The sequence below is a fragment of the Pseudomonas sp. 24 E 13 genome (assembly GCF_900004715.1).
GTDB classification, from domain to species: Bacteria; Pseudomonadota; Gammaproteobacteria; order Pseudomonadales; family Pseudomonadaceae; genus Aquipseudomonas; species Aquipseudomonas orientalis_A.
On sequence record NZ_CVTO01000102.1, the window covers coordinates 54671 to 110454 of the forward strand.

At 60.5% G+C, this 55784-nt stretch carries 54 protein-coding genes, 5 tRNA genes and 1 pseudogene (1 of these 60 cut by a window edge); 21 read left to right on the top strand and 39 right to left on the bottom strand.

The window, feature by feature from the left end; genetic code table 11:
• The first annotated feature begins 561 nt into the window (after window positions 1–561).
• Window positions 562–1725 carry a type III PLP-dependent enzyme gene (locus BFP90_RS09035; RefSeq protein ID WP_003188470.1) on the top strand — a complete coding sequence of 388 codons (1164 nt, stop codon included), beginning with the start codon at window positions 562–564 and terminating at the stop codon, window positions 1723–1725.
• A gap of 62 nt (window positions 1726–1787) precedes the next feature.
• Here BFP90_RS09035 and BFP90_RS09040 read toward each other — a convergent pair whose 3' ends face one another.
• On the bottom strand, window positions 1788–2063 hold the full coding sequence (locus BFP90_RS09040; RefSeq protein ID WP_065883631.1) for a type II toxin-antitoxin system RelE/ParE family toxin: 276 nt from the start codon (window positions 2061–2063) through the stop codon (window positions 1788–1790).
• Window positions 2063–2329, bottom strand: coding sequence for a CopG family ribbon-helix-helix protein (locus BFP90_RS09045; protein WP_065893646.1), 267 nt, complete (start codon window positions 2327–2329; stop codon window positions 2063–2065). Before BFP90_RS09045 ends, BFP90_RS09040 begins: the two co-directional genes overlap by 1 nt.
• A 70-nt stretch (window positions 2330–2399) precedes the next feature.
• Here BFP90_RS09045 and BFP90_RS09050 point away from each other — a divergent pair, with 70 nt between their 5' ends.
• Together BFP90_RS09050 and BFP90_RS09055 are read left to right on the top strand one after the other, a co-directional pair.
• Window positions 2400–2597: a hypothetical protein gene (locus BFP90_RS09050; protein ID WP_065896488.1), complete on the top strand. Its 198-nt coding sequence runs from the start codon at window positions 2400–2402 to the stop codon at window positions 2595–2597.
• A gap of 1 nt (window position 2598) precedes the next feature.
• The gene (locus BFP90_RS09055) at window positions 2599–5124 is read left to right on the top strand and encodes a PepSY domain-containing protein (RefSeq protein ID WP_065896489.1); all 2526 of its coding nucleotides are present in this window, start codon (window positions 2599–2601) and stop codon (window positions 5122–5124) included.
• Window positions 5125–5257: 133 nt separating this feature from the next.
• Here BFP90_RS09055 and BFP90_RS09060 read toward each other — a convergent pair whose 3' ends face one another.
• The 4 genes from BFP90_RS09060 to ptsP form a co-directional block, all read right to left on the bottom strand.
• The gene (locus BFP90_RS09060) at window positions 5258–6799 is read right to left on the bottom strand and encodes an alkaline phosphatase D family protein (RefSeq protein WP_065896490.1); all 1542 of its coding nucleotides are present in this window, start codon (window positions 6797–6799) and stop codon (window positions 5258–5260) included.
• A 192-nt stretch (window positions 6800–6991) separates the two neighbouring features.
• A complete protein-coding gene (locus BFP90_RS09065; protein WP_065896491.1) occupies window positions 6992–8695 on the bottom strand; it encodes a PTS fructose-like transporter subunit IIB in 1704 nt (567 codons plus the stop codon).
• Window positions 8696–8706: 11 nt separating this feature from the next.
• Entirely contained in the window at window positions 8707–9627 is a 921-nt protein-coding gene (pfkB, locus tag BFP90_RS09070) for a 1-phosphofructokinase (protein ID WP_065893651.1), read from the bottom strand.
• On the bottom strand, window positions 9628–12486 hold the full coding sequence (ptsP, locus tag BFP90_RS09075) for a phosphoenolpyruvate--protein phosphotransferase (RefSeq protein ID WP_065896492.1): 2859 nt from the start codon (window positions 12484–12486) through the stop codon (window positions 9628–9630).
• 293 nt (window positions 12487–12779) lie between these two features.
• On the opposite strand from ptsP, the gene cra reads away from it, so the two are divergent.
• Window positions 12780–13775 carry a catabolite repressor/activator gene (gene cra, locus BFP90_RS09080; protein WP_065891889.1) on the top strand — a complete coding sequence of 332 codons (996 nt, stop codon included), beginning with the start codon at window positions 12780–12782 and terminating at the stop codon, window positions 13773–13775.
• A 2-nt stretch (window positions 13776–13777) separates the two neighbouring features.
• Window positions 13778–14554, top strand: coding sequence for a TatD family hydrolase (locus tag BFP90_RS09085; RefSeq protein ID WP_065896493.1), 777 nt, complete (start codon window positions 13778–13780; stop codon window positions 14552–14554).
• Here the strand turns inward: BFP90_RS09085 and BFP90_RS09090 are convergent.
• From BFP90_RS09090 to BFP90_RS09105, 4 genes are all read right to left on the bottom strand, one after another.
• Window positions 14501–14929: a hypothetical protein gene (locus tag BFP90_RS09090; protein ID WP_065887981.1), complete on the bottom strand. Its 429-nt coding sequence runs from the start codon at window positions 14927–14929 to the stop codon at window positions 14501–14503. The two genes, BFP90_RS09085 and BFP90_RS09090, sit on opposite strands and share 54 nt — an antisense overlap.
• A 759-nt stretch (window positions 14930–15688) precedes the next feature.
• Window positions 15689–16525 (bottom strand): regulatory signaling modulator protein AmpE, encoded by an 837-nt coding sequence (gene ampE, locus BFP90_RS09095; protein ID WP_065887982.1) that lies wholly within the window; start codon window positions 16523–16525, stop codon window positions 15689–15691.
• Window positions 16522–17085, bottom strand: a complete 564-nt coding sequence (gene ampD, locus BFP90_RS09100; RefSeq protein ID WP_065887983.1) for a 1,6-anhydro-N-acetylmuramyl-L-alanine amidase AmpD — start codon at window positions 17083–17085, stop codon at window positions 16522–16524. Before ampD ends, ampE begins: the two co-directional genes overlap by 4 nt.
• A gap of 61 nt (window positions 17086–17146) precedes the next feature.
• Entirely contained in the window at window positions 17147–19303 is a 2157-nt protein-coding gene (locus BFP90_RS09105) for a DUF1631 domain-containing protein (protein ID WP_065896494.1), read from the bottom strand.
• Window positions 19304–19546: 243 nt separating this feature from the next.
• Between BFP90_RS09105 and nadC the strand changes: the two genes are divergently transcribed.
• A complete protein-coding gene (gene nadC / locus BFP90_RS09110) occupies window positions 19547–20395 on the top strand; it encodes a carboxylating nicotinate-nucleotide diphosphorylase (protein ID WP_065891885.1) in 849 nt (282 codons plus the stop codon).
• Window positions 20396–20514: 119 nt separating this feature from the next.
• Here nadC and BFP90_RS09115 read toward each other — a convergent pair whose 3' ends face one another.
• From BFP90_RS09115 to BFP90_RS09125, 3 genes are all read right to left on the bottom strand, one after another.
• Window positions 20515–20820 (bottom strand): DUF6388 family protein, encoded by a 306-nt coding sequence (locus tag BFP90_RS09115; RefSeq protein WP_065891884.1) that lies wholly within the window; start codon window positions 20818–20820, stop codon window positions 20515–20517.
• Between the two features lie 187 nt (window positions 20821–21007).
• A tRNA-Thr gene (locus BFP90_RS09120) sits at window positions 21008–21083 on the bottom strand.
• Between the two features lie 64 nt (window positions 21084–21147).
• Window positions 21148–21561, bottom strand: coding sequence for a pilin (locus BFP90_RS09125; protein ID WP_065896495.1), 414 nt, complete (start codon window positions 21559–21561; stop codon window positions 21148–21150).
• Window positions 21562–21759: 198 nt separating this feature from the next.
• Here BFP90_RS09125 and BFP90_RS09130 point away from each other — a divergent pair, with 198 nt between their 5' ends.
• The 4 genes from BFP90_RS09130 to yacG are packed head-to-tail and all read left to right on the top strand — an operon-like array spanning window position 21760 to window position 24648.
• Entirely contained in the window at window positions 21760–22968 is a 1209-nt protein-coding gene (locus BFP90_RS09130) for a type II secretion system F family protein (protein WP_065896496.1), read from the top strand.
• Complete coding sequence (locus BFP90_RS09135) at window positions 22965–23831, top strand: prepilin peptidase (RefSeq protein WP_065896497.1); 867 nt, start codon at window positions 22965–22967, stop codon at window positions 23829–23831. Before BFP90_RS09130 ends, BFP90_RS09135 begins: the two co-directional genes overlap by 4 nt.
• Complete coding sequence (gene coaE / locus BFP90_RS09140) at window positions 23828–24451, top strand: dephospho-CoA kinase (protein ID WP_065896498.1); 624 nt, start codon at window positions 23828–23830, stop codon at window positions 24449–24451. The genes BFP90_RS09135 and coaE overlap by 4 nt, the downstream gene beginning before the upstream one ends.
• Complete coding sequence (gene yacG, locus BFP90_RS09145; protein ID WP_065887991.1) at window positions 24448–24648, top strand: DNA gyrase inhibitor YacG; 201 nt, start codon at window positions 24448–24450, stop codon at window positions 24646–24648. The genes coaE and yacG overlap by 4 nt, the downstream gene beginning before the upstream one ends.
• On the opposite strand, the gene BFP90_RS09150 is transcribed toward yacG, so the two are convergent.
• A complete protein-coding gene (locus BFP90_RS09150) occupies window positions 24645–24860 on the bottom strand; it encodes a hypothetical protein (protein WP_003171680.1) in 216 nt (71 codons plus the stop codon). The genes yacG and BFP90_RS09150 overlap by 4 nt on opposite strands.
• 63 nt (window positions 24861–24923) lie before the next feature.
• Complete coding sequence (locus tag BFP90_RS09155; RefSeq protein WP_065896499.1) at window positions 24924–25613, bottom strand: energy-coupling factor ABC transporter permease; 690 nt, start codon at window positions 25611–25613, stop codon at window positions 24924–24926.
• Between the two features lie 315 nt (window positions 25614–25928).
• On the opposite strand from BFP90_RS09155, the gene BFP90_RS09160 reads away from it, so the two are divergent.
• The gene (locus BFP90_RS09160; protein WP_083203193.1) at window positions 25929–26927 is read left to right on the top strand and encodes a fatty acid desaturase; all 999 of its coding nucleotides are present in this window, start codon (window positions 25929–25931) and stop codon (window positions 26925–26927) included.
• A gap of 38 nt (window positions 26928–26965) precedes the next feature.
• On the opposite strand, the gene BFP90_RS09165 is transcribed toward BFP90_RS09160, so the two are convergent.
• The 3 genes from BFP90_RS09165 to BFP90_RS09175 form a co-directional block, all read right to left on the bottom strand.
• The gene (locus BFP90_RS09165) at window positions 26966–27856 is read right to left on the bottom strand and encodes a DMT family transporter (RefSeq protein WP_065891876.1); all 891 of its coding nucleotides are present in this window, start codon (window positions 27854–27856) and stop codon (window positions 26966–26968) included.
• 17 nt (window positions 27857–27873) lie between these two features.
• The gene (locus BFP90_RS09170) at window positions 27874–28986 is read right to left on the bottom strand and encodes an ornithine cyclodeaminase family protein (protein ID WP_065896501.1); all 1113 of its coding nucleotides are present in this window, start codon (window positions 28984–28986) and stop codon (window positions 27874–27876) included.
• A gap of 330 nt (window positions 28987–29316) precedes the next feature.
• Window positions 29317–30231 carry a LysR family transcriptional regulator gene (locus tag BFP90_RS09175; protein ID WP_065896502.1) on the bottom strand — a complete coding sequence of 305 codons (915 nt, stop codon included), beginning with the start codon at window positions 30229–30231 and terminating at the stop codon, window positions 29317–29319.
• A 301-nt stretch (window positions 30232–30532) separates the two neighbouring features.
• On the opposite strand from BFP90_RS09175, the gene BFP90_RS09180 reads away from it, so the two are divergent.
• The 3 genes from BFP90_RS09180 to BFP90_RS09190 are packed head-to-tail and all read left to right on the top strand — an operon-like array spanning window position 30533 to window position 32748.
• Entirely contained in the window at window positions 30533–31162 is a 630-nt protein-coding gene (locus BFP90_RS09180; RefSeq protein ID WP_065887993.1) for a DUF1780 domain-containing protein, read from the top strand.
• A gap of 53 nt (window positions 31163–31215) precedes the next feature.
• Entirely contained in the window at window positions 31216–31389 is a 174-nt protein-coding gene (locus tag BFP90_RS09185) for a DUF3094 family protein (RefSeq protein ID WP_065887994.1), read from the top strand.
• Between the two features lie 60 nt (window positions 31390–31449).
• Window positions 31450–32748 carry an NAD(P)/FAD-dependent oxidoreductase gene (locus BFP90_RS09190; RefSeq protein WP_065891873.1) on the top strand — a complete coding sequence of 433 codons (1299 nt, stop codon included), beginning with the start codon at window positions 31450–31452 and terminating at the stop codon, window positions 32746–32748.
• A 117-nt stretch (window positions 32749–32865) separates the two neighbouring features.
• Here the strand turns inward: BFP90_RS09190 and BFP90_RS09195 are convergent, their stop codons facing one another.
• Both BFP90_RS09195 and BFP90_RS09200 read right to left on the bottom strand, forming a co-directional pair.
• Complete coding sequence (locus BFP90_RS09195; protein ID WP_065896503.1) at window positions 32866–33312, bottom strand: GNAT family N-acetyltransferase; 447 nt, start codon at window positions 33310–33312, stop codon at window positions 32866–32868.
• Between the two features lie 129 nt (window positions 33313–33441).
• A complete protein-coding gene (locus BFP90_RS09200) occupies window positions 33442–34473 on the bottom strand; it encodes an NADP-dependent oxidoreductase (RefSeq protein ID WP_065896504.1) in 1032 nt (343 codons plus the stop codon).
• Window positions 34474–34608: 135 nt separating this feature from the next.
• On the opposite strand from BFP90_RS09200, the gene BFP90_RS09205 reads away from it, so the two are divergent.
• Complete coding sequence (locus BFP90_RS09205; RefSeq protein ID WP_065896505.1) at window positions 34609–35196, top strand: TetR/AcrR family transcriptional regulator; 588 nt, start codon at window positions 34609–34611, stop codon at window positions 35194–35196.
• A 152-nt stretch (window positions 35197–35348) separates the two neighbouring features.
• Here the strand turns inward: BFP90_RS09205 and BFP90_RS09210 are convergent.
• From BFP90_RS09210 to rluD, 7 genes are all read right to left on the bottom strand, one after another.
• Window positions 35349–35425 (bottom strand) — tRNA-Pro (locus BFP90_RS09210).
• A gap of 94 nt (window positions 35426–35519) precedes the next feature.
• A tRNA-Lys gene (locus BFP90_RS09215) sits at window positions 35520–35595 on the bottom strand.
• Between the two features lie 5 nt (window positions 35596–35600).
• A tRNA-Pro gene (locus BFP90_RS09220) sits at window positions 35601–35677 on the bottom strand.
• Between the two features lie 9 nt (window positions 35678–35686).
• Window positions 35687–35762, bottom strand: a tRNA-Asn gene (locus BFP90_RS09225).
• A 370-nt stretch (window positions 35763–36132) separates the two neighbouring features.
• The gene (gene clpB / locus BFP90_RS09230) at window positions 36133–38697 is read right to left on the bottom strand and encodes an ATP-dependent chaperone ClpB (RefSeq protein ID WP_065887998.1); all 2565 of its coding nucleotides are present in this window, start codon (window positions 38695–38697) and stop codon (window positions 36133–36135) included.
• Window positions 38698–38832: 135 nt separating this feature from the next.
• A complete protein-coding gene (gene pgeF, locus BFP90_RS09235) occupies window positions 38833–39558 on the bottom strand; it encodes a peptidoglycan editing factor PgeF (protein WP_065896506.1) in 726 nt (241 codons plus the stop codon).
• Complete coding sequence (gene rluD / locus BFP90_RS09240) at window positions 39555–40517, bottom strand: 23S rRNA pseudouridine(1911/1915/1917) synthase RluD (RefSeq protein WP_065888000.1); 963 nt, start codon at window positions 40515–40517, stop codon at window positions 39555–39557. The genes pgeF and rluD overlap by 4 nt, the downstream gene beginning before the upstream one ends.
• Window positions 40518–40666: 149 nt before the next feature.
• Between rluD and BFP90_RS09245 the strand changes: the two genes are divergently transcribed.
• Entirely contained in the window at window positions 40667–41692 is a 1026-nt protein-coding gene (locus BFP90_RS09245; protein ID WP_065888001.1) for an outer membrane protein assembly factor BamD, read from the top strand.
• A gap of 127 nt (window positions 41693–41819) precedes the next feature.
• On the top strand, window positions 41820–42053 hold the full coding sequence (locus tag BFP90_RS09250; protein WP_065888002.1) for a PP0621 family protein: 234 nt from the start codon (window positions 41820–41822) through the stop codon (window positions 42051–42053).
• Here the strand turns inward: BFP90_RS09250 and thiO are convergent.
• The 5 genes from thiO to pilV all read right to left on the bottom strand — a co-directional run bounded on the left by thiO (window position 42040) and on the right by pilV (window position 45349).
• Window positions 42040–43149 (bottom strand): glycine oxidase ThiO, encoded by a 1110-nt coding sequence (gene thiO, locus BFP90_RS09255; RefSeq protein WP_065891890.1) that lies wholly within the window; start codon window positions 43147–43149, stop codon window positions 42040–42042. The genes BFP90_RS09250 and thiO overlap by 14 nt on opposite strands.
• Before the next feature lie 62 nt (window positions 43150–43211).
• Complete coding sequence (locus BFP90_RS09260) at window positions 43212–43613, bottom strand: type IV pilin protein (protein WP_065891870.1); 402 nt, start codon at window positions 43611–43613, stop codon at window positions 43212–43214.
• Window positions 43614–43624: 11 nt separating this feature from the next.
• On the bottom strand, window positions 43625–44155 hold the full coding sequence (locus tag BFP90_RS09265) for a pilus assembly PilX family protein (protein WP_065891869.1): 531 nt from the start codon (window positions 44153–44155) through the stop codon (window positions 43625–43627).
• A gap of 4 nt (window positions 44156–44159) precedes the next feature.
• Complete coding sequence (locus BFP90_RS09270) at window positions 44160–44867, bottom strand: PilW family protein (protein ID WP_065896507.1); 708 nt, start codon at window positions 44865–44867, stop codon at window positions 44160–44162.
• Entirely contained in the window at window positions 44864–45349 is a 486-nt protein-coding gene (gene pilV / locus BFP90_RS09275) for a type IV pilus modification protein PilV (protein ID WP_065891867.1), read from the bottom strand. The genes BFP90_RS09270 and pilV overlap by 4 nt, the downstream gene beginning before the upstream one ends.
• A 204-nt stretch (window positions 45350–45553) precedes the next feature.
• On the opposite strand from pilV, the pseudogene BFP90_RS09280 reads away from it, so the two are divergent.
• Window positions 45554–46130: pseudogene (locus BFP90_RS09280) on the top strand (GspH/FimT family pseudopilin).
• On the opposite strand, the gene ispH reads toward BFP90_RS09280, so the two are convergent.
• The 6 genes from ispH to murJ all read right to left on the bottom strand — a co-directional run bounded on the left by ispH (window position 46084) and on the right by murJ (window position 53528).
• Window positions 46084–47031, bottom strand: a complete 948-nt coding sequence (gene ispH / locus BFP90_RS09285) for a 4-hydroxy-3-methylbut-2-enyl diphosphate reductase (RefSeq protein WP_057725850.1) — start codon at window positions 47029–47031, stop codon at window positions 46084–46086. The pseudogene BFP90_RS09280 and the gene ispH overlap by 47 nt on opposite strands.
• A 101-nt stretch (window positions 47032–47132) precedes the next feature.
• Window positions 47133–47573 (bottom strand): FKBP-type peptidyl-prolyl cis-trans isomerase, encoded by a 441-nt coding sequence (locus tag BFP90_RS09290; RefSeq protein ID WP_170875978.1) that lies wholly within the window; start codon window positions 47571–47573, stop codon window positions 47133–47135.
• 7 nt (window positions 47574–47580) lie between these two features.
• Window positions 47581–48093, bottom strand: coding sequence for a signal peptidase II (gene lspA, locus BFP90_RS09295; protein ID WP_065896508.1), 513 nt, complete (start codon window positions 48091–48093; stop codon window positions 47581–47583).
• Entirely contained in the window at window positions 48086–50917 is a 2832-nt protein-coding gene (ileS, locus tag BFP90_RS09300; protein WP_065896509.1) for an isoleucine--tRNA ligase, read from the bottom strand. Before ileS ends, lspA begins: the two co-directional genes overlap by 8 nt.
• A gap of 14 nt (window positions 50918–50931) precedes the next feature.
• A complete protein-coding gene (ribF, locus tag BFP90_RS09305; RefSeq protein WP_065888011.1) occupies window positions 50932–51870 on the bottom strand; it encodes a bifunctional riboflavin kinase/FAD synthetase in 939 nt (312 codons plus the stop codon).
• 119 nt (window positions 51871–51989) lie between these two features.
• Window positions 51990–53528 (bottom strand): murein biosynthesis integral membrane protein MurJ, encoded by a 1539-nt coding sequence (gene murJ / locus BFP90_RS09310; protein ID WP_065891863.1) that lies wholly within the window; start codon window positions 53526–53528, stop codon window positions 51990–51992.
• 253 nt (window positions 53529–53781) lie between these two features.
• On the opposite strand from murJ, the gene rpsT reads away from it, so the two are divergent.
• Window positions 53782–54060 carry a 30S ribosomal protein S20 gene (rpsT, locus tag BFP90_RS09315; RefSeq protein ID WP_003171647.1) on the top strand — a complete coding sequence of 93 codons (279 nt, stop codon included), beginning with the start codon at window positions 53782–53784 and terminating at the stop codon, window positions 54058–54060.
• A 288-nt stretch (window positions 54061–54348) separates the two neighbouring features.
• On the opposite strand, the gene BFP90_RS09320 is transcribed toward rpsT, so the two are convergent.
• Window positions 54349–54834 carry an FKBP-type peptidyl-prolyl cis-trans isomerase gene (locus BFP90_RS09320; protein ID WP_003171645.1) on the bottom strand — a complete coding sequence of 162 codons (486 nt, stop codon included), beginning with the start codon at window positions 54832–54834 and terminating at the stop codon, window positions 54349–54351.
• Between BFP90_RS09320 and BFP90_RS09325 the strand changes: the two genes are divergently transcribed.
• A complete protein-coding gene (locus BFP90_RS09325) occupies window positions 54833–55123 on the top strand; it encodes a DUF3565 domain-containing protein (RefSeq protein WP_122463691.1) in 291 nt (96 codons plus the stop codon). The two genes, BFP90_RS09320 and BFP90_RS09325, sit on opposite strands and share 2 nt — an antisense overlap.
• Before the next feature lie 79 nt (window positions 55124–55202).
• A protein-coding gene (pta, locus tag BFP90_RS09330) for a phosphate acetyltransferase (protein WP_065888013.1) crosses the window boundary here: on the top strand, window positions 55203–55784 show its 5' end (the start). 1518 nt of this gene lie beyond the right edge of the window; 582 of the gene's 2100 nt are visible here — the first part of the coding sequence; it begins with the start codon at window positions 55203–55205; the stop codon falls past the right edge of the window.

Consider the following 55784-nt stretch of genomic DNA (forward strand, 5'->3'; position numbering starts at 1 on the left):
CTGCGTTCGGCCAGCGTGGTTTAACGGGGCGCCTGAGATCAAGATCAAAAGCAGATCAAGATCAAGAGCGGCTCGCTTCGCATCGTGGTTACGGTTGAGCGCTACAGGGTTGTGTAGATACCCATGCCCCGATGAGGGTGGGTCAGTTGATAACTCTATAACTGACCCACCGCCATCGGGGGCAAGCCCCCTCCCACATTTGCCCCCCAGGGTGTCAGTGAAATACAGTCGATTTGCCCCATCCGGGGAACATCAATCCGTCACACCGGTCGGTTACATAAGTAGCTGCACGGGGTCGCGCGACGAACGCGTGCAAAAACGCGACATTTTTAGTTGATCCCACGCCCATCAAGCCCTAAAGTTCGCGCCGAACGTCCATGCTGGAAACGATCCATCCGGCTCAAGTACTGACGACGAGACAGCAAGGCCAAGGGACGCGTATCCCATGGCCTTTTTGCTTTCGGCGACATGCCTTGGGAAGTAGGCGAACCAAAGTGGGGATACGGAGGACGTTCATTTGCACCCATTGATTAATACAGTTTGCCCTTAGGAGTTCCCAGCATGTCGATCAACGTCGAAGATTATTTCGCGCGCGCCACCTTTGACAAAATGAAGGCGTTCGCCGACAAACAGGAAACCCCGTTCGTGGTGATCGACACCGCGATGATCAGCCAGGCCTACGATGACCTGCGCGCCGGTTTCGAATTCGCCAAGGTGTATTACGCGGTCAAGGCCAACCCGGCCGTCGAGATCATCGACCTGTTGAAAGACAAGGGTTCGAGCTTCGACATCGCCTCGATCTACGAGCTGGACAAGGTCATGGACCGTGGCGTCAGCGCCGACCGTATCAGCTACGGCAACACCATCAAGAAATCCAAGGACATCCGCTACTTCTACGAGAAGGGCGTGCGCCTGTTCTCCACCGACTCCGAAGCCGACCTGCGCAACATCGCCAAGGCTGCGCCGGGTTCGAAAGTGTATGTGCGCATCCTCACCGAAGGCTCGACCACGGCCGACTGGCCTTTGTCGCGCAAGTTCGGCTGCCAGACCGACATGGCCATGGACCTGCTGATCCTCGCCCGTGACCTGGGCCTGGTGCCGTACGGCATCTCGTTCCACGTCGGTTCCCAGCAGCGCGACATCAGCGTGTGGGACGCGGCGATCGCCAAGGTCAAAGTGATCTTCGAACGCCTGAAGGAAGAAGACGGCATCGAATTGAAGTTGATCAACATGGGCGGTGGCTTCCCGGCCAACTACATCACCCGCACCAACAGCCTGGAAACCTACGCTGAAGAAATCATCCGCTTCCTCAAGGAAGACTTCGGTGACGACCTGCCGGAAATCATCCTGGAGCCGGGCCGTTCGTTGATCGCCAACGCCGGTATCCTGGTCAGCGAAGTGGTGCTGGTAGCGCGCAAATCGCGTACCGCCGTCGAGCGTTGGGTTTACACGGATGTGGGCAAGTTCTCCGGCCTGATCGAAACCATGGACGAAGCCATCAAGTTCCCGATCTGGACCGAGAAGAAAGGCGAGATGGAAGAAGTGGTCATCGCAGGTCCCACCTGCGACAGCGCCGACATCATGTACGAAAACTACAAGTACGGTTTGCCGCTGAACCTGGCGATTGGCGATCGCTTGTACTGGCTGTCGACCGGTGCCTACACCACCAGCTACAGCGCGGTTGAATTCAATGGGTTTCCGCCGTTGAAATCGTTTTACGTGTAAGACGGCTGCAACTAAAAAAGCCCATGACGTTTCATGGGCTTTTTTGTGTGTGCTCCGAGGTTTCAGCGGTCCTCGCGAACGTGCCATAACCGTAAAACATAGAGCGTCGACTGTTGAATTTCGTAGCGCATTTCGTAACGGCCAACCAAAAGTCTTCTTACGTCGCGCGGCGAAAACTCTTCAATTCTTTCCCCGATACGCGGATTACTGAGCAATGTGTCCGGCGCCCGGGAGAGTGCCTGCACGGTGCGGGCGGCCGCTTGGCGGTTCACCACAGAGAGGAAGTCGTACAATCGAGCCAAGTCGGATAAGGCTTTACTTGTCCACTTCAGCTCCATCAGCGCGGAACCGGCAGCGGCGAGTCGGTGTCCAGGCTATCAGCCCAGGCCTGCACTGCCTGGTGATCAATCACACGCCCCGCATCGACATCCGCCATCGCTTCAAGCGTCAAGCGACTGCGCTCTTCTTCTTGATCGACCCAATCGACGAGAGCTTGCTTGACCACCCATCCACGTGAGCGATCCATCCGTGCGGCCATCTGGTCGACTTTCTGAGCAAGAGCGGTGGGAATGTGAGCGGTCATTACTTTGGTATCGGCCCCCATGGACACTCTCCTCGGGATATCTGGCGCAAGTGATTAAATATGATTCAAGCTTAATCATAGTGATTTAACGTTGAGCAACAACCTCAATTCATCGCCGTTCATCGACTTTGTTCCAGACTTGCGCAACACCCGCGCGGCCATCAGCACGTTCTCCATCAAGCACAACAAGCCCCACGCATCAGATGCGCGGGGCTTTTGCGTGTTTTTCGGCAACTCACGGCATAATGCGCGCCGTGACACCTATATCCAGCTAAGCGAGGCGCTTTGACGTGTTGAAGAAAACCCTGTTTCAGTTGCACTGGTTCTTCGGCATCACGGCCGGGCTGGTGCTGGCCTTGATGGGGATCACCGGGGCTGCGTACTCGTTCCAGGATGAAATCCTGCGCGCGCTCAACCCCACGGTACTGAACGTGCAGAAGCGCGAAGCCGGCGTGCTGCCTCCGGCCGAGCTGGTGCGCAAGCTGGAAGCCGCCGAAGGCAAGCGCGTGGCCATGTTGTGGGTGGAAGACCACAGCGGCAAAGCCGCCCGCGTGTCCTTTACTCCGCCGCCAGGCGAGCAGCGAGGCCAGTTGCGTTACTTCGATCCGTATACCGGCGACTACCTGGGTGACGCCGTCGGCCAGGATGTGTTCGGCTTCATCCTGCAGTTGCACCGCTTCCTCGCCATCGGCGACACCGGCCGCAACATCACTGGCGCCTGCACCCTGATCCTGCTGTTCTTCTGCCTTTCCGGCCTGTACCTGCGCTGGCCGCGCCAGGTCAGGAACTGGCGTGTATGGCTGACCCTGGACTGGCGTAAAAAGGGCCGCAGCTTCAATTGGGATTTGCACTCGGTGTTCGGCACCTGGTGCCTGCTGCTTTATCTGCTGGCAGCGCTGACCGGGCTGTATTGGTCCTACGACTGGTACAGCCGTGGCGTGACCCAACTGCTGTCCGATGCGCCGCAGAACGAGCGCATGCGCAAGCGCGGCCCGCCACCCGCAGGCCCTGCGCCCGCGGCCAACTATGAAGCGATCTGGAGCAGCATCTACAGCAATGCAGGCCCTGGCTTGAGCGCCTACAACATCCGCCTGCCGGCCGTCGCCGGGCAACCGGCCACCGTGTATTACCTGCTCGACAGCTCGCCCCATGACCGCGCGCTGAACCAGATCAACCTCGACCCGGCCACAGGCGAGGTCACGGCTCATGAGCGTTACGCCAAAAAGAGCCTCAAGGCGCAGTTGCTGACCAGTGTCTATGCGCTGCACACCGGCAGTTATTTCGGGCTGGTCGGGCGAATTGTGCTCACCGTGAGCGCGCTGCTCATGCCCTTGTTCTTTATCACCGGCTGGCTGCTGTACCTGGACCGTCGCCGCAAAAAACGCCAGGTGCGTGATGCGCGCAAAGGCCTGGTGGCAAGCCACGACGACGCGCCGGCCTGGTTGATCGGCTTTGCCAGCCAGAGCGGCTTTGCCGAACAGTTGGCCTGGCAGACCGCCGGGCAATTGCAGGCCGCAGGGCTCGGGGTGAAGGTGCAGCCCCTGGGCAGCGTCAGCCGCGATGACCTCAGTCAGGCGCAACAGGCGTTGTTCGTGGTCAGTACATTCGGTGACGGCGAAGCGCCCGACAGCGCCCGTGGCTTCGAGCGCAGCGTGCTCGGCCAGGACCTGTCCCTCAAAGGCTTGAACTACTCGGTGCTAGCCCTGGGCGACCGCCAGTACGCGCACTTTTGCGGCTTTGCGAGGCGCCTGCACTTCTGGCTGACCCATCAGGGCGGCAACCCGCTGTTTGCGCCAGTGGAAGTCGACAGTGGCGACACCGAGGCCTTGCTGACCTGGCAACAACAACTCGGCCAGCTCACCGGTCACGCGCCGGCAGCGGCGTGGCAGACGGCCCGGTTTGAACACTGGACCTTGAGTCAACGCACCCTGCTCAACCCGGACAGCATCGGCGCCCCCGTGTACCTGCTGGGCCTCACGCCACCCTCGCCCAGCAGTTGGCTGGCCGGTGACCTGGTGGAAATCCTGCCGCGCAATGGCCCACGGGCCGTCGGGCACTTCCTGGAAGGGCTGGGCCTGGCCGGCAGCGAAGGCGTATTGATCGAAGGCCTGGCGCAAACGCTGGACCAGGCCCTGGCCACACGCCAACTGCCGGACAACCGCACCCACCTGGTCGGCCTGCATGCCCAGGCACTGGTGGATGCGCTGGTGCCGCTGGGCATGCGCGAATACTCGATCGCCTCGATTGCCAGCGATGGCGTGCTGGAGCTGATCGTGCGCCAGGAGCGTCATCCGGACGGCAGCCTGGGCCTGGGCTCCGGTTGGCTGACTGAACACGCCGCCGTAGGCTCGAGCATCAGCCTGCGCCTGCGCCGCAACAGCGGCTTCCATCTGCCCGAGGCGCCCGTGCCGCTGATCCTGCTGGGCAACGGCACCGGCCTGGCCGGCCTGCGCAGCCTGCTCAAGGCGCGCATTTCCGAGGGCCGGCAGCGTAACTGGCTGCTGTTCGGCGAACGCCATATCGCCCACGACTACCTGTGCCGGGAAGAACTGCAAGGCTGGCTGGCCAGTGGCGACCTGGCCCTGCTGGACCTGGCGTTCTCGCGGGACCAGGCGGAGAAAATCTACGTGCAGGATCGCCTGCGCGAATCCGCCGACGTGCTGCGCAAATGGCTGGCCGATGGTGCGGTGATTTATGTATGCGGCAGTTTGCAGGGCATGGCCACGGGTGTGGACCAGGCGTTGGTGGACATCCTCGGCAGTGAAGCGGTGGAGCGCCTGATCGAACAAGGCCGCTATCGTCGGGATGTGTACTGAAATTTTACCGGCACTGTAGAACCAATGTGGGAGGGGGCTTGCCCCCGATGGCGGTGTGTCAGTCAATATCTCCGGTACTGATACACCGCTATCGGGGGCAAGCCCCCTCCCACAGTTTTTACCGCGTTCCAGGTCAAGCGGGCTGCAGTTTTTGCTCGAACACCGAGATACCATCGAGATCGCGCAAAATAACGGTCAACTCCGCCGTCTGCCCATCAATCTGCACCTCGCCGAAAAACTGAAACCCGGCAAACGGCGAGGTGTTCTGCGCCGGCGGTGCCTTCTCGAACACCACCTCGGGCCCGAAGGTCTTGTCCAACGGGTTGGGCCCGAAGCTCCCCGCATTCAGTGGCCCCGCGACGAACTCCCAGAACGGTTCGAAATCCTGGAACGCCGCCCGGTCCGGGTGATAGTGATGCGCCGCGCAATAGTGCACGTCAGCGGTCAGCCATACATGGTTACGTACCTTGTGCGCGCGCAGGAACCCCAGCAACTCGGCAATTTCCAGCTCACGCCCCTGCGCCGGGCCGGGATCACCGTTGGCAATCGCTTCCCAGCGCGGCACGCCGGGGCTGACTTCACCGTCGGGCACGCCCAGGCCGATAGGCATGTCGGCTGCGACCACTTTCCACTGCGCCTGGGACGCCTTGAGTTCGCGCTTGAGCCAGTCCAGTTGCTCGCGGCCGAGGAAGGGCTTTTCGCCGCCCAGGTTGTCGTCGTTCGGTCCGCGATAACTGCGCATGTCCAACACGAACACATCCAGCAGCGGACCGTAACTGAGCTTGCGATAAATTCGCCCGCCCGCGTCGGCGCTTTGCCGGCGCATGGGTGAATATTCCAGCCAGGCCTGGCGCGCACGGCCGACCAGGGTGTTGATGTCGCGAGTCTGGTAGCGCTCATCCAGCTGTTTACTCGACGACCAGTTGTTGATCACCTCGTGATCGTCCCACTGCCAGATCTGCGGCACCTCGGCATTGAAGCGCCGCACGTTTTCATCCAGCAGGTTGTAGCGGTAATTGCCGCGATATTCATCCAGGGTTTCGGCGACTTTGCTCTTGGCTTCGGTCGTGATGTTGCGCCAGATGCGTCCACCTTCGGTGGCCAGTTGCGCCGGCACCGGGCCGTCAGCGTAGATGGTGTCGCCGCTGTGGATAAAGAAGTCCGGCAGGCGCAGGCGCATGGCTTCATAGATGCGCATGCCGCCGATGTCCGGGTTGATGCCGAAGCCTTGCCCGACGGTGTCGCCACTCCACACAAAACGGATATCGCGACGCTGTTGCGGCACGCTGCGCAGGTGGCCGAACCACGGCTCGCTGGCGGCGCCGGTCTGGGCGTCTTCGAAATGCACGCGGTAGAAAATCGCCTGGTCGGCAGGCAACCCGGTGAGTTCGACGCGGGCGGTAAAATCGCTGCGGTTGTCGGCCAGGGGCGAGACGAATCGGCGTGGGTTGCTGAACACACTGCGGGTGTCCCACTCCACCACCATCCGCGCCGGGCGGTCGCTGCGGCTCCAGATCATCGCGCGGTCACCGAGCACATCGCCTGATTGCACACCATCGGTGAGCAGCGGGCGGTCCTTGACCGACGCAATCACCGCCGGCGCCAGGCCCGGCAACAACAGGCCCGCGCCAACAGCTTGCATCACGCGGCGACGGCCGAGATCGAAGTGGCTCATGCGTGTGCCCTCTTGAGTATCAAAAGGGCCACTTAAGCATGGCCGGATGAAGCAGATATGACACCGCCCTTACAGACACTGAAGATCAAATGTGGGAGGGGGCTTGCCCCCGATGGCAGTGTGTCAGCTGCAAATAAGCTGGCTGACACACCGCTATCGGGGGCAAGCCCCCTCCCACATTTTTTTACCGCGTCAGGCAGTGACGGCCAGCTCCGCCGCTTCCGGCCGCTTGATCAGCGCATACACCACACCGGTCAGCACACTGCCGGCCACGATCGCCAGCAGATACAGCAGCGCATGATTCATCGCGTTCGGAATCACCAACACGAACAACCCGCCGTGGGGCGCGGCCAGTTTGCAGCCGAAGTACATCGACAGCGCGCCGGTTAATGCGCCACCGGCGATGCTGGCCGGGATCACGCGCAATGGGTCCTTGGCGGCAAACGGAATCGCGCCTTCGGAGATAAAGCACAGGCCGAGAATCATCGCGGCCTTGCCGGCTTCGCGTTCAGTCTGGGCGAACTTGCGCCGGGCCAGGAGCGTCGCGATGCCCATGCCAATCGGCGGCACCATGCCGGCGGCCATGGTCGCGGCCATCGGCGCCCCGCTCGACGCCGCCAGCAGGCCGACGGAAAACGCGTACGCCGCCTTGTTGATCGGCCCGCCCAGGTCGACACACATCATGCCGCCCAACAGGATGCCCAACAGCACCGCGTTGGTGGTGCCCATGGTGCTGAGAAAATCCGTCAGCCCGGTCAGCAAGCGCGCCACCGGTGGGCCAACCAGATAGATCATGGCCAGGCCAGTGAACAAACTGGCCAGCAACGGGATGATCAGGATCGGCTTGAGCGCCTCCAGGCTTTGCGGCAAGCGCACCGCCCGGGAGATCAGCTTGACGCTGTAGCCGGCCAGGAAACCGGCGAAGATCCCGCCAATGAACCCGGCGCCCAGCGTGCCCGCCAGCAGGCCGCCGATCATGCCCGGCGCCAGGCCGGGGCGATCGGCAATCGAGTAGGCGATGTAGCCGGCGAGCAACGGCACCATCAGCATGAACGCCTGGTCGCCGACGGTTTTCAGCGCCGCCGCCAGGGTGCCTTTTTCTTCAAAGGCATGGATGCCGAACACAAAGGACAAGGCGATCAACAAACCGCCCGCCACCACCATCGGCAACATGAACGACACCCCGGTGAGCAGGTGTTTGTACACGCCGGTTTTTTCCGACTTGGCCACTGCGCCGCTGCCGGCGCTTTCCACCGCGCCTTCGGCCAGCGCCTTGTTGAGCGTGGCTTCCGATTGCTTGAGGGCAATACCGGTGCCGCAGCGGTAGATCTTCTTGCCGGCGAAGCGCTCGGTGGCGACTTCGATATCCGCCGCCAGCAGCACCACGTCGGCGTCGGCGATGGCCTGCGGACTCAACGGCGTGCGCGCACCGACCGAGCCCTGGGTCTCGACCTGCAAGTCATAGCCCAGGCGCTTGGCCGTCTGCTGCAAGGCCTCGGCGGCCATGAACGTATGGGCAACGCCGGTCGGGCAAGCGGTAATCGCGACAATGCGCGGGGCATTCCCGGCCGGTGCCTCGGTCGCCACGTACACCTGCGCCTCCTCGGCGCCCCGACGCAACACCGCGTCGACATCCGCCAGCGCCTGGGCCGGCGTGCTCTGGAACACGCGCTTGCCGACAAAACGCTGCATATCCACCGGCGTGCTGCTGACCAGCAACACCCACTCGGCGTCATCGAGGGTCGCCTGGGACAGCTGGCTGTCCGGGCGCTGCACGTCCACCACTTCGACACTGGTGCTCCAGCCCTGGCGCTGTGCGGCGGCGTCCAGCAAGCGGGCGCACAGCACACTGGTGACCATGCCGTTCGGGCAGGCGGTAACAATGGCTAACTTCATCACAAACCCTCTTATTGTTCTGTCAGCGTGCGCACATCGACGCCGCTTTCGAGACGCGCCAACTGCGCGTCATCGCTGATGCCGAAACCGATCTGCGTCACCGCCATCGCGGCAATCGCCGTGGCGCGGCGCAGGGTCTGCTCGGGCGCTTCGTCGCGCAGCAGGCCGTGGAGCATGCCCGCCAGCAGCGAATCGCCGGCGCCTACGGTGCTGGCCACCGTCACCTTGGGCGGCGTGGCCTGCAGGGTCGCCCCCGAGCTGTACCAGCTCACGCCGGCAGCACCGTCCGAGACCACCACATGTTCCACGCCCTGTTGATGCAACTGGCGGATGGCATCGGTGGCGTTATCCAGCGCCTGGGCAAGCTCTTCAGTATTGGGCTTGACCATCCAGGGGCCCGCCTTCAACCCGGCGCGCAAGGCTTCGCCGCTGGTGTCCAGGGCCACTTTCAGACCGAGGTTTTTCAATTGCTCGATCAGTGCCTGAAACCATTGCGGGCTGACGCCACGCGGCAAGCTGCCGGCGACCACCACCGCGTCGAAGTCAGGGCCGATCAGCGCAAGTCGCTTGAGCAGTTCGGCTTGCGCCTGCTCGCTCACCAGCGGCCCCGGCGCGTTGATGTCGGTCACCCGGCCATCCTGTTCGGCAATCTTGATATTGCTGCGGGTTTCCCCCGGCACGCGAACGAACGCGTCGCCAAACCCACGGTGGGCGATCAGTGCTTCGAACGCCTGCGGGTTGTCTTCACCGAGAAAGCCGCCCACGGTCACCGCGTGGCCGAGGTCCGCCAGCACCTGCGCCACGTTCACGCCCTTGCCGGCGGCATGGGTGATGAGCGTTTCGCTGCGATTGACTGCACCGGGTTCCAGGCGCGCCAGGCGTACCGTGAGGTCCAACGCCGGGTTCAGCGTCAGGGTCAAAATCCTTGCCATTTACACGGCCTCCACTAGAGCACGTACTTCGGCGGGCGAGCCCACCGCGAGTGCCTGTTGCGCCAGGCCCTGGGCCTGGCTCAGGCTGAATTCACGCACCCGCGCCTTCACTTCGGGGATGCTGCGGGCCGACACGCTCAGCTCGTCCACACCCAGGCCAATCAACACCGGCACCGCCAGCGGGTCCGCCGCCAGCTCGCCGCACACGCCGACCCATTTGCCATGGGCATGGGCGGCACGCACGGTGATGTCGATCAGTTGCAGCACGGCCGGGTGCAGGCCATCGGCCTGGGCCGACAGTGTCGGGTGACCACGGTCGATGGCCAGGGTGTATTGGGTCAGGTCGTTGGTGCCGACGCTGAAAAAGTCGACTTCGCGGGCGAGCACCGGCGCCAGCAGCGCGGCCGACGGCACTTCGATCATGATCCCCAGTTGCAGGTCGGCCACCGGGATTTCCAGGCGCAGACGCTCGGTCATGTCCCGGGCCGCGCGCCATTCATCCACGCTGCCGACCATGGGGAACATGATGCGCAACGGCCGGTTGTCCGCCGAACGCAACAGCGCGCGCAGTTGCGCTTCCATGATCTGCGGGCGTTGCAGGGTCAGGCGAATGCCGCGCACGCCGAGGAAGGGGTTTTCTTCCTCGGCAATCGGCCAGTACGGCAGCGGTTTATCGCCGCCCACATCGAGGGTGCGTACCACCAGCGGGCGCCCGTCGAGGCCGTCGAGTACGCGGCGGTATTCAGCTTCCTGGGTGGCTTCGTCCGGCGCTTGCGGGTGGGCCATGAAAATCAGCTCGGTGCGTAACAGGCCGATGCCCTCGGCGCCCTGCTCCACCGCCGCGGCCACTCCGGCGCTTTCGCCGATATTGGCGAACACTTCCACCGCGTGGCCGTCGCGGGTCAGCGCCGGTTCATGGCGTTGCGCAGAGGCGGCTTGCAGGCGTTGCTCGCGAGTGTCGCGCTCGACGGTCGCGCGTTGCAGGGTGGCCGCATCGGGGTCGACGTGCAGGCGGCCGCGCTGGCCGTCGAGCAACAAGGGTGTACCGGCGCCCAGCAGCAATACCGCCGCGCCGGCTCCGACCAGTGCGGGAATGCCAAGCGCGCGGGCGACAATGGCGCTGTGGGCCGTGGCGCCGCCACGGGCCGTGAGGATGCCGGCGACACGGGCCGGGTCCAGGCGCGCGACGTCCGAAGGGCCGACTTCGTCCATCACCAGGATGTAGGGTTCATTGGGTTCCTGCGCAGTGTCGACGCCGCACAGTTGCGCCAATACGCGGCGACCGATGTCGCGCAGGTCGGCAGCGCGCTCGGCGAGCAAGGCATCCTGCAACGACTCCTGCTGCCGGGCAGCCGCTTCGATCACGCTCATCCAGGCCGCTTCGGCGCTTTCGCCTTGCTTGAGGCGCGTATCGACTTCGTCGGTCAGCTCCGGGTCGTCGAGCATTTCCTGGTGGGTGATGAAGATCTCGCGAATCGCCTTGGACTGGCTGCGTTCGATCAGGCCCTCGATATCGCGACGCACATCACTCAGCGCAGCCTGCAGGCGCTGGCGCTCAACCGCGCAGGACTCACCGCGCAGTGGGTAGTCGAAGACCTGTTGCACCTGGATATGCGCAGGGCCGATGGCGATACCGGGCGCGGCGGCAATTGCCTGGATCTGGCTACCGGACAGCGGCGCGCTGATCACCGGTTCGATGTCGACAGTGGCGGGCTGGGCGCTGACGGTCGGCAAAGGCTCGACCTCTTCCCCCAGGCCTTCTTCAATTGCGGCCAACAGGGCCGGCAGCGCGTCCCCGGCAATGCTCGGCTCGGCGACGAATTCCAGCACCTGGCCACGCCGCGCGCCGAGGCTCAACAGCTTGCTCAGGCTTTTAACCGATACCGCGCCGACCGGACCATCGACAATGCGCACGCGAATATCGCCATCGAAGCTTTTCGCCAGTTGCGCGAGGATCTTCGCCGGGCGTGCATGTAACCCGTGGGCATTGGCCAGGGTGATGCGCGCGCTCGGCCAGTCGGGCGGCAGTTCGCCACCCAGCACCTCAAGCACGGCACGACTGCTGGTGGCGCGGCCCAATTCCTGGCCGCGCCCTTCGATCAGCAAGGCGCACAGGCGCTCGAGCAACGCCTGATGCGCTTCGCCCAGGCTGGCCAGGCAGAACAGGCCATTGAGCGGCTGGCCCAGGTAGCGCATGGGCTTGTCCGGCGTGACGAAGGCCAGGCCCGGGCGCTTGACCGTCTGCTCGCTGTGCAGCCACCACAGGCCATCGCCCAGGGGCAGTGCATCGACTTGCTGCAACACGGCGGCAAACCCGTTGCTCACGCAATCGGCCTGGCGCAACAGGCGCGCGCCGCGCCACACCAGCTCCTCGAAATCATCGGCCGACACGCCGAGGCTGATCATCTGTGCATCCAGTGCCAGTTCCTGCGGCGCGCCTTGCAGCAGTTTCAGCAAGGCGTCGGCAGAACCGGCACGGCGCAGCGCCTGGCCGAGGTCGGTCTCACCCAGGGCGCGGGTCAGCAATTGCAGCAAGCGCAAGTGTTCATCGGATTTGGCGGCAATCCCGATCGCCAGGTACACCACCTGGCCGTCGCCCCAGTCCACGCCTTCGGGAAACTGCAACAGACGCACGCCGGTGGAAAACACCTGGTCGCGGGTTTCCGGTGTGCCGTGAGGAATGGCGATGCCTTGGCCAAGAAAGGTCGAGCCTTGGGCTTCACGGGCTTGCAAGCCACTGAGATAACCTTCGGCAACCAGGCCATCGGCCACCAGTTTTTCCGCGAGCAGGTGCAAGGCCGCAGATTTATCCACCGCCACCTGGCCCATGGATATCTGCTCTACAGTGAGCTCGAGCATGCCGTTCTCCTAGTTAGTGCGGGGTGCGCACTAGGTATTGTTTTGAATAAATCAGCTTAGCGGTGTTCAAAAGTAACTGACTGAGCGGTCAGTTGGCAGTAGCCACTCAGCGGCGAACATCGTAAAAATACCCTTGCTGAAACGTTTAATCTAGAATTTATGGCAGATTACGCGTTAATTGCGCAAGCTTGAAGGGCCACTCGGCGCCTGTTGTGGGACATTGGTCGTATGCGGGAATCGGTTACGATTGGACAAAATGTCGGGGCACGCTCAAAAAAACAAGGAAACCCGGTTTGAAACTCAGTGATATCGCACGTCTGGCCGGTGTGTCGGTCACAACCGCCAGCTATGTCATCAATGGCAAGGCCGAACAACAACGTATCAGCAACGCGACGGTGGAGCGGGTGCGGGCCGTGGTCCAGGCCCACGGTTTTACGCCTAACCCGCAAGCCGCCGGCTTGCGCAGCCGGCACACGCGCACCCTGGGCTTTATCCTGCCGGACCTGGAGAACCCCAGTTACGCACGCATTGCCAAGTTACTCGAACAAGGCGCACGGGCGCGCGGCTATCAATTGCTGATCGCCAGCTCCGACGATGAGGCTGACAGTGAGCGCCAATTGCTGCAACTGTTCCGCGCGCGGCGCTGCGATGCGCTGTTTGTCGCCAGCTGCCTGCCGGCCGAGGATGACAGCTATCGCGAACTGCAAGCCAAAGGCTTGCCGGTAATCGCCATCGACCGGGTGATGGAGCCCAGCCAGTTCTGCTCGGTGGTCAGCGACGACCGCCAAGCCTGCCAGCAGCTCACCGGCAGCCTGCTGCAACCGTTGCCCAAGCAAATCGCGCTGATCGGCGCCCATCCGGAGCTGAGCATCAGCCAGGAACGTGCTGCGGGTTTTCGTGAAGCCCTGCAAGGCTTTACCGGGGAGGTGATCGTCGAACAGGGCGAAGCCTTCAGCCGCGACTGCGGGCGACAGTTGATGGAGCAATTACTGCAGCGCCTGGGGCATCTGCCTGACGCGCTGGTGACCACGTCCTACGTACTGCTGCAAGGCGTGTTTGACGCCCTGCACGACTTCCCGCTCAAGTCGCGGCCACTGCGCCTGGGCACCTTCGGCGATACCCAGTTGCTGGACTTCCTGCCGCTGCCGGTCAACGCCATGGCCCAGCAGCATCAACTGATCGCCGACACCGCCCTGCGCCTGGCCCTGGCGGCCATTGAAGAAGAACATTACCAACCCGGCGTGCACGGCATCAGCCGAACCTTCAAGCAGCGTATTCACGAGGCCTGAGCGTGGAGCTGATCGACACCCACACCCACCTGGATTTCGCGGACTTCGACAGTGATCGTCCGCAGGTCCTCGCCCACAGCCGTCAACTCGGTGTGCGACGTATGGTGGTGCTCGGGGTTTATCAGCGCAATTGGCAAAGGTTGTGGGATCTGGTGATGGAGGATGAAGGCTTGTTCGCCGCCTTCGGCCTGCACCCGGTGTATCTCGATGAACACTGCCCTGCCGACCTGCTGGAATTGGGCGACTGGCTGACGCGCCTGCAGGGCCACCGGCAACTGTGCGCCGTGGGTGAAATCGGCCTGGATTACTTTCTTGAGCACCTGGACCGAGCGCGCCAGCAAGCGCTGTTCGAAGCCCAGTTGAAACTGGCGGTGGATTTCACCCTCCCCGCTTTGCTCCACGTACGCCGCAGTCACGCGGCGGTGATCGCCACACTCAAACGCATCCACCTGCCGCGTGGCGGCATCATTCATGCGTTCGCCGGCAGCCGGGAAGAGGCCCGCGAGTACATCAAGCTTGGCTTCAAGCTGGGCCTGGGCGGTGCCGCGACCTGGCCGCAGGCCTTGCGCATGCACAAGGTGCTGGCCCAATTGCCACTGGAAGCGGTGGTGCTGGAGACGGACGCGCCGGATATGGCGCCGGCCATGTATCGGGGCCGGCGCAACAGCCCACACCACTTGCCGGACATCTGCAGCGCCCTGGCCGAGCGCATGGGCATCAGCGCGTCACGGCTGGCTGAGGCGAGCACACGCAATGCGTGCGAGCTGTTCCAGTGGTAAGCGGCTGACGACTTGCAGGTTCAAGGTCATCCGTTGCCGATGCCGCACGTAGCGCAGCACCAGAAAGTGGATCAACAGCGTCGTCAGCGAAATGTTGAATTGCCCGATCACACTGAGCAGCCCCAGCCACTCTGCAAACAGCGCTGCCAGGAGGGTCGCGCAGGTCAGCATGATCATGCCGGGCGGCACCAGCGCCCAGTGGTCCAGGGCACGAAAGCGACGCAACTGCTTGCGGCAACACAGCTGCAGGCACGTGTGGCAATAGGTACAGACGAAGGGTTCGTCGATGGCGATGGCGTTCAGTTGCCAGGGTTTGAGTTCAAACGTCATGTCGCAGTGGGCGCAATGCCCTTTGATGCCGATGACAGCGGCCATCGCCGTGCCTCCTTGAGACCGTGACCAGATGATTCAAATGTTCACTCATTCACGGCATATTGAAAGGCCAGTAGCGAAATCAGGATAAGGGCCACGTGTGACGGGGTTAAATCCCACCGAAAATTCCTACGTGCGGAACGCGCCATAGGTATCTACACAACTTTGGCGTGACGCCGAACTTGCTCCCCGTTGCTACCCGTAGGGGGCACAGCAGCCTATCTTACTGATACCCCACAAATCCAAATGTGGGAGGGGGCTTGCCCCCGATGGCGGCCTTAGGGCCGACCAGGATGTTGGATTGGGTTGAGTACATATCCGTTTCTGCGGTCACGGCTGCTTAGGGTTCCGCTTTTACAGCGGCTCACTTTTGAAAAGCGCAAAAGTAAGCAAAACGCTCTTGCCCCACCACTCGGCACCTCGCCTAGGCTCGGTGTGCCCGAACGCAGGCTTGAATCCGTGGGTAACCCGGCAGGACGCCGGGTTAGCCGCCCCGCGCCATGGATGGCGCGTGGCGGCGGCCCACGGATTCAAGCCTGCGTTCGGCCAGCGTGGTTTAACGGGGCGCCTAGGATCAAAAGCAGATCAAGATCAAGGGCGACTCGCTTCGCATCGTGGTTAGTGTTGGCGGCTATAGCCTACGAAGTTGTATGGATATAGGTTATCGGGGGCAAGCCCCCTCGCACGCTGACTGCGCCTCCCCGATTTTCGCTGATCCCTGCTCGGTCAAATGTGGGAGGGGGCTTGCCCCCGATGGCGGTCTCAGGGCAACACCGTCCAGATTGCAAATCCGGCATACCACAGCACCGCCGCACGCAGCAGCAATTCCCACAGTTGATCAAGACTGCTGATGCCTTCGGCGCCCACTACCGGTGGCGGTATTTCCGCAGCGGCCAGGCCGACTTTTTCCACCAGTTGTGCAGCGCTGATATCCCAGCTGAGCAATTCGTGGAGCATGACCCGGCTGACCCCGACAAAGTTGCCCACCAGGGCAAAGCTCGCGGCCAGCAGGCGCACCGGCAGCCAGTCAAAGGCGTGGCGCATTTGCGTGGCGCGTTCGGCCACCAGGGGGTTCTGGCTGTGCTCACTGGCCAGCGCCAGCAGGCGATAGGCCAGAGCCGCCACCGGGCCCAGCAGGAAATACCAGAAAATCACCGCGAAAAAGCTCTGGTACGCCTGCCACAGCAAATGGCCTTGAACCCGCTCGAGCAACTGCTCGCCACTGTCGGCACCCAGCTTCAGGTCACGTTCGGCCACGTGCTCGGCGGCTTGCAGATCACCCCGCCGCCAGGCATCACGAAACGGTCCCAACGCGGCCAACAGATCGCCACGGCCCAGGCTGTAGATCACCACCAGTACATGCACCGGCAACGCCAACAAGCCATAGGCCACGGGCTCCAGCACCAGCAGCAACAAGCCCAGCAGCGCCGCGGGCAGCACCACCAGCGCCAGCAGGATCAGCCAGGGCCGCTTGCCCATGCGCGGGCTCGATTCAAGCCTGGCCAGCTCGCGCAGCCAGCCGCCGTCGCGCTGCAACCGCTGGCGCAAGGCCGAGAACTTCTCGATCCACACTGCCAGCACCAGCACCAGGAAACTCATAGTTTGTGTCCTCCATCCTGCAGCGCGCCACGAAAGCGCTTCCAATCAAAAGCCGGGCCCGGATCGGTTTTGCGGCCTGGGGCGATGTCGCTGTGACCGCAGATACGTTGGGGGGTGATCGCAGGATAAGCTGCGAGCAGCTGACGCGTCAGCTCAATCAGCGCCTGGTACTGGGCATCGGTGAACGGCAGATCATCTGTGCCTTCCAGCTCGATTCCCAACGAGAAGTCGTTGCAGGTGTCACGCCCTTCAAAGCTGGAGACGCCCGCGTGCCAGGCCCGGTCCCGGCATGCCACAAACTGCGTCACTGTACCGTCACGCTCAATCAGAAAATGCGCAGAGACCCGTAGGTGGACTATCCCCTCAAAGTAGGCATGCTCCGTTACATCCAGGCGATTCTGGAAAAACTCATGCACCTTACCGGTGGCAAACTGCGCCGGAGGCAAGCTGATGTTATGTATCACCAACAACGATACCTCACCTGCCGGGCGCTCGTTGAAGTTGGGCGAAGGGCAATGGCCAATGCCCTCGAACCAACCGCTGACGGGGTCCAACTGCATACAGGCTCCTTGACTGAGACAAAGTGTTACCAGTATGCCGCGTTCCGCCCTGCGGTTGCGATCACTTGCCGCGATTGAGTTGACGCAGGTTGCCCATCACCGCCGCCAGCGCGCGATCGAACAGCAGCCCCTCGTCCAGGCTGTGCAGGGCGCCGCGCTTGAAAGCCGCAGCCAATTGCCCGGGGGTTTGCTCCAGGACCTTGAGCCCCGTGCGGCTGACGAAAATATAACGATGGTTCGGCGCCATGATCGCCGTGAGCTTGCAGCGCAATACCGTGTCGTCGTCCTGGCGCAACTCCACCCAACCGCCGACCCGCAACGGGAGCACCTTGAGCAGGTCAGGGTCATCATGCGGCCAGTCCTCGCCGGCGTCCGACAGTGGGGTGCCGAGAACAAAGGGCTCGCGAACTTCAATCAGCCCGTCGTCGCCCCCGCCTTCGCATGTTTGAACATGTACGGTCTGCAAGCGTAAAAAAAACTCCCGCGTGCTGAAAGGATCGAACGCCGCACTGGCCAACCCGTCGCGCAACGACTTGAGCAACCCTGGCAATTGCGCCAGCAGATGCCGGCCTGCCTCGGTGTCTTCGTGCAGGCCGACGCTCCAGATCAATTCATCCATGGTGCGCAGCCCGGTCTGCCACTGCACCGAGTGTTCGCCGTGCTTGAGAGAGGCCAGCAACAGCACCTGGCTCCAGGTTTGTTGCAGAAATTGCACCACGAACGGCGGCAGGACCTTGCCCAATAACCGCCGGTTCAGCGCGTGCGCCACGCGCTGGCGAGCGACCTCGGTACGCAGGCGCCCTTCCTCGACATCACGGGTGTGCTGTTCGAGCAACTCACTGCGCCGCTGCTCTTGATCGATGAAGGTGCTGAATGGCGCCAGTAACTGCGAAAAAATCAGCGGATCTTCGGCAAATTCATTCAACAGGCGCTGGATGACCTGTTCGATACGCAGGTACAGGCTGTCGTTCTGATCGCCGTCGTGCGGGCTGCACCCCATGGCGGCACTGGCGATCTGATTGAGCAAGCGGCGTGCCGGGTGACCGGCGCAACTGAACAGGCTCTTGTCGAGCACGGCGACTTTCAGTATCGGGATCTGCAAGCGAGCGATCAGGGCCTTGAAGGCGTGGGGCACACTGCGGTCATTGCGGATGAACTCGAAAAGCAGCGCGACGAGGTTGATCACATCTTCGTCAGCCGCCTCCACCACCCGCGACTTGCCGCTCTTGACGCTGACCCGGGTCAGCAACTGTTCGAGCTGGTTGCGCAGGTCGAAATCGTCCTCGGCGCCAGGCTCCGGTACGTATTGCTGCAAATGCGACAGCAGGCGCAGCAAGTCTCGGCTGGCGATGGGTTGCGGTTGCGCACTGGCTTCAAGGGTTGGCGCTACGCTGCCGCGCACCGCCACCAGCAAGGCTTGCAGGGCGGCAAAGGCTTGCTGGCCGCTTTCGTCACAAGGCGCTTCGGCGGTCGGCGGACGCGCCGGTTGCGGGAGCTCACACGCCGCGCGGCCACCTGCACGACGGGACGGCACGCTCTGGAGTCCGGGCAGGACCCCGGTGGCAACCAGCAGTTGGTTGGCTTCGCCATACAGGTGGTCGGCATCGCTGAGCACGTATTTCTCGAAGAGCTTGAGCATGATCAGCTTGACCCGGATCTCCACCCCCAGGCTGCGGCCCGCCTGCAAAAAAAACTGGCAAAGCCGTGCAGGGCCCAGAGGGTTCTCATGATCGGTCATGGGCCTGCCCAACACTTCACTCAGGCGCGCGCTCAGTTGCCCGAGCGCCAAGCCATCACGGTGGCGTACCCGACCGAGCATTGCCTCCAGTGCCACGGCCTTTTCCCGGTCATCGGCCCGGATAGCGCCGGCCACCTCATAGGACACCACAGGCACCGGGTGCAACGCACCGCTATCGGCCTGGCTCAGGTTGGCGAAGGCGGCATACAGTTGCTCCATGAACACGCGCTCGAAGTTCTTGCGCTTGAGGCGCAGGTCGCGCATGGCCTGAAAGAAAATATGCTGGTCAACCGTGCTGCGGGCCTTGTCGGCCATTTCAAACAGGGTGTCGTCGGCGTTATCGAACAGTTCCTGCAACCCCTGTTGCAACTGTTGCGCCGCTTTGTCACGCACCTGCAGCACCACCACCGGCAGACGTGCGAGCGGCGATGGCGTGGCCTGTGCCTGCTTGATAGGCACCACCTTCCCGTCATTGTGCATCCTGGCCTCCTGAAACGGCGGGTGTTGAGATGGGCAGGAACGGGGCCTGACCCGCTGGGCATTGCAAATACCCGATCACCATCAGGACGTCAAAGCTATGACGCCAATTGCAAGGCGCGAGATTATCGGCAAATCATGGACATTGCGCCAGTAAACTCTGCCCGGCGCGGTAAATGAGTGACGCGTCTGGGTTCCAGTTCACACAGCCCCTATAATCGCGGCACTTAGTCTGTGGAGCCTGTTATGCCGAACCTGCGTCTTGCCGACCTCGCCGCCGAAATAGAAGCCAACGTGCGCCGCGCACTCCTGGAAGACATCGGCAGTGGTGATATCACCGCACAGTTGATCCCGGCCGAACGGCTGGCCAAGGCCACGATCATTACCCGCGATGCGGCCGTGATTGCCGGGACCGCCTGGGTGGATACGGTCTTCCGCCAACTGGACCCCCGCGTCGCCGTGCATTGGCAGGTGGCCGACGGTGAGCGCGTCAGTCCCAACCAGCCGCTGTTTCACCTTGAAGGGCCGGCGCGCTCGCTGCTCACCGGTGAACGCAGTGCGCTGAATTTCCTGCAGATGCTGTCAGGTGTCGCCACCCGCGCCCGATACCTGGCGGATTTCGTCGCCAGCACCCAGGTCAAGCTGCTGGACACGCGCAAGACGTTGCCGGGCCTGCGTCTGGCGCAGAAGTACGCGGTGACCTGCGGCGGTTGCCACAATCATCGCATCGGGCTGTATGACGCCTTCCTGATCAAGGAAAACCATATCGCCGCGTGCGGGGGCATTGCCCAGGCCATCAGCGCGGCCCACAAAATCGCCCCCGGCAAGCCGGTGGAGATCGAAGTGGAAAGCCTGCAGGAGTTACGCGAAGCACTGGCGGCGGGTGCCGACATCATCATGCTCGATGAGCTGAGCCTGGACGACATGCGCGAAGCCGTGCGGCTGAACGCGGGCAAGGCCAGGCTGGAAGCCAGCGGCGGGATCAATGAAAGCACGCTGCTGCCCATTGCCGAGACCGGCGTGGATTACATCTCCATTGGTGCGATGACCAAGGATGTGAAGGCTGTGGATTTGTCGATGCGGCTGAGTATCTAAAGAGCCTAGGCAGTAGGAGCGAGCTTGCTCGCGAAAAACTCAACGACGCCGCGTGCACTCGGATGTCACGCGTTATCGTTAACGTTTTTCGCGAGCAAGCTCGCTCCTACCGGCAGCGTTTAGACTACGAGATTATTCATCTCGCAATACTCGTCCCATTCGACCCCCAGCACTTCGGCGGCCTCCTTGTGCAAGGCGAGGCGTGCGGCTTCGAATTCTTCCGGTGCGCAGGTGTACTTGAGGGTCAGTTCCCAAGGCTGGAGATTCTGGCTCTCGGCCTCGTCCTCGAATGCCCACTGAATCTGATCACGCTGGTCGTCAGCGCTCAGGTCCTTGATCTCGTCTTTGAGCTGCGGCGTTGCCTCGAGGTATTTGTCGAGGGCTGCTTGGTGCCGAACTTCCTGGGTCATCTCAGTCGTGGTCATGTCGTTCTCTTAGATCGAGGAATGGGGATGCATCTGGGTCATCAAGGTTGCGCAGATACGAAAGAGCAGGCGCGAATGCCGGCTCGTCTGGCCTTCAGAACCATTCTGGGATCATCTGAAAACTGTGCCTTTGAAACAGGCCTTTTGAAACGGGCCCTTGAAACATGCCAGTGAAACAGTGTTGCCTTGGTGCCCGAGACAGGAATCGAACCTGCGACCTTCGCGTTACGAGTGCGCTGCTCTACCGGCTGAGCTACACGGGCGGTGGGCTAAAGCTAGCACCGCATTGGGCATGCGGCAACCGGCTCGCTCACCACCCGCCAGACGTCATGCGCCGTTGGCGCCACAACCCTTGGCGACGTATTGCGCCTCGGCCGTGGTTGCACAGGTCCAGCCGCTGGTGGCGCTGCGCGTCAAGGTGATGGTCTTGCCCAGTACGGGCGCAGGCGCATCAACGATTTCACAGCTGATGGAGCCGCTGCCCGTGGCGACATCTGCTGTCACATCGACCTTGCAATTGGCGGTGGGGCTCTTGCCGCCAATCAACGGCAGCGTGGGTACGGTGCCCTGGTTAATCACATCTTCGTAGCCGGCCTTCAACGCGCTGATTTCGGCCAACCCCGCGGTGAACTTGGCCTTGGCCTGGTGCTTGGTGTACATGGGCAAGCCAATCGTGGCCAAAATGCCGATGATTGCCACGACGATCAACAACTCGATCAAGGTAAAGCCTTTCTGATGCATCACTTTCACTCTCCAGAATAGAACCATGACAAGGCGCATCCTGCGCCCCGTATTGTGCAGCGGCGCCAGTGTACTCATCCCTGCGCGGCCAATCGCATACCAGAAGCACAATCTGACATTTTATCGGCCAACGCCAGCCTGCCTGTATCCGCCCGCTGGCTAAGCTGTAAATTCTTAATCTGCATGTGCGAACGCGACATGAACGACACCTCGACGATCTACGCCTGGCAGGGCATCAACCGCAACGGCCGCAGGGTGTGCGGGAAAATCTCGGGGCATGACCCTGCGTGGGTCAAGGCACGACTGCGCCAGCAAGGAATCTGCCCCGAACATGTGCGCAAGCGGTCGTCAGGCCTGCCACGCCTGGCGGCGCCGATACTGCCGGCTGACATCGCCCTTTTCACCCGCCAACTGGCGACGCTGTTGAAGGCCGGTATCCCGCTGTTACAAGCCTTCGACATTATCGGCGAGGGCGTCGAAAACCGCACACTGCGCGAGTTGGTCAAGGGTATGAAGCAACACGTCGCCGCCGGTAACAGCCTGACCGGTACGCTGCGCCAATATCCGCGTTATTTCGATGACCTGTACTGCCACCTGATTGCCGCCGGCGAACAGGCCGGAGCCCTGGAAACACTGCTGGAGCGCGTGGCCATTCATCTGGAAAAAAGCCAACGGCTCAAGACCAGAATCACGAAAGCCATGACCTACCCGCTTGCCGTGCTGGTGGTGGCCGGCCTCGTCAGCGCCGTGCTGTTGATACAGGTGGTGCCGCAGTTCCAGCACCTGTTTGCCGGAGTCGACAGCCAATTGCCCGGCTTCACCCTGGGGGTCATCGCCCTCTCCGACTTTCTGCAACAGGCCTGGTGGATACTGGCGCTGGGCCTGGGCACGCTCATCGGCGGGCTGCGCCACGCCTACCGTAGTTCTGCGCGTTTTCGCTACCGGCTGGAGGCGGGTTTGTTGAAAGTCCCCCTGGCAGGCAAACTGTTGAACAAAGCTGCCGTCGCCCGCTACGCCCGCACGCTTGCAACCACCTTTGCGGCAGGTGTTCCCCTGGTGCAGGCGCTCGGCTCAGTGGCCGGCGCCGTCGGCAATGGCCCTTTCAAACAGGCAATCGAACATATGCGCCACGATGTATCCACAGGCATGCAGTTGAATCAGTCCATGGCCGCCAGCGGCCTGTTTCCAGGCATGGCGATCCAGATGACGGCCATCGGCGAAGAGTCCGGCACCCTGGACCACATGCTGGAAAGGGTCGCAAACCATTACGAGGCCGACGTAGAGAGCCTCGTCGATAACCTCACAAGCTTGATGGAACCGCTGATCATGGTGGTACTGGGGAGCATCGTCGGCGCGTTGGTGATTGCGATGTACCTGCCGGTGTTTCAACTGGGTTCGACATTTTGAGCGCGTTGTCGGGCGAGCAGCCCTGGGCGTTTGTCGGCATGGCGCTGGTGCTGGGGCTGATCGTTGGCAGTTTTATCAATGTGCTGGTGTGGCGCCTGCCCAAGATGCTCGAGCGCGAATGGCGCGCACAGGCCCGTGAGATCCTCGGCCTGCCCGACGCGCCGGCGGGGCCGGTCTATAACCTGATGCGCCCGAATTCCTGCTGTCCACACTGCGACCAACCGATTCGCCCCTGGGAGAATATCCCCCTGCTCAGCTACCTGATGCTCAAGGGGCGTTGCGCCCGTTGCCGTGCATCCATCAGCGCGCGCTATCCGTTCACCGAACTGGCCTGTGCGCTGATATCCGCCACCATAGCCTGGCACTTCGGCTTTGGCTGGCAGGCGGGCGCGGTGATGCTGCTGAGTTGGGGGTTGCTGGGCATGAGCCTGATTGATGTAGATCACCAACTGCTGCCGGATGCCCTCGTGCTGCCGCTGCTATGGCTGGGGCTTATCCTTAACAGTCTGGGCCTGTTCGCAACATTGCCCGATGCGTTATGGGGCGCGGTGCTGGGCTACATGAGCCTGTGGAGCGTGTTCTGGCTGTTCAAGCTGGTGACCGGCAAGGATGGCATGGGCCATGGCGACTTCAAGCTATTGGCGCTGTTCGGTGCCTGGGGCGGCTGGCAGATACTGCCGATGACGCTGCTGATGGCGTCACTGCTCGGCGTGTTTGCCGGGTTGCTGCTGATGCGCTGGCGCAAGACGCACGTGTCGGCACCCATGCCATTTGGACCCTGCCTGGCAATTGCCGGCTGGATTGCATTGCTCTGGGGTGGTCAAATAAGCGACTTCTATTTGCAGTCTGTCGGTTTCACATGACCACTCCTGTTGCAACACCCTGGATTCTTGGCCTCACAGGCGGTATCGGCAGCGGTAAAAGCGCTGCGGCCGAGCACTTCACCACGCTGGGTGTCGACCTGGTCGATGCCGATCATGCCGCCCGCTGGGTGGTCGAGCCAGGCCGGCCGGCGTTGGCGCGCATAGCCGAGCATTTCGGCAGCGCTGTGCTGCAGGCGGACGGCCAACTGGACCGCGCCGCGTTGCGCACATTGATTTTTGAAGTACCCGAAGAACGTCGCTGGCTCGAGGGCCTGTTGCACCCGCTGATCGCTGACGAGATTCGCGATCACCTGGCACGCGCCCGGTCGCCCTACGCGATCCTGGTGTCACCGCTGCTGATCGAGTCCGGCCAATACCGCATGACCCAGCGCATCCTGGTGATCGACGTGCCGCAATCCCTGCAGATTCAGCGTACCCTGCAGCGCGACGGCATCAGCGAGCAACAGGTGCAGGCGATTCTCAAGGCCCAGTCGAGCCGCGAAGACCGCCTGAACCATGCCGATGACGTACTGGTCAATGACCAGGACCTTGCCTGGCTGCACGGTGAGGTCGAGCGACTGCACCACTTTTACCTTACTTTGCGTGGAGGCCGATCATGAGCCAACCCTTGACCGTCGACTGCCCAACCTGCGGTGCACCCGTGGAATGGAAACCCGACAACCTCAACCGGCCGTTCTGCTCGGACCGTTGCAAACTCATCGACCTGGGTGCCTGGGCCGCTGAAGAACACAAGATCCCGGTAGCCCCGGACGCCGAAGACGAGTTGTTTTCCGAAGACCTGCCGCCGCGCCACTAAGGCCGCATAAAGGCATATTCCTGCTGGTCGTCGAGGTTTTCCGCAAGGTATTGCAACTCGTCGGCCAAGTCTTCAAAGCTGCGAACGCCCTTGCTCTGCTGCACCACCGCGCTGAGCATGGCGCGCAGGGTCAGGCCTGGATCAAAACCGATTTCCTGCGCGGCATCCTGGCTTCTGCGCAGTTCCTGCCGTGCCCATTCGTACACACTCATGATTGGTGCTCCTGAAATTTCGCAGAGCATGGGCCTGTGCGCTCGGCACCTTTTTGATCTGGATCAACGCGCTGAATCGTCATCCTTCCACGGCGCCGAGAGGTAGCGGGTGCGGTTGAAAGTCTCAAGCCATTCCGGGCAAAACACCACCAGGGCACTGATCACCATGCCGTTGATAAACGCTTCGGGAAAGATGATCAGCCACAGGTAGCCGACGAAATCCTCCAGCCATTGCGGCATTTCAAATCGACCATCGAACCACAGCAACCCCAGGCCGACCAACAGGCAAAGCAACGCCGACAGCGCCGCAGCGAAAAAACCGGAACAGAAGATATACACGAAGGGGTTTCGCGGTTGCGCCCGCTCCACGAGTCGCGCGCAAAGCTCAGTGATGAGTACCGGAAGGCCAATCAACAACAGGCCATTGACGCCGACAGCGGCGAGGTCCTGACGCCCCAGCCATACCAACCCCAACTGCGCGGCCACCCCACCGACGATTGCGAGCGGCCAATCCAGCAACAGGGTCACCGCGGTCATGCCAATAAAGTGGTACGACACGCCCGTATCGAAATCCCGCCGCACCAGCCACAACATGAACAGCGCGAACACCGTGCCGAACAGCAAATGCTGGCGACGTCGGTCGGCAAACAGTTCGACCCAGGGCGCACGCACAATCGCCCAGATCACCAGCGGGGCATACAACAACCAGCCGATGCCGAGCGTTTGCGGCGCCAGTACCGTCGAGGCGATCACCGTTTCACCTGCCTCAGCGACTCGCGACCTTTCATGGGCCTGGCTGCGTCGATCCTGCGCATAAACGTCTTGTGTCCAGAGTCATTGCCGGATAGTCAGTCTACATCGCCAACGTTCGGGTTGCCGAGTAAACCGTTTAGAAGCTGGCACGGAAAAAACAGGCACTGCAGTGCGCTGTTGATCGATAGAGAAACTAATACCAGCCGTAGTATTACTGCATTGCAGCCGCTGTCCCCTTCAAATAAAACCTTGAGGTCTTTTAAACCAATCGAAGGAGCAGGAAAACAAGACCTCTTGTGAGTACTGGGCGCATCTATGACAGACAGCATTACTTACCCGCTTTTGATCGATAAGCACGTGCTAGCGAGTGACCGCGGCGCACCGAAACTTGATACGACTTTAAAAAACACACTGATGAGACGAACACCGGTACGCACCTCGCTCATTTATATCAACGCGGCATTGATTATTGCACTCGCCATGACCGCACTGCTGCTCGAAGAAAATGGCGCGGTTGATCTGCCCTGGTACGCCAAAGCCTTAAGCATGATCATCCTGGGATTGGTTTACGCTCACTTTACCGAGCTGCAACATGAACTGCTGCATGGGCACGCCTTTAAATCACAACAATTGAACCGGGGATTGGGATTTATCTGTGGCCTGTTCATGCTCAACTCTTTTTCCCACTATAAATATCATCATCTTCGCCATCACCGGCATCTGGGCACTCCACAAAACAGTGAGTTTTTCAATTACCCGGAAAAAGGCATGGACAGCCCCTGGAAGTTGGCAAGTGCCGCCATCAATCCAGGCAGATTCATGCGCGTGGGCGCGCTCATGTTTAAAAGCATCACCGGAGCAACACTGCAGGATGTAGAAGACAGCAAAGCGCAAAAGCAGACGAGACAGGAATATTGTGCGTATTTGTTCATCGTCGCTGCGGCGATCGCTTTCACTTTATTGACCGGCTCATGGTTTTTGGTACTGGCCTGGCTCATCCCAATGGTGCTGATCGCCGAGCCCGCCCACTACCTGATCGAACTACCGGAGCATTTCGGCCTGGATGCCTACACCGAACCGAACTTCAACAGGAACACCCGAAGCATCGAGGCATCCTGGCTGGCCCGTTGGTATACAAACGCAAACAACCTGCACACCGCCCACCACAGTCTGGCGAGCGTACCCATGGGGCGTTGCCAGACGCTACATGACTGCTCTCGTGCCAGCATGGAGGTGATCGAGCCGGATTATTGGACGTTTTATCGCAAGGTCATGTCCGGCGAGCTCAAGCCATTCAACCGCGCCGGTCAATGACCGTCCGCCATGGCTGACGGCGTTGCTTCAAGCACAGGTTATTTTCGATATCCGAAGACATAGATCATCCCTGCGCTCGCCAGGATTACGCCGACGACTTCAAGTGTGCTGGGCACTTCGCAAAGGACGAAGATTCCCAGCACACTGGCGATGCACGGGACCAGCCCACCGAAAATGGAGCCGCGTGTCGCCCCCAGCACGGTCACCGCCTTGGTATAGAACAGCAGCGCGACAATGGCGGCAAACACGCCTTGAAACAGTCCCTGGAACACGATTTCGGACAACGGAGCAGCAAGAATGCCCGGTGTTCCCCAAAGAACATACAGAGGCAGGTACAGCAGCATGGATACTACGGATACCAGCGCTGTCGCCTGAAAGGCATCGACATCCCACGCGCGCGAAGCAATGGTATAAACCCCCCATAACGCGCCGGCTGCAATAAACAACAGATCCCCCAGCCAGACCTGCCCTCCACTGTCCGTCATACTCCGCCAGCCCGAGAGCATTGCCCCCGCCATGACCACCAGAATTCCGATGAGAACGGCTTTCGCTGGGCGGTCGCGCAGTATGAACCAGCCTCCGAGAGTGGAAACCGCAATCATCGCACTGGGAATAAGCACACCGGCATGTCCGGCGGGCGCATAAGCCAGTCCGATGATGCCAAGCAGTACGTGGGGAATACCCTGGCCCACCGTAAGAACCAGCGTCTTCGGCAAACCGAGGGTTCCGGTTCCTTTTTTCAGGACAAAAGGCAGCAGGATCAGCCCGGCCACCATGAAACGCAGGGCGGCTATGTCATAAGCCGACAGCGTTTTTTGCACACCAAAACGGGAAAGGACAGGCCAGGCGCCCCAGATGAGCGCTGACAGGAGCCCAAAGCAGACGGCGACGTAAAGTGTTTTTCGATCGACTGCATGCACGCTGCTCATGGCCTGTCCTTTCTCACTCACGCTGACTTTATGGAACGATCGGGTGCTGCGCTTTCAACCACATGCAGACCGTGGGTGAAATTCGAAAAGCGGTAAGGGTTCATCGGGTCATCACATCCGGCTTCAATCAGAATGCGTTGGCCCAGTCCGAGCGCCTGCGCCTGGTCGATCAAGACTTCAGTCATGATCTGATCCGCCAACGAAACGCCGGTGCTGTCGAAAATGGTTGGCTTCATCTGGTAATGCGCATAGTCCTGCGGCGCTTTGACGATCCTGTGTAATTCAGGACCGATGCAACCGTATTCCTCTTCAGTCAATTGCTGACACTCACCCTCGTTCAACGCCTGTTCCAGATAATCAGGCACCAGGAACGAGCTTTTCAGCAATTGCGTCGATAGCTCATATTTTCTGGGTGTGTCGGCCCCTACGGCATTGATATGCACATGCGGCTTCATGCCGCCCGCGTGGACAACCGGCCCGGCATCAAGCCCGATGGAGGTCGCCACGCAAATGATGTCGGACTCGGCCAGAACCCTTTCCTTGGAAACAATGGTCGGGGTGATGCCCAAGGCGGCGACGCGCTTGGCGAACGTAGCCTCTACGCTCGGATCTATGTCGTGTACCAAGACCGCATCAAAATCATAGATTCGACTCAGCGCATGGGCCTGGGTCACGGCCATGGCGCCTGCGCCAATCAGCCCCAGAGTTTTACTTTCAGGGTGAGCCAGCAATTTTGACGCAACGGCCGATGACGCACCCGTCCGCACCGCTGTCGCGAATACGCCGTCAACTACAGCGATAAGGTGACCGTCCCTGACGTCGTATAAGGAGTTGGTCGCCATGACCGTCGGCATGCCACGATTGAAGGGATTGCCCGGGTGGTAGCCAACCACTTTGAGCGCAACGTTCTTATCGCGTCGGTAAGCAGGCATGAATTCAATCAGGCCCATTTCCGGCGTTTCATAGACAAACCCGGTACGCGGCTGGATCTCCACTTCACCATTGCCAAAAAGCGTAAGCGCCTGACGTAACCTGGCAATCGTTTCGTCCATTAAGGTGTCGAGGCCGACTGCGGCGGCGATTTGACCGATATTTTCCTCCGAGAGGATAATGGTTGCTCGTTGTGCCACGGTGTCGCTCCTATAGGTTTGGAAAGTTGATTCAGAATCAGGCGGGCGCCAAATGCTGTTTATTTATTGATTCGACGAAACCGCCGAACGTTATTTTTAAATAGAGGAATGTGCGTGTACGGCATGAATACCCGCACACTGTTGACACAATTTGCTTCGGGCGATCACGGAGATGAGTCAAAGGCTATTTAATCAAGCCTACGTCTGTTTCAAAAAATACGAGACTCTTGGAACAGAGTCGATGGAGTATTTCTTCAGGGGGTATTAGATTTACTAAAGGGCAAACAGCAGCGAACCGGGTGGCTAATAGTCTGCGCTGCGGCCCAAGTTTTACAAGCTTCTTAGCGAACCGGCGAGTGAATGGGTCAACCAGGCTTCAAACTTTTCCAGTGCCTGCATTTTCTGAGAGTACTCAGGTTTCAGAAAGGTATAGCAATTATCGCCGGAAAAGCGAGTGCCCAAGACTTTTTCCAACTGACCGCTGCGTAACTCATGTTCGACCAGGATGGATTCTATTAACGCCAATCCTTGTCCATGAATGGCCGCCGTTAACGCCATATGCCCCTCGGTAAAGATCAACGCAGTCTTGCTGAGGTCCAGGGATAAACCTAGCTCACTGAAGACGCCCCTCCAGCTTTTATGAAGTTTCCTGTGGTCTTCAGTTTTTGATTCGTAACTGATTAACTTGTGATCATACAGATCGGCGTAATGATTGATCGCCGGTGATTTATTTATATAGGCAGGGCTTCCAACAATAATAATATCCGAACAGCCGAGCACCGTGCTGTTGGGTGGAGGATTCTCACCCTTGCCGAACCTGATGGACGCATCGATACCATCGCTGCGAAAACTCCTCACTTCGCAAGACGCATCAATCACAACATTGAGATCCACATGTTGTTCGTAAAACTTGTTTAAATTTGGAATGAGCCACTTAACGGCAAATGAAGGCGGGGCGGAGATAGAAAGAGTGGTCCTTTGAGTCCCGATAATTTCTTCGGCGACAGCGGCCAATTCGCCCAGTGCTTTCTGCGCAACGCCAGCGAGCCGCTGTCCGGCGTCAGTCAGCGTCAGGCCCTTGGCATCCCTAATGAACAGTGGGCAGTTTACGTAGTTTTCAAGGTTCTTGATCTGCTGGCTGGCGGCCCCTTGAGTGACGCATAGCTCCACTGCGGCCTTAGTTACACTTAAATGCCGGGAGACTGCTTCAAACGCTTTTACAGCATTAAGTGGCGGGGTCTTCATGGGGCGCTTCTTATCTATCCATAGAAAATTCACTGTTTCGACTCTAACCCAAGCCGCCTGTGTTGCCTAGACTTACCCAAATTCACTTGATAGCAAACGCCTGGACGCCGTTATGCGATATTCGTGGCAGTCTTTTATCTCTCATGCAACTTCGCGCACTGTTTAAGTGCATGATGTAGCGCCTGAATACTTGCGCCAATGCGCCGCACCATCGCCGCGCAGCTGGGACATCGCCTCCCAGACGTCTCCAGTGTCGTAGCGAGTCTTCCTGCGGTCATCATTTGAACGCTAAGCTAGGCAGATGGATGACTCAGATTATTTGCGCTTGCTCACCGTAGCAGCCGAACAAGCCAACGCATTCCTGTCCAATGCCCGCAAATGGGAGCGTGAGCGTTGGGTCTGCCAGCGCCTGCTGCAAGGCTTGAACGTGCCCTATCGCGCCGAAGAGTTCCACGCCGCAGGCACCGAGCCGCCGGACGTGCTGTTTCGCGACGCCAGTTTTGAAGTGTTCTTTGTATTGGACGAAGGCCGCCGCCTGAACGACGAATGGCGCGACGAATTGCTGCGCAGGCGCAGCGCTTTCTCCTTGAGCCAACTGGTGCGTCGCGAAGCCAAGCCAAGACGCATTCCCGCCCATGAGTTCCTGTTGCGCCTGGCACCGACACTGCGCAAGAAAGCGCACAACTACAAGGAACGCGGCATGGACCTGGGGGAGCTGGACCTCATCGCCTTCGCCAGCCTCAAGCGCGAAGTGCTGGACCTCAACAGCCACTTTCCGCCGCCCACCGAATATCTGCGCCAGGGCTGGCGCTCCCTGTCACTGGTGGGGCCGACCTTTGCGCGGGTGCTGTTCGCTCATCCGGACGCGCCGGATTTCTTGCGCAACAACCTGGGCCGCAGCATAGTGTTCGATGTGGGCATCAGCCTTTGATCCACAGGCTGTAACGTGACGCCCTTTTGCAACGTCTACCTGACGAGGCCTTTATGAGCAGCCGCCTGAAACCCGATGACCAACAGCATGTCGAAGAGTACCTGCAACTCTCCCAGCACAGAGTCGAGCGCAAGCCTTTCAGGCCGTGGCTGCTCCTTGGTGTGGTGCTGGTGGTGGTGATCGGGCTCGGTTTGCTGAGCCGCCTTTTGAGTTACCTGACGCTATGAGCTGCCTGGCGCTCGCGGGGGTAACTGCTCCGATTTCTTTTAGCCTTGCGAGATATCCCCATGACCCATCGTATTATTGTCGTCGGCGGCGGTGCCGGCGGCCTGGAGCTGGCGACCCGCCTGGGTAAGACCCTGGGCAAACGCGGCAAAGCCAGCATCACGCTGGTGGACGCCAACCTGACGCATATCTGGAAGCCGTTGCTGCACGAAGTGGCGGCCGGCTCGCTGAACTCTTCGGAAGACGAACTCAATTACGTCGCCCAGGCAAAATGGAACCACTTCGAGTTTCAACTGGGGCGTATGAGCGGGCTTGACCGCGAACAAAAGAAAATCCAACTGGCCGCCACCCTCGACGAAGAAGGCCGGGAACTGGTGCCTGCGCGCGTCCTGGGCTACGACAGCCTGGTCATTGCAGTGGGCAGCACCACGAACGATTTCGGCACCGAGGGCGCCGCGCAACATTGCCTGTTCCTCGACACCCGTAAACAGGCCGAGCGCTTTCATCAGCAGTTGCTCAACCATTACCTGCGCGCCCACGCCGGGCAGACCGACACGGTCGAACAAATCAGCGTCGCCATCGTCGGCGCCGGCGCCACCGGTGTTGAACTGGCCGCCGAACTGCATAACGCCGCCCATGAGCTGGCGGCGTATGGCCTGGACCGCATCAAGCCGGAAAACATGCACATCACCCTGATCGAAGCCGGCCCACGGGTATTGCCCGCGCTGCCGGAGCGGATTGGCGGGCCGGTGCACAAGACTCTGGAGAAACTCGGAGTGACCGTGCTGACCAACTCGGCCGTCAGCGAAGTGACCGCCGACGCGCTGATCACCAGCAGCGGCCAGGTGATTCCGGCCAGCCTCAAAGTCTGGGCTGCCGGGATCCGCGCACCGGGTTTTCTCAAGGACATCGATGGCCTGGAGACCAACCGCATCAACCAGCTGCAGGTGTTGCCGACGCTGCAGACCACCCGCGACGAAAACATCTTTGCCTTTGGCGATTGCGCCGCCTGCCCGCAACCAGGCACCGACCGCAATGTGCCGCCACGCGCGCAAGCCGCTCACCAACAGGCTTCATTGCTCGCCAAGTCGCTGAAGCTGCGGATTGAAGGCAAGGAGCTGCCGACCTACACATACACCGACTACGGCTCGCTGATCTCGCTGTCGCGCTTTTCCGCCGTGGGTAACTTGATGGGTAACCTGACCGGCAGTGTGATGCTCGAGGGCTGGCTGGCGCGGATGTTCTACGTGTCGCTGTACCGTATGCACCAGATGGCGCTGTATGGCTTTTTCCGCACGGCGATGCTGATGCTGGGCAGCAAGATCGGACGCGGCACCGAGCCGCGCCTGAAACTGCACTGACAAGATAAAACAAATGGGGTAGGAGCGAGCTTGCTCGCTCCTACAGACGGCGGTGAAGCCCCCACCTACCTCGCGCAGAATCGCCATCTGAACCAGCCTCAGGCAAGACGCGCCTAGTTATGTAAGGCTTTTTTCGAAGTAAACGCGATCGAAACCATACTCCGTGCGCTCAGCTACTTTTACATAACCAAGCTTGGGATATATCGAGAGGTTGTCTGCCATCTTCGCATTGGTATAGAGATGAACGGCGTTCACACCGCGCGCGCTGGCGGTTTTTTCACAAAAGCTGATCAGCGCCCTTCCAACCCCCCGCCCGGCTGCGCTCGGGAGGACTGCCACGTTCTCCAATAGGCAATACCCGTCCTTGACATAGAACACAATAAAGCCCTGAAACCTGGCTTGATCGTCAAGCGCAACATAGACCACTCCGGCCGCTATCTGCGTGATGAAATCGGCGATCATCGGGGCTGGCTTGCGCCCGATCACGGGCACATAACGCGCGTAGGCTTGTTCAGCGCAATGCCTGATCTCGAACTCATCACTTGCTTCGGCTAACCGGATCATATCGCTGTCCTTAAGGCGCTCTATACCGCCAAGCTGTTATCTGCAACTTCCCATCCTGGATGCTTCCCTTCAAAACACTGGACGTTTTGAAAAAGAATTACGCAGCCCATCACTCCATTGGCGGGCACGTTATGGCTCGCCTAGCTGAACAATCGTTTTACCAAAATTACGTCCCTTGAGTTGGTCAATCAAGGCTTGCGGCGCTGTATGCAACCCATGGGTAATCTGCTCGCGATAACTCAACTTGCCGTCGGCGATCCACTGGACCGCCTCCTCGAGAAAATCTGCCATTTGCTCTTCAGCGTATTCCGTCTGGATGAAACCGCGCAGAGTAAGGCTCTTGCTCATTATCTGCGCCATCGTATTGGATAGACGATCAATGCTTTCCTGAGCGCCGGACGGTTTCTCGTATTGAGAAATAATCCCGCAGACAGGAACGCGAGCGTAAGTATTCAAGAGCGGCAGTACAGCATCCCAGATTTTTCCGCCGACGCTTTCAAAGTACACATCAATGCCGTCCGGGCAGGCGTTGGCCAGTTGTTCTGCAAAGTCCGGCGCGTTGTAATCGGCGACTGCATCGAAATGCAGCTCGTCCTTCAGGTAGGCGAGCTTTTTCGCACCGGTAGTAATGCCTACCGCTCGAGCGCCACGCAGGCGGGCGATTTGTCCGACCATAGAGCCGACCGCGCCACTCGCAGCAGCAACCACTACGGTTTCACCGGGATTGGGCTTGCCAATGTTGCGCAAACCCGCATAGGCCGTGAAACCTGTCATTCCCAGTACGCCCAATGCGGTGGAAGGCGGTGCCAGGTCTGGATCAAGTTGACGCAGGTCGCTGCCATCTGAAATGGCAAAGCGTTTCCACCCGGAAAAAGCCAATACCCACGCACCGACTGGCCAATCAGGATGATGGGACTCCCTCACCCGGGACACCGTGGCGCCGACGATGACCTGGTCGATCTCGATAGGCTCGTTATAGGATTTTTCCGCCCTCATCCACCAGCGCATATAGGGGTCAATGGAGAGGTAAATGGTCTCCAGCAGAACTTCGCGCTCGCCTGGTATGGGTACTGCGACATCTTCAAGGCGAAGGTCGGATGGCTTCAGGTCCCCATCCGGGCGCGCCGCCAGCACGACCTGCTGATTCGATAGCGTTGTCATTACATTTCTCCCGCTCAGGTTGACCAAATGATCCGGTGGGCAGCTTTCGCCGCACTCACATACAAAGTGTATGTAATTAATGTATTAACATACGCACTGCATGTCAATGCACCCGTGATTGATAAGGAGAGCCTGATGGCGCGACAAAAACGTGCGGATATGATTGCGTCAACACGCAGCAAGTTGATCGCTGCAGCCCGCAAAGCCTTTGCAGAAAAGGGCTACGCCGAGACCGCCATGGAGGATCTGACAGCGGATGCCGAACTGACACGCGGTGCGCTCTACCACCACTTCGGCGGTAAGAAAGGCCTGCTGGAAGCCGTTATTGCCCAGATAGACGAAGAGTCCTCTGCGCACCTGCGTGCAGTTGTAGAACAGGCCAGTACGCCTTGGGAGGGGTTCGTAGAGGAAAGTGTCGAATGGATCAAGCTGGCACTTAACCCGGAAATTCAACGTATCGTTCTGCTGGATGGCCCTGCGGTCCTTGGCGATCCGGCGCGGACGGCCAGCCAGAGCGCCTGCCTGGCCAGCACTATGCGTAGCATTCAAGCGTTGATCGACCAGAACGTGGTCAAACCGGTAGATGCACAGGCCACTGCCTATCTGGTCAATGGTGCAGCGTTGAATGCTTCTCTGTGGATCGCTGGCGCGGCGGATCCACACAAGGCATCGACACAGGCAATCGCCAGCTTTCGTATTTTGCTATCGGGGTTGCTGCGATAGCGTTTGGCGGGCAAGCATCACAGGTAGTTCTTCTGGTGTAATCGGGGGCGGGTCGAATCGTCGCACCGCCCCTCCCACAGTGTTTCAATCGGTCCTGAGTTTCACGCAGGCAAAAAAAATCCCCGTATCTTTCGATACGAGGATTTTTAATATGGTCGGGGTAGGGGGATTCGAACTCCCGACATCCTGCTCCCAAAGCAGGCGCGCTACCGGACTGCGCTATACCCCGGTAATAAAAAGGCGACCTTTCAGTCGCCTTCTTCGATCAGCGCTTTTGGCCTCTGATCTTAAGATCTGATTCCAGCGTGAACTGGTCTCAAAAATGGTGGGTCGTGTGGGATTCGAACCTACGACCAATTGGTTAAAAGCCAACTGCTCTACCAACTGAGCTAACGACCCAAATATGGTCGGGGTAGGGGGATTCGAACTCCCGACATCCTGCTCCCAAAGCAGGCGCGCTACCGGACTGCGCTATACCCCGGTTTGAAATTGGCTCCGTGACCAGGACTCGAACCTGGGACCCAATGATTAACAGTCATTTGCTCTACCGACTGAGCTATCACGGAACTATATATTTCAAAGTACAACATATTTCAAAGTACAACATATTTCAAAGTACAACATATTTCAAAGTACAACATATTTCAAACTACAACATTTACCGCTGTGTAGCTTCTCTTCGACCCTGTCCGTATCGCTACGTTAGCGTCTCTGAGGCGCGCTATTCTACAATCTTAAAAACCCCTGTCAACCCTTTAAATTGCTTTTAAGACAATGATTTGCGCTTCTTTCTGATTTCTTCTTGGGGAGAAGAAACCCGTGGGCTGACGTTGCTGCGGGGCGCACTTTACAAGCCTTTGCCTTACAGTTCAACGCCCTATCGAAAAAAAAGGCCCCGCAATGCGGGGCCTCCTCTTATCGCACTGGCCGCAGGGCTTAATGGAAGACGATTTCGTCGTTCTCCACCGTCGCCTCGACGCTGGTGCCCGGCATAAAGCTGCCCGACAGGATCAGCTGTGCCAGCGGGTTCTCGATCCAGCGCTGGATCGCACGCTTCAACGGCCGCGCGCCGTATACCGGGTCGTAGCCCACCGCAATCAGCTTGTCCAACGCCTCGCTGCTCAGCTCCAGGGCCAGCTCGCGCTCGGCCAGACGTGCTCGCAGGCGTCCGAGCTGGATCTCGGTAATGCCGGCTATCTGATCCCGCGCCAACGGCTCGAAGATCACCACTTCGTCCACCCGGTTGATAAATTCCGGCCGGAAGTGGGTGGTCAGCGCGTCCATGACAGCGGCCCGCTGTGCCTCGCGATCGCCCACCAGCTCCTGGATCTGCGACGAGCCCAGGTTGGAGGTCATCACGATCACCGTGTTGCGAAAATCCACCGTGCGTCCGTGGCTGTCGGTCAGGCGACCATCCTCCAGCACTTGCAGCAGGATGTTGAACACATCCGGGTGCGCCTTCTCGACCTCATCCAGCAGGATCACCGAGTAGGGCTTGCGCCGTACGGCTTCGGTCAGGTAACCGCCCTCCTCATAGCCCACGTAGCCTGGTGGGGCGCCGATCAGGCGAGCCACCGAGTGTTTCTCCATGAACTCGGACATGTCGATGCGCACCATGGCCTCTTCGGTATCGAACAGAAATTCAGCCAGGGCTTTGCACAGCTCGGTCTTACCCACGCCGGTAGGCCCAAGGAACATGAACGAACCACTCGGGCGATTCGGGTCGGACAACCCGGCGCGGGAACGCCGCACCGCGTTGGACACCGCCACCACCGCCTCTTCCTGACCGATCACGCGCTGATGCAGCAGGCTCTCCATCTTCAGCAGCTTGTCGCGTTCGCCTTCAAGCATCTTCGACACTGGAATACCGGTCCACTTGGAGACCACCTCGGCAATTTCTTCCTCGGTCACCTTGCTGCGCAGCAACTGATTCTCGCTGTGGCCATGCTGGTCGACCATCTGCAGGCTGCGTTCCAGGTCCGGGATTACCCCGTACTGCAACTCGGCCATGCGGTTCAGGTCGCCTTTACGGCGCGCGGCTTCCAGTTCCTGGCGTGATTGCTCGATCTTCTGCTGGATCTGCGCAGAGCCCTGCACCTCGGCTTTCTCCGAAGTCCAGATTTCCTCGAGGTCCGAATACTCGCGTTCCAGGCGCACGATTTCTTCCTGGAGTTTCTCCAGGCGTTTCTTCGCCGCGTCATCCTCTTCTTTTTTCAACGCCTGGGATTCGACCTTCAGTTGAATCAGGCGACGGTCCAGGCGGTCGAGCACTTCCGGCTTGGAATCGATCTCCATACGGATGCGGCTGGCCGCTTCGTCGATCAGGTCGATGGCCTTGTCGGGCAACTGGCGATCAGTGATATAGCGATGGCTCAGCTTGGCCGCCGCAATGATCGCACCGTCGGTAATCGCGACTTTATGGTGAACCTCGTAGCGCTCTTTCAGGCCACGCAGGATGGCGATGGTGTCTTCTTCGCTGGGCTCTTCCACCAGGACCTTCTGGAAACGTCGCTCAAGCGCCGCATCCTTTTCTATGTACTGGCGGTACTCGTTAAGCGTGGTCGCACCGACGCAATGCAACTCGCCTCGCGCCAGGGCAGGCTTGAGCATGTTGCCGGCATCCATGGACCCCTCGCCCTTGCCCGCGCCGACCATGGTGTGCAGTTCGTCGATAAACAGAATGATCTGCCCTTCCTGCTTGGACAATTCATTAAGCAGGGATTTCAGGCGCTCTTCGAACTCGCCACGGAACTTGGCGCCGGCGATCAACGAGCCCATGTCCAGGGACAGCAGGCGCTTGCCCTTGAGCCCGTCCGGCACTTCACCATTGATAATGCGCTGGGCCAGGCCCTCGGCGATGGCGGTTTTACCCACGCCAGGCTCACCGATCAGCACCGGGTTGTTCTTGGTGCGACGCTGCAGCACTTGGATAGTGCGACGGATTTCGTCGTCACGGCCGATGACCGGGTCAAGCTTGCCCTCTTCGGCGCGCTTGGTCAGGTCAACGGTATATTTATCCAAGGCCTGGCGCGATTCCTCGTGATTGGGGTCATTCACCGCCTCGCCGCCACGCAGGTTGTTGATGGCGTTTTCCAGGGCTTTCTTGCTTACGCCCTGGCCCAGCAACAACTTGCCGAGCTTGCTGTTGTCGTCCATGGCGGCGAGCAGCACCAGTTCGCTGGAGATGAACTGGTCACCTTTCTGCTGGGCCAGGCGGTCGGCCTGATTCAGCAGCCGCGCCAGGTCCTGCGACATATTCACGTCGCCGGTGGGATTCTGGATTTTCGGCAGTTGGTCGAGCTCTTTGCTCAACTCCTTGCGCAGGCTGTTGACGTCAAAGCCCACCTGCATCAACAAGGGTTTGATAGAACCACCTTGCTGCTCGAGGAGCGCCTGCATCAAGTGCGCCGGTTCAATCGCCGGGTGGTCGAGACCGACGGCCAGGGACTGGGAGTCCGATAAGGCCAACTGCAATTTGCTGGTTAAACGATCAATACGCATTAGTCACCTTCCTTTTGAGCAGGCCGGAGCTATGAACAAACACATCCTGAATGAAGAAACCTGCCAGATACCCCTATAGATGGGGTGGATTCTGCGGGATTCAAGCAGTGGATGGTTGATACAGATCAGGACAGTCTAGCGGTCAAGCCAGACAAGGGAGGCGAATCGGCCCGTACGCGGGCTGCGTCGATAGGAAAAGAAACGCGGGTCGGTCACGGTGCAGTAGCCGCCACCGTAGACAGCGGTGACACCCCGCACGGCAAGGCGCAGGCGTGCAAGTTGATAGATGTCGGCCATGAACTTGCCGGGATTACGGCTGGGAACAAAGGCTTGGGCAGTTGCCGGCAGTTGCTGCATGAACGCTTCACGCACCTCGGGACCGACTTCAAAGGCCTGCGGGCCGATGGCTGGACCGAGCCAGACCAGAACGTCGGCGGGCGGGCTCTCAAGGCTTTCGAGCGCCGCCTCCAGCACCCCTGCCGCCAACCCACGCCAACCGGCATGAGCCGCCGCAACACGGGCGCCCGCTCGATTGCAGAACAATGCAGGCAGGCAATCGGCCGTCATGGCGGTGCAGGCGATGCCCGGTGTGCTGGTCCAACTGCCATCGGCTTCGGCGATCCGGCCCGGATCGGCCTCGACCACCGTAGTGCCGTGGACCTGGCGCAACCAGGCCGGCTGGATATCGAACGCTGCGGTAAGGCGACGACGATTTTCCAGGACGGCCTCAAGGCTGTCCTCCACATGGTCGCCCAGGTTGAGGCTGTCGAACGGCTCTTCACTGACACCGCCCGCACGGGTGGTGACGCAGGCTTTGACCTGAGACGGCGCGGGCCAGTCAGGTATCAGCCAGTCACTCATCCGACAAACGCCTCGCGATCCTGCTTGAGCAGCGACAACAGCCAGACCAGATCGTCCGGAAGCGGCGATTCCCAGCTCATACGCTGACCGCTCGTCGGATGATCCAGCTCCAGGAAGCGTGCATGCAGTGCCTGGCGCGGGAACGTCTTGAGCGATTCGACCATGGTCTGGCTGGCCGCAGGCGGAATGCGGAAGCGACCACCGTAGGCCGGATCGCCGACCAACGGGAAGTTGATGTGGGCCATGTGCACGCGGATCTGGTGAGTTCGACCGGTTTCCAGCTTGACCCGCACATGGGTGTGGGAACGGAAACGCTCCAGCACGCGATAGTGGCTGACGGCCTGCTTGCCGCCCTCCATCACCGCCATGCGCTGGCGCTGCTGGCCGTGGCGACCAATGGGTGCATTGATCTTGCCACCGGCCACCACGACGCCGATCACGATGCATTCGTAGATCCGGCTGACGCTGCGACTCTGCAATTGAGTAACAAGTTGCGTCTGCGCCTGAATGGTCTTGGCCACCACCATCAAGCCGGTGGTGTCCTTGTCCAGACGGTGCACGATGCCGCAGCGCGGCACGTTGATGATGTCCGGCACGTGGTGCAACAGGGCATTGAGCAAGGTGCCATCAGCGTGCCCGGCCGCCGGGTGAACCACCAGGCCTGCGGGTTTGTTGATGACCAGGATGTCATCGTCTTCATAGACGATATCCAGCTCGATGTCCTGGGCGACCCATTCTCCCTGGGCTTCCTGCTCGGCAGTCAGCTCAAGAATCGCACCGCCATGCACTGTGTCTCGCGGGCGGATAACCGCTCCATCCACAGTCAGGCGGCCGTCTTTGATCCAGGCGGAAAGGCGCGAGCGCGAGTGCTCAGCGAATAATTGTGCGGCGACTTGATCGAGGCGTTGGCCGCCCAATTCGGACGGCACCTCTGCGCGAAGTTCAATTTTATCGGACATGCTCAGACTAGGCGTGGCACAGCCTTTGGTTTCGGCTGCGCGCTTGTGGTTAAATACGGCGTCTTTTGCCCCGAGGCTTTCAACGGGGCGCTCATCATAACAGGACGGCCCCGCCCAAGACAGCGGCCGTCATAGGGACGCAAGCCGCCATGCAAGTGAAACACCTGCTGCTGATCGCCATCCTCGCCATGACTGCTGCTTGCTCGTCAACCAAGGACGTCGTCGACGAAAACCTGAGCGAAGTCGAGCTTTACCAGCAAGCTCAGACAGACCTGGATAACAATAGCTACACCAGCGCCACCGCTAAGCTCAAGGCACTGGAGTCGCGGTATCCGTTCGGACGCTATGCCGATCAGGCCCAGCTCGAGCTGATCTACGCCAACTATAAGAACGCCGAGCCGGAAGCTGCCAAGTCCGCTGCCGAGCGTTTTATCCGCCTGCATCCGCAGCATCCGAACGTGGACTACGCCTACTATATGAAGGGCCTGACCTCGTTCGACCAGGACGTTGGCCTGCTGGCGCGCTTCCTGCCGCTGGACATGACCAAGCGCGACCCGGGCGCGGCACGCGACTCCTACAACGAGTTCGCCCAGCTGACCAGCCGCTACCCGAACAGCCGCTACTCGCCGGACGCCAAGCAGCGCATGATCTACCTGCGCAACCTGCTGGCTTCCTACGAGATCCACGTGGCCCATTACTACCTGACCCGTCAGGCGTACGTGGCTGCTGCCAACCGTGGCCGCTATGTGGTGGAGAACTTCCAGGAGACCCCTTCCGTGGGTGACGGCCTGGCCGTGATGACCGAGGCTTACCAGCGCTTGCACCTGGATCAGCTGGCGACCACCAGCCTGGAAACCCTGAAGCTCAACTACCCGGACCACCCGAGCCTGAAAGACGGCCAGTTCGTGCCTCAGGTTGACGAAGCCGACAACCGTTCGTGGCTGAGCAAGTACACCCTGGGCCTGATTGAGTCCCGTCCGCCGCTGCCGCCAGGCGAAACACGCGCCAACCAGGACGTGATCAAGCAGTACCAGGATGCCAAGGACGCGATTCCTTCGGACCTCAAGCCGCACGACGAGAACGGCGACGTGATCGAAGAAGAAGAGCCGCAAGCCCTGGGTAACAACCAGGACCGCTCGTGGTTCAGCTACATGACCTTCGGCGTGTTCGACTGACCGTTCGACGCAACGCAAAAAGGGAGCTCTCAGGAGCTCCCTTTTTCATGGGCGAGTATTTATTGCGCTGTGCGCCCATGGCCACCTTGGCTAAACTGGCGCATTCCTTACCGAGAAACTGCCCATCATGCTTCGTCTATTGTTCTGGATCGCCGTCATTGCCGCCGCGGTATGGCTCTGGCGCAAATTCAAAAACCCTGCCGCCAGACAACCGCGCACCGGCGAACCCAATGCCGCCTTGATGGTACGTTGCGCCCATTGCGGCGTGCACGTGCCGCAGGATCGGGCGCTGAGCTCGGGCCAGCAATGGTATTGCACCCAGGCGCATCTGCAGCAGGGGCCGAAGTCTATCCAGCGCTGACTCGACCGGCGGGCGCGTAAGGTGCAGGGTCGATGATCGGCGCATGCCCCAGCAGCAAGTCGGCAAATAGCTGGCAGGACGCCGGGGCAAGCACCAGGCCATTGCGGTAATGCCCGCAATTGAGCCACAAGCCGTTGAAGCCGGGTACCTCGCCGATATACGGGATACCTTCCGGCGAGCCGGGCCGCAACCCCGCCCAGTGCCCCACCACCTCGGCGTCCGCCAGGGCGGGAAGCAGTTCCACCGCCGAGGCCTTGAGACTTTCCAGCGCGCTTATCGTCGGCGTTTTGTCGAATCCCTCATGCTCCAGGGTGCTGCCAATCAAAATATGCCCATCCCGCCGCGGGATCGCATAGCGCCCTTTAGCCAGGACCATGCTCGACAAGAAGTCAGACGCGCATTTGTAGAGGATCATCTGGCCCTTGACCGGCTCAACAGGCAGTGCCAAGCCCAGTTTTCCCAGCAAATCCCCGCTCCAGGCACCCGCTGCGAGCACGACCTGATCACCCGTCATGGCGCCAGCGCTCGTATTCACGCCGACCACGGTGTCGCCCTGCAAAATAAAGCCATCGACTTCGCACTGCTCGTAAATCGTCACATCGGGCAGCGCCGACAACGCCGCCTTGAGGGATTTGACCAGGCGCGGGTTGCGCACATTGGCCACATCGGCCATGAAGATCGCCTGCGAATATCCGCCGCCCAGCGCCGGAACGGCATCATGGGCCGCCGATACGTCCACTTTGCTCAAGGGCCTGCCCTCACGCGCAGCCCAGGCCAGGGCATCGGCTTCGTCATCCAGGTCGAGCCAATACAGACCTGTGGTGTGAACCTCGGGATCGACGCCGGTCGCAGCGAACAGCCGTTGTGCCAGTTGCGGGTAGAAATCCTGGGACCAATGGGCCAAGGCGGTCACCGCCGGGCTATAGCGCCATGGATACAACGGCGAAACAATCCCGCCGCCAGCCCATGAGGACTCCTGCCCAAGCCCACCGCGCTCCAGCAATATGACGGCCTGCCCCCGGTTCGCCAGGTTGTATGCCGTCAACAAACCAATCACGCCGCCGCCGACAATCACTACTCGCTGTTGCTTAGCCATCATTTGATCCAGCCGATAAAAAGGGAAAAGCGCGCCCGGCGCCCATTCATCCAGCACTCTCATCACTGCCCCCAGCATGCCTTGAGCGGCATTTGCGGCACCGCTCCCGGATTGCTGCGCATACCGGTGCTGGTCAAGCTGAATTGGCCGCAGGCGTCGTCCGCCATGACTGAGTGCGGGGCAGGCGTGGCGAGCAAGACAAAATCATGAGGGTTCAATACGGCGCTGATTCTATAGTGATCATTGCCTGTACTGACGCCGCCTGCATCAATAAAAGTGCCGTTGCGCGTGTAAAAACGCTGCAGATGTTGAGCCTGCTCGCTCAGCAGCGCGACGACTTGCACCCGATACACCTTTTTTACCTGGCCGGTGTATCCGGGGTAAGCGATCCCGGCCAGCAACGCGATGATCGCCACCGCGATCAACAGCTCGATCAGGGTAAAGCCCTGGCTATCCATGCCCATTGAATTGCTCCTTATTGAAGTTGCCGCCATAAGACTCGCCGAAACCGCGCGCCGTCGCCCTCCCCCACCCGCGCATACACCGTCTCAAGCACCGTGCGCGACTGGCCACCCAGCCCCACGGCCGTCACCCGAAAGAGCGCGGCCGGGATAAGCGGCGGTAAATGCGCCTGGCCCATCCCCACGCCCAGGGATTGAATGCCATATACCCCGTCCTTGAACGCCACCCAATTCACCGCAGAGACCGGATTTGGCCCAGGGCCAACCACCGAAAATGCCTCCGCGGGCGGCGCGCAGTGGATGATCGAGTGGCAAAGTGGCAGCGCAGGTCCGCCCCTGCGCACTGCCGACTCCCCCAGCCGCAGGCCACTTTCGGCCGTCTGGAACGATTGATTACGTTGCCACAGGCTACCGGCGACCTTCTGCTGAGAGATCGCGGCCTGCATGGATGACAACCCCACCAGTGACAGCAACAGCAGAAAGACCAGGCTGATCAGCAATACCATTCCCGCCTGGCGCACAGGGCTCCCCCCACTCAGGATCATCGCCCTACTCCAGCCGGTTGCGCAGTGCGGCCACGACGCTATAGGCCTGATCCTTCACGCGCCCGGTCGGGTCCTGCAGGGTCATGCGCACGCGCACGCTGCGGATCAACGATGCATCGGCCGGGTGGCTGTCGTAGCGCGCCACGTCCGTCGATTCAGGCCTGGCCGCTACCCCGAAACTGATCTCGAAGGCCCGTACGTTATCTATCAGCACCGCCTTGGCCGGTGCCGACGGCGTACTGATTTTCAACTGCCCCGCCTCATGGGTGTAGGTGAGTTCTCGTATGGCAAACCGAACCTGGCCGGGCGCGATCACAGGCGGCGTGCCGGCGTAAGCCTGTGCCGCATCCCTGCAGTCGGACACTACCGTCCAGTCTGGCTTGCCGGCACCGTCGCCGGTATTGGCGGTCACCAGCGTCAGTGACGTTGCGCTTGCCGACATTTGCCAGCCAATCGGCCGATCAAAGGTCGCCGGGGCGTTGTCGATAAACGCCGGGGCCAAACATCCCAGCATGCCTGCCTGGCGAATATCCTGGACCAGCTTGTTCAGGACGAATCGCGCATCATCCTGCAGCACCGTAGCGGCCTGCTGGCTGGCCTGGGTCAGCCGTGCACCGATCAGCACCTGGCTCGCGCCAAGGATCAGCACCAGCCCGACGGCCAGCGCCAGCAGCAACTCCACCAGCCCGAAACCACGTGCGGGACGGTTCATTGCGATCGGCCTTGCCCACTGGCGATACGGCTGCTCAGGGTGAAGGTTTGCCGCGCACCCAGGCTGCTCTCCAACCTGACGTCTTCCCACGTGATGCTGATAGTGACTTCATTGCCGCTGACCGCCACGGCACCTTTGGCGTCTTCGCCGGCAAAACCTACGATATTGGCTTCGAAATCATGCAAGTCCAGGTCACGCACGCTGGCGGTCGAGGTGCTCGGCGGCGCGCGTTCGGCTTGGGCCCAGGCGTAATCGACCCCGGCATTGGCGCGAATTCGATCGAGCATATCGTAGGCAATGAAACTGGCCTGGCTGGTCATCCGTGCATTGTCGGTGTATTTGAGCGCGTTGAGCTGGAGAGCCGCGGCCCCCAGCAGTCCGATAGCCAGAACCAGCACAGCTACCAGTACCTCGATCAGGGTCATGCCGGCTTGAGGTCGATGAACTGCGCGTAGAAATAAGGTGTTGCTGCACAAAGGCATTACCGTCGTCGTCCATGTCGAGGGCCGGAGAAAAACAGCAGAACCCTGCTGTACGCCCCAAGACTAGCGCCGGTTTTTGGCGGCTGCTGCTATCGGAACAAAGGGAAATACATTGGACGTAAAGGCCATCATTCAGCATCAGGGAGCAACCGCTATACCTATGCCTGTCACTTAAAGATCAACCGCATCCACGGAGGGACGCACATGACACAACGAGGGTTCACCTTGATCGAATTACTGCTGGGGCTGATCGTCACGGGCGTTCTGGCGCAACTGGCCATACCCGGCTTCAAGGGTTTGCTGGAATCGCAGCAGCAGCAAAGCGTGGCCCGGTCACTGGCCGACGGGCTGCGTTATGCGCGCACGGAGGCGATCGCACGCAGTCGTGCAGTGGTCATCCATGCGCGCGGGCAAGACTGGAGCCAAGGGTGGCGGGTGATCCTGGATATCAGTGGTCGCGGCCATCTGGATGACGAGAATCCGGTGCTATTGGAGCGACAGGACAGCGGGCGCGTGCCGGTGGCCGGTAATGGCCCGGTCAGCAGCCAGGTACGTTTCAGCGCGTTGGGGGAGCCGGTGTTTGCGGGCGGCGGGTTTCGTGCCGGCACCGTGCATGTGTGCGACACGACGCAGGCACAAAGCCTGTATCAGATAGTGCTGGCGCCAAGTGGGCGCGTCAGCCTGCGCAGTGACAAAACCGAGCAGGCGTTATGCCGTGGTTGAGCGAAGCGGGTTCAGAGCAGCGAGCGCACCCGCAGTTCCTTGGGCATCGAAAACGTAATGTTTTCTTCGCGCCCCGCCAACTCATCGGCACCGGTGGCCCCCCAGGCGTGCAATTGCTGGATGACGCCACGCACCAGGACTTCCGGGGCCGAGGCGCCCGCCGTGATACCGATGCGCTCGACACCGTCGAACCAGCTACGCTGCATATCCTCGGCGCCGTCGATCAGGTACGCCGGTGTCGCCATACGCTCGGCCAGCTCACGCAAGCGATTGGAGTTGGAGCTGTTGGGGCTGCCGACCACCAGCACCACATCGCACTCATCGGCCAGTTGCTTGACCGCGTCCTGGCGGTTTTGCGTGGCGTAGCAGATGTCGTCCTTGCGTGGGCCGCCAATGGCCGGGAATCGCGTGCGCAGAGCATCGATAACGCGGCTGGTGTCGTCCATGGACAAGGTGGTCTGGGTAACGAACGCCAAGCGCTCCGGGTTCTGCACTTGCAGGTTGGCGACGTCTTTTTCGTCTTCCACCAGGTAGATGGCGCCGCCATTGCTGGCGTCGTACTGGCCCATGGTGCCTTCGACTTCCGGATGACCGGCGTGGCCGATCAGAATGCATTCACGTCCATCACGGCTGTAGCGCGCCACCTCGATGTGCACCTTGGTCACCAGCGGGCATGTGGCATCGAATACTTTCAGGCCACGGCCGGACGCTTCGGTGCGCACGGCCTGGGAAACGCCGTGGGCGCTGAAGATAACGATGACATCGTCAGGCACCTGGTCGAGTTCCTCGACGAAGATGGCGCCGCGAGCACGCAGATCTTCAACCACGAACTTGTTGTGGACGACTTCATGCCGCACGTAAATCGGCGGGCCGAAGACTTCCAGGGCGCGGTTGACGATTTCGATCGCCCGGTCCACACCGGCACAGAAGCCACGGGGGTTGGCGAGTTTGATTTGCATGCTGTGCCTCGTGTCTTGCAGCCACATTGAGTCAATATTAACGCTGACTCAACAGATAATGGAGATCAAAGGTGGGAGGGGAGCAAGCCCCCTCCCACATTTTAGACCAGCGCCTTGACGTTGATGATCTCGACGTCAAAGGTCAGTGTCTTGCCGGACAACGGGTGGTTGAAGTCGATGGTCACTTGCGTGTCATCGAAGGCTTTGACCACGCCGGGCAATTCCGTATTCGCCGCGTCATTGAAGATCACCAGCAGGCCTTCCGACAGCTCCATGCCTTCGAACTGCGAACGCGGGATGATCTGCACGTTTTGCGGGTTGGGCTGGCCAAAGGCGTTTTCCGGCAGGATCTGCAGGTTGCGCTTGTCGCCGGCCTTGAAGCCGAACAAAGCCGCTTCAAAACCCGGCAGCAGATTACCGTCACCGACCTTGAAGGTCGCCGGGGCTTTGTCGAAGGTGCTGTCGACCGTGTCGCCATTCTCCAGGCGCAATGCGAAATGCAAAGTGACTTCCGTGTTCTGGCCGATGCGTTGCTCAGCCAATACCTGATCAGTCATTGACGGTCTCTCCGGTTTTCTTGCTCTTGAACATGTCCAGCGCCAGCATGATTGCGCCGACGGTGATAGCGCTGTCGGCAAAGTTGAACGCCGGGAAGTAATGGCGGTTCTGCCAATGCACCAGGATGAAATCGATCACGTGGCCCAGGGCAACGCGGTCGTACAGGTTACCCAGCGCGCCGCCCAGCACCAGGGCCAGCGCGATGGCCAGCCAGGTGTCGTCCCGGCCCAGGCGCTTGAGCCAGACCACCAGCACCGCACTGACCACCACGGCGATCAGCGCGAACAACCAGCGCTGCCAGCCACCGCCATCAGCGAGAAAGCTGAAGGCCGCACCGGTGTTGTAGGCCAGGGTCCAACTGAAGTAATCCGGGATCACCACGATCTGCTGGAACATTTCCAGGGTGCCTTCGAAATGAGCCTTGCTGACCTGGTCGATGACCAGCACCAGCACGCTCAATACGAGCCAGCCCAGACGTCCGAAACGACTGGCAGAGTTAGGCATAGTGACGAACCTCGCCTTCACCGCTGATGTTATCGACGCAACGACCGCAGATTTCCGGATGCTCGGGGTTCACGCCGACATCTTCACGGCAGTGCCAGCAACGGGCGCATTTAGGGAAGGCCGACTTGACCACCTTGAGCTTCAGGCCCGGTACATCGGTGGCCACGGCATCTGCCGGAGCCTGGGCGAAAGGCGCCAGGCTTGCGGTGGAGGTGATCAACACAAAGCGCAGTTCGTTGCTCAGCTTGGCGAGGTCGGCGGTCAGGCCGTCCTCGGCAAACAGGGTGACTTCGGCTTGCAGGTTGCCACCCACGGCCTTGGCCGCGCGCTGCACTTCCAGCTCCTTGTTCACCGCAACCTTCACGGCCATCACGCCTTCCCAATACTCGCGACCCAGTTCGAAGTCGGCCGGCAGTTCGGTCAAGCCTTCATACCAGGTGTTGAGCATGACGGACTCGTTACGCTCGCCCGGCAGGTACTCCCACAATTCGTCGGCGGTGAACGCCAGGATCGGTGCGATCCAGCGCACCAGCGCTTCGCTGATGTGGTACAGCGCGGTCTGCGCCGAACGGCGCGCCTTGCTGTTGGCACCGGTGGTGTACTGGCGGTCCTTGATGATGTCGAGGTAGAAACCACCGAGCTCCTGCACGCAGAAGTTGTGGATCTTGGAATAGACATTCCAGAAGCGATACTCGCCGTAGTGTTCCTGCAACTCGCGCTGCAGCAACAGGGCGCGGTCCACGGCCCAACGGTCGAGGGCGAGCATGTCCTCTGCCGGCAGGATGTCGGTGGCCGGGTTGAAACCGGTCAGGTTCGACAGCAGGAAGCGCGCGGTATTACGGATGCGACGGTAGGCATCGGCGCTGCGGGCCAGGATCTGGTCGGAGACGGCGATCTCGCCCGAGTAATCGGTCGAGGCGACCCACAGACGCATGATGTCGGCGCCCAGGGTGTCGTTGATCTTTTTCGGCTCGATCACATTCTTCAACGACTTGGACATCTTGCGGCCGTTTTCGTCGACGGTGAAGCCGTGGGTCAACAGCTCCCGGTACGGCGCGTGGTTGTCGATGGCGCAACCGGTCAGCAGCGACGAGTGGAACCAGCCACGGTGCTGGTCCGAACCTTCCAGGTACAGGTCGGCACGCGGGCCGGTCTCGTGGCCCATCGGGTGCGAACCGCGCAGCACGTGCCAGTGGGTGGTGCCCGAGTCGAACCATACGTCGAGGGTGTCGCTGATCTTGTCGTACTGCGGCGCTTCATCACCGAGCAACTCGGCAGCGTCCATCTTGAACCAGGCTTCGATGCCTTCCTGTTCAACGCGCTGGGCCACGAGCTCCATGAGCTCGACGGTACGTGGGTGCAGTTCGCCGCTTTCCTTGTTCAGGAAGAACGGGATCGGCACGCCCCAGTTACGCTGGCGGGAGATGCACCAGTCCGGACGGTTGGCGATCATCGAGTGCAGGCGCGCCTGGCCCCAGGCCGGGACGAACTTGGTGCCTTCGACGGCCTTGAGCGAGCGTATGCGCAGGGTTTCGCCGCGGGTCGGCTCTTTGTCCATGCCGATAAACCACTGCGCGGTCGCGCGGTAGATCAACGGGGTCTTGTGGCGCCAGCAGTGCATGTAGCTGTGCTGGATGGTGGCGGTTTGCATCAGCGCACCGACTTCACGCAGCTTTTCGATGATTGCAGGGTCGGCCTTGAAGATGAACTGGCCGCCGAAGAACTCCAGCGACGGCACGTACACGCCGTTGCTCTGCACCGGGTTGATGATGTCATCGTTGACCAGCCCGTATTTCTTGCAGATCACGAAGTCGTCCACGCCGTAGGCAGGCGAGCAGTGAACGATGCCAGTACCCGAACCCAGTTCGACGTAGTCAGCCAGGTACACCGGCGACAGGCGGTCGTAGAACGGATGACGGAAGTTGATCAGTTCCAGCGCGGAGCCGGTGGTGGTGGCGATCACCGAACCTTGCAGCTCGTAACGCGCCAGGCACGGCTCGACCATTTCTTCGGCCAGCACCAGCAGGCGATCGCCAACGTCCACCAGCGCGTAGGTGAACTCGGGGTGCACGTTCAGCGCCTGGTTGGCCGGGATGGTCCATGGCGTGGTGGTCCAGATCACGATGGCCGCCGGCTTGGCCAGCGATGCCAGGCCAAAGGCCTCGGCCAGCTTGGCCTCATCGGCAATCGGGAAGGCCACGTCGATGGTCGAGGACTTCTTGTCTTCGTACTCGACTTCCGCTTCGGCCAGGGCCGAGCCGCAGTCGAAGCACCAGTTCACGGGCTTGAGGCCCTTGAACACGAAACCGCCCTTGACGATTTCGGCCAGGGCGCGGATTTCACCGGCCTCGTTCTTGAAATTCATGGTTTTGTAAGGGTTGTCCCACTCGCCCAGGACACCCAGGCGGATGAATTCGGACTTCTGCCCTTCGATCTGCTCGGTGGCGTAGGCACGGCACAGTTCGCGGGTTTTATCCGCGCCCAGGTTCTTGCCGTAGGTCACTTCGACTTTGTGTTCGATCGGCAGGCCGTGGCAATCCCAACCCGGGACATACGGCGCGTCGAAGCCCGACAGGGTCTTCGAACGCAGGATCATGTCCTTGAGAATCTTGTTCAGCGCGTGACCGATGTGAATGGTGCCGTTGGCATAAGGAGGGCCGTCGTGCAGGACGAATTTCGGACGATCCTTGCCAATTTCGCGCAACTTTCCGTACAGGCCAATACTGTCCCAGCGCTGCAGGATCTGCGGTTCGCGCTGTGGCAGGCCGGCCTTCATTGGGAAGGCGGTGTCCGGAAGGTTTAGCGTGGCTTTATAGTCGGTCATTTAAGGCTCTTCGGTTAGCGATGGGCGCTAGGTGCGGCTAGTGCACGGGCGGCGGCGACATCCGCATTGATCGCCGTTTTCAACGCCTCAAGGGAGGCGAAACGCTGCTCTTCACGCAGCTTCTGGTGGAAAACCACCGTTAAACGCCGGTCATACAAGTCACCGGCAAAATCCAAAAGGTGAACTTCCAGGTGGGCCTTGCCATCACCTGCAACCGTGGGCCTGACGCCTATGTTGGCGACTCCCGGCCACGATTGGCCGTCGATGTCGACACTCACCAGGTAAACCCCGGTCAGCGGCACACGACGGCGCTTGAGTTGCACGTTGGCGGTTGGCGTGCCCAGTTGGCGCGCCAGCTTCTGGCCGTGCAGTACCCGCCCGGCGATGCGGAACGGGCGACCGAGCAAACGCTCGGCCAAGGCGAAGTCGGCAGCCGCCAGGGCGTTACGCACCTGGGTACTGCTCACGCGCAGGCCGTCCAGTTCGACGGTTTGCGCGGCTTCGACGGTAAAACCCTGGTTGACGCCGGCGTGTTGCAGGAAATCGAAATCGCCTACCCGGTCGCAACCAAAACGGAAGTCGTCGCCGACCTCCAAATGCTGCACGCCGAGACCATCGACGAGGATGCGGTCGACAAACTCGGCGGCGCTGAGGCTTTGCAGGCGCTGGTTGAAAGCCAGGCAGAGGACGCGGTCCACGCCTTCTTCAGCCAACAGTTGCAGTTTGTCTCGCAGGCGGGCCAGACGGGCCGGCGCCGTTTCCGGGGTGAAGAACTCCCGCGGCTGTGGCTCAAAAATCACCACGCAGCTGGGCACGCCCAACTCGACCGCACGCTCGCGCAGCCTGGCCAGGATAGCCTGGTGGCCACGGTGAACACCGTCAAAGTTGCCAATGGTGGCGACGCAGCCCCGGTGCTCGGGGCGCAGGTTGTGGAGACCTCGAACCAGCTGCATAACGCGCTTCTTGCTCATAAAGTGGTCGATTATAACCACACCCGGCCCCGGACGACAGGCAACAGCGCAGGCCAAATGGATCGATTCGATAAAACAGCCGTTTTATCGCGGCAAACTCTCTACCCCAGCGACTTGCGATTGAAATCGCGCAGGCGGAAACCCTGCAGCAGCAACATCCCGAAGTACACCACCACGCCAGCCACTACCAGCACGCCCAGGCGCATGAAGCGCTCCAGCATATGGCCCTGGTCCCAGGCCGGCATCACGTGCATCAGCCCAAACAGCACGGCCGACATCGCCGCGACCGCCACGAGCAACTTGAGGGTAAAGGCGCCCCAGCCGGGCTGCGGTTGGTACATCTGCTGCTTGCGCAGCTGATAAAACAGCAGGCCGGCATTGATACAGGCACCGGCACTGATCGCGAGCGCCAGGCCGGCATGGGCCAGCGGGCCGATAAACACCAGGTTGAGCAATTGCGTGACGACCAGAGTGAAGATCGCGATCTTCACCGGTGTGCGGATGTTCTGCTGGGCATAGAAACCCGGCGCCAGCACCTTGATCACGATAATGCCGAGCAACCCCACGGAGTACGCCACCAGCGCATGCTGGGTCATCAGGGCGTCGTGCGCGTCGAATTGCCCGTATTGAAACAGCGAGACCGTCAAGGGTTCGGCCAGGATTCCCAGGGCCAGGGAGCACGGCAGCACCAGCAGGAAGCACAGGCGCAGGCCCCAGTCGAGGATGCGCGAGTATTCCTGGCGGTCCTTGCTCGCATAGGTGCGCGCCAGGGTCGGCAGCAAAATGGTGCCCAGGGCCACCCCGAGCACGCCGGACGGCAATTCCATCAGGCGGTCGGCGTAGTACATCCACGACACCGAACCGGATACCAGCAACGACGCGAACGCCGTATTGATAATCAGGGAAATCTGACTGACGGACACACCGAGGATCGCCGGCAACATATTGCGCATCACGCGCCAGACGCCGGTGTCCTTGAGGTTCAGGCGTGGCAGCACCAGCATGCCGATCTTTTTCAAATGCGGCAGCTGGTAGAGCAGTTGCGCCAGGCCGCCCGCCAGGACGGCCCAACCCAGAGCCATCACCGGCGGATCGAAGTACGGCGTGAGGAACAGCGCGAAGATAATCATGCTGACGTTAAGCAGCGTCGGCACGAAGGCCGGCACCGAGAAACGGTTCCAGGTATTGAGAATCGCCCCGGCAAGCGATGACAGCGAGATCAGCAATATATAAGGAAAGGTCACGCGCAGCAGATCAGTGGTCAGTGCGAACTTTTCCGGGGTATTGGCAAAGCCGGGGGCCGTGGCCCAGATCACCCAGGGCGCGGCGAGCATGCCGAGCACGGTCACCAGCATCAACACCAGTGTCAGAAGGCCCGAGACATAGGCGATAAAGGTGCGGGTCGCCTCCTCCCCCTGTTGAGTCTTGTATTCGGCCAGGATCGGCACGAAGGCCTGGGAGAACGCGCCTTCGGCGAAAATCCGGCGTAACAGGTTGGGCAGTTTAAAGGCAATGAAGAAGGCGTCCGTGGCCATGCTGGCGCCAAAAATGCGTGCCAGCAGGGTGTCACGCACAAACCCCAAAACCCGGGAGATCATCGTGATAGAGCTGACGGCAGCCAACGATTTGAGCAGATTCATTGAAAGAGTTTGCGCCTATAGATAAAGAGCAGGCGAACAAAGCGCCTACTTATGCGATACTGCGCGCCTGCAACAGCACAGCGCCAAAGCTCGCGAGTTTACAGGTCAAGCGCCGGAAATAAATCACCCGCCTCTTCAGATCGACCACTCAGCAGTTCGCATCAGCCGCTCTTGACAACCCATCAAGTCATCGGCATGATTCGCGGCCTATTTTGTTTGCTATTTCCTAAAAAGTCTTTCGAGGAGCTCGACGGTGGCCAACACACCTTCCGCCAAAAAACGTGCAAAACAGGCTGAGAAGCGTCGCAGCCACAACGCCAGCCTGCGTTCCATGGTTCGTACCTACATCAAGAATGTAGTTAAAGCCATCGACACCAAAGACGCTGAAAAAGCCCAAGCTGCTTACGTTCTGGCCGTGCCAGTTATCGACCGTATGGCCGATAAAGGCATCATCCACAAGAACAAGGCCGCTCGTCATAAGAGCCGCCTGAATGGCCACATCAAGGCTCTGAACGTTGCTGCTGCAGCCTAAGTGGTAACAACTGCCACGTGACCTCAGGTTGCGTAACAGTTAAGAAATGCCCCGTACCGAAAGGTCCGGGGCATTTTTGTTTTCTGGAATGCACACCTATCCAAATGTGGGAGGGGGCTTGCCCTCGATGGCGGTGTATCAGTAAGAAATACTTTGACTGACACACCGCTATCGGGGGCAAGCCCCCTCCCACATTGACCCCATGAGTGTCAGGTAGATATTTTCAAGCACAAAAAAAACGCCCCGAACCAGTCGGGGCGTTTTTGCTACCGATTGATCAAACCACAATCAATGGTGATGACCGCCTTCACCGTGGACGTGACCGTGAGCCACTTCTTCCTGAGAAGCGTCGCGAATGGCAACGATCTTCACCTGGAAGTTCAGGCGCTGGCCAGCCAGGGGGTGGTTGCCGTCGACGGTCACGTCGTCGCCGTCCAGGTCGCGGATGGTCACGATCTGCATTTGGCCGTCCGGCGCGGAAGCGTGGAACTGCATGCCGACTTCCAGTTCATCAACACCTTCGAACATGCTGCGGCTCAAGGTGCTGACCAGTTCGGCGGAGTATTCGCCGTAGGCATCTTCAGGCTCGACGGCAACGGTCAGTTCATCACCGACTGCCTTGCCTTCCAGCGCCTTTTCCAGGCCAGGGATGATGTTACCCGCACCTTGCAGGTAGACCAGCGGCGCGCCGCCGGCGGAGCTGTCGATGACCTCACCAGCGTCGTTGGTCAGGGTATAGTCGATGGAGACAGCCTTGTTAGCGGCGATCGTCATGGGGCGAGACCTTTTGCATAAGAATGAAGAACGGACAAGTCTAAACAAGGATTTGTCCGAAAGCGAACAGAACCCGGACGGACGGGACCGACCAACGGTCTCGACGATAACCGGATTCCACCAGGACGACGACCTGCACTGGGTCGCCGAGCTGTCCTGCGGCCACACCCAGCATCTGCGCCACCAGCCGCCGTGGCAGTCGCGCGCCTGGGTGCTCGACCCCGCGCAACGCCTTGAAAAAATAGGCCAACCCTTTGCCTGCGGCTGGTGTGCGCAACAGCACGAATAACGATAACCTTGGCGCCTGATTCGCGGTAGGTGCTCAAGCATAGAGCGCCACCCCAGCCATGCACCTCCAGAGAATTCGCATGCAGACTTTTTTTATCGCGCCCACCGATTTTGGTGTGGGCCTGACCTCCATCAGCCTTGGGCTGGTGCGTACCCTGGAACGGGCCGGGCTGAAAGTCGGTTTTTTCAAGCCGATTGCCCAGCCACACCCTGGCGATACCGGCCCCGAGCGTTCTACCGAACTGGTGGCGCGCACCCACGGCCTGAAACCGCCCCAACCCCTGGGCCTGGCCCATGTCGAGCGCATGCTCGGCGACGGCCAGCTGGATGAGTTGCTCGAAGAAATCATCACGCTGTACCAGCAAGCCGCCGTGGGCAAGGACGTGCTGATCGTCGAAGGCATGGTGCCGACCCGCAGCGCCAGTTATGCGGCCCGGGTCAACCTGCACCTGGCCAAGAGCCTGGATGCGGAAGTGATCCTGGTCTCTGCCCCGGAAAACGAAGTGCTCACCGAACTGTCCGGCCGCGTGGAACTGCAGGCTCAACTGTTCGGCGGCCCGAAAGACCCGAAAGTACTCGGCGTCATCCTTAACAAGGTGCGCACCGACGAAAGCATGGAGGCGTTCTCGGCGCGCCTCAAGGAGCACTCGCCGTTGTTGCGC

What these genes read in the sequence shown, in the direction of transcription:
- BFP90_RS09035 (WP_003188470.1), top strand. Translation starts at nt 562, where the DNA reads ATGTCGATCAACGTCGAAGATTATTTCGCGCGCGCCACCTTTGACAAA.
- BFP90_RS09040 (WP_065883631.1), bottom strand. Translation starts at nt 2,063, where the DNA reads ATGGAGCTGAAGTGGACAAGTAAAGCCTTATCCGACTTGGCTCGATTG.
- BFP90_RS09045 (WP_065893646.1), bottom strand. Translation starts at nt 2,329, where the DNA reads ATGGGGGCCGATACCAAAGTAATGACCGCTCACATTCCCACCGCTCTT.
- BFP90_RS09060 (WP_065896490.1), bottom strand. Translation starts at nt 6,799, where the DNA reads ATGAGCCACTTCGATCTCGGCCGTCGCCGCGTGATGCAAGCTGTTGGC.
- BFP90_RS09065 (WP_065896491.1), bottom strand. Translation starts at nt 8,695, where the DNA reads ATGAAGTTAGCCATTGTTACCGCCTGCCCGAACGGCATGGTCACCAGT.
- pfkB (WP_065893651.1), bottom strand. Translation starts at nt 9,627, where the DNA reads ATGGCAAGGATTTTGACCCTGACGCTGAACCCGGCGTTGGACCTCACG.
- ptsP (WP_065896492.1), bottom strand. Translation starts at nt 12,486, where the DNA reads ATGCTCGAGCTCACTGTAGAGCAGATATCCATGGGCCAGGTGGCGGTG.
- BFP90_RS09090 (WP_065887981.1), bottom strand. Translation starts at nt 14,929, where the DNA reads ATGGCCGCTGTCATCGGCATCAAAGGGCATTGCGCCCACTGCGACATG.
- ampE (WP_065887982.1), bottom strand. Translation starts at nt 16,525, where the DNA reads ATGAGTTTCCTGGTGCTGGTGCTGGCAGTGTGGATCGAGAAGTTCTCG.
- ampD (WP_065887983.1), bottom strand. Translation starts at nt 17,085, where the DNA reads ATGCAGTTGGACCCCGTCAGCGGTTGGTTCGAGGGCATTGGCCATTGC.
- BFP90_RS09105 (WP_065896494.1), bottom strand. Translation starts at nt 19,303, where the DNA reads ATGCACAATGACGGGAAGGTGGTGCCTATCAAGCAGGCACAGGCCACG.
- nadC (WP_065891885.1), top strand. Translation starts at nt 19,547, where the DNA reads ATGCCGAACCTGCGTCTTGCCGACCTCGCCGCCGAAATAGAAGCCAAC.
- BFP90_RS09115 (WP_065891884.1), bottom strand. Translation starts at nt 20,820, where the DNA reads ATGACCACGACTGAGATGACCCAGGAAGTTCGGCACCAAGCAGCCCTC.
- BFP90_RS09125 (WP_065896495.1), bottom strand. Translation starts at nt 21,561, where the DNA reads ATGCATCAGAAAGGCTTTACCTTGATCGAGTTGTTGATCGTCGTGGCA.
- BFP90_RS09130 (WP_065896496.1), top strand. Translation starts at nt 21,760, where the DNA reads ATGAACGACACCTCGACGATCTACGCCTGGCAGGGCATCAACCGCAAC.
- coaE (WP_065896498.1), top strand. Translation starts at nt 23,828, where the DNA reads ATGACCACTCCTGTTGCAACACCCTGGATTCTTGGCCTCACAGGCGGT.
- yacG (WP_065887991.1), top strand. Translation starts at nt 24,448, where the DNA reads ATGAGCCAACCCTTGACCGTCGACTGCCCAACCTGCGGTGCACCCGTG.
- BFP90_RS09150 (WP_003171680.1), bottom strand. Translation starts at nt 24,860, where the DNA reads ATGAGTGTGTACGAATGGGCACGGCAGGAACTGCGCAGAAGCCAGGAT.
- BFP90_RS09160 (WP_083203193.1), top strand. Translation starts at nt 25,929, where the DNA reads ATGACAGACAGCATTACTTACCCGCTTTTGATCGATAAGCACGTGCTA.
- BFP90_RS09165 (WP_065891876.1), bottom strand. Translation starts at nt 27,856, where the DNA reads ATGAGCAGCGTGCATGCAGTCGATCGAAAAACACTTTACGTCGCCGTC.
- BFP90_RS09175 (WP_065896502.1), bottom strand. Translation starts at nt 30,231, where the DNA reads ATGAAGACCCCGCCACTTAATGCTGTAAAAGCGTTTGAAGCAGTCTCC.
- BFP90_RS09180 (WP_065887993.1), top strand. Translation starts at nt 30,533, where the DNA reads ATGGATGACTCAGATTATTTGCGCTTGCTCACCGTAGCAGCCGAACAA.
- BFP90_RS09185 (WP_065887994.1), top strand. Translation starts at nt 31,216, where the DNA reads ATGAGCAGCCGCCTGAAACCCGATGACCAACAGCATGTCGAAGAGTAC.
- BFP90_RS09190 (WP_065891873.1), top strand. Translation starts at nt 31,450, where the DNA reads ATGACCCATCGTATTATTGTCGTCGGCGGCGGTGCCGGCGGCCTGGAG.
- BFP90_RS09195 (WP_065896503.1), bottom strand. Translation starts at nt 33,312, where the DNA reads ATGATCCGGTTAGCCGAAGCAAGTGATGAGTTCGAGATCAGGCATTGC.
- BFP90_RS09200 (WP_065896504.1), bottom strand. Translation starts at nt 34,473, where the DNA reads ATGACAACGCTATCGAATCAGCAGGTCGTGCTGGCGGCGCGCCCGGAT.
- BFP90_RS09205 (WP_065896505.1), top strand. Translation starts at nt 34,609, where the DNA reads ATGGCGCGACAAAAACGTGCGGATATGATTGCGTCAACACGCAGCAAG.
- clpB (WP_065887998.1), bottom strand. Translation starts at nt 38,697, where the DNA reads ATGCGTATTGATCGTTTAACCAGCAAATTGCAGTTGGCCTTATCGGAC.
- pgeF (WP_065896506.1), bottom strand. Translation starts at nt 39,558, where the DNA reads ATGAGTGACTGGCTGATACCTGACTGGCCCGCGCCGTCTCAGGTCAAA.
- rluD (WP_065888000.1), bottom strand. Translation starts at nt 40,517, where the DNA reads ATGTCCGATAAAATTGAACTTCGCGCAGAGGTGCCGTCCGAATTGGGC.
- BFP90_RS09245 (WP_065888001.1), top strand. Translation starts at nt 40,667, where the DNA reads ATGCAAGTGAAACACCTGCTGCTGATCGCCATCCTCGCCATGACTGCT.
- BFP90_RS09250 (WP_065888002.1), top strand. Translation starts at nt 41,820, where the DNA reads ATGCTTCGTCTATTGTTCTGGATCGCCGTCATTGCCGCCGCGGTATGG.
- thiO (WP_065891890.1), bottom strand. Translation starts at nt 43,149, where the DNA reads ATGGCTAAGCAACAGCGAGTAGTGATTGTCGGCGGCGGCGTGATTGGT.
- BFP90_RS09260 (WP_065891870.1), bottom strand. Translation starts at nt 43,613, where the DNA reads ATGGGCATGGATAGCCAGGGCTTTACCCTGATCGAGCTGTTGATCGCG.
- BFP90_RS09265 (WP_065891869.1), bottom strand. Translation starts at nt 44,155, where the DNA reads ATGATCCTGAGTGGGGGGAGCCCTGTGCGCCAGGCGGGAATGGTATTG.
- BFP90_RS09270 (WP_065896507.1), bottom strand. Translation starts at nt 44,867, where the DNA reads ATGAACCGTCCCGCACGTGGTTTCGGGCTGGTGGAGTTGCTGCTGGCG.
- pilV (WP_065891867.1), bottom strand. Translation starts at nt 45,349, where the DNA reads ATGCCTTTGTGCAGCAACACCTTATTTCTACGCGCAGTTCATCGACCT.
- ispH (WP_057725850.1), bottom strand. Translation starts at nt 47,031, where the DNA reads ATGCAAATCAAACTCGCCAACCCCCGTGGCTTCTGTGCCGGTGTGGAC.
- lspA (WP_065896508.1), bottom strand. Translation starts at nt 48,093, where the DNA reads ATGCCTAACTCTGCCAGTCGTTTCGGACGTCTGGGCTGGCTCGTATTG.
- ileS (WP_065896509.1), bottom strand. Translation starts at nt 50,917, where the DNA reads ATGACCGACTATAAAGCCACGCTAAACCTTCCGGACACCGCCTTCCCA.
- ribF (WP_065888011.1), bottom strand. Translation starts at nt 51,870, where the DNA reads ATGCAGCTGGTTCGAGGTCTCCACAACCTGCGCCCCGAGCACCGGGGC.
- murJ (WP_065891863.1), bottom strand. Translation starts at nt 53,528, where the DNA reads ATGAATCTGCTCAAATCGTTGGCTGCCGTCAGCTCTATCACGATGATC.
- BFP90_RS09325 (WP_122463691.1), top strand. Translation starts at nt 54,833, where the DNA reads ATGGGGCGAGACCTTTTGCATAAGAATGAAGAACGGACAAGTCTAAAC.
- BFP90_RS09320 (WP_003171645.1), bottom strand. Translation starts at nt 54,834, where the DNA reads ATGACGATCGCCGCTAACAAGGCTGTCTCCATCGACTATACCCTGACC.